Origin of the sequence: Burkholderia sp. B10, from assembly GCF_004368385.1 — a bacterium.
Lineage (GTDB): Bacteria > Pseudomonadota > Gammaproteobacteria > Burkholderiales > Burkholderiaceae > Burkholderia > Burkholderia vietnamiensis.
In genome coordinates, this window is sequence record NZ_PQMX01000003.1 from 1 (window position 1) to 56,909 (window position 56,909).

48 protein-coding genes, 2 pseudogenes and 2 riboswitches (1 of these 52 running past the window's edge) are annotated in these 56,909 nt (G+C 68.7%); of the genes and pseudogenes, 33 read left to right on the forward strand and 17 right to left on the reverse strand.

The window, feature by feature from the left end:
- Positions 1-274 precede the first annotated feature (274 nt).
- Both C3Y15_RS02130 and C3Y15_RS02140 read left to right on the forward strand, forming a co-directional pair.
- On the forward strand, positions 275-1,165 hold the full coding sequence (locus C3Y15_RS02130; protein ID WP_124259718.1) for a hypothetical protein: 891 nt from the start codon (positions 275-277) through the stop codon (positions 1,163-1,165).
- A gap of 315 nt (positions 1,166-1,480) precedes the next feature.
- Positions 1,481-1,672, forward strand: coding sequence for a hypothetical protein (locus C3Y15_RS02140; protein WP_124259719.1), 192 nt, complete (start codon positions 1,481-1,483; stop codon positions 1,670-1,672).
- On the opposite strand, the pseudogene C3Y15_RS32120 reads toward C3Y15_RS02140, so the two are convergent.
- Positions 1,665-1,823, reverse strand: a pseudogene (locus tag C3Y15_RS32120) (IS3 family transposase); the annotation flags it as partial. The gene C3Y15_RS02140 and the pseudogene C3Y15_RS32120 overlap by 8 nt on opposite strands.
- A gap of 19 nt (positions 1,824-1,842) precedes the next feature.
- On the opposite strand from C3Y15_RS32120, the pseudogene C3Y15_RS02145 reads away from it, so the two are divergent.
- From C3Y15_RS02145 to hutC, 7 genes and pseudogenes are all read left to right on the forward strand, one after another.
- A pseudogene (locus C3Y15_RS02145) lies at positions 1,843-2,046 on the forward strand (DUF1016 domain-containing protein); the annotation flags it as partial.
- A gap of 309 nt (positions 2,047-2,355) precedes the next feature.
- Positions 2,356-3,216 carry a transporter substrate-binding domain-containing protein gene (locus C3Y15_RS02150; protein ID WP_059453762.1) on the forward strand — a complete coding sequence of 287 codons (861 nt, stop codon included), beginning with the start codon at positions 2,356-2,358 and terminating at the stop codon, positions 3,214-3,216.
- Between the two features lie 92 nt (positions 3,217-3,308).
- The gene (locus C3Y15_RS02155) at positions 3,309-4,031 is read left to right on the forward strand and encodes an ABC transporter permease subunit (protein WP_011879718.1); all 723 of its coding nucleotides are present in this window, start codon (positions 3,309-3,311) and stop codon (positions 4,029-4,031) included.
- A 12-nt stretch (positions 4,032-4,043) separates the two neighbouring features.
- Positions 4,044-4,790: an ABC transporter permease subunit gene (locus C3Y15_RS02160; protein WP_046423229.1), complete on the forward strand. Its 747-nt coding sequence runs from the start codon at positions 4,044-4,046 to the stop codon at positions 4,788-4,790.
- A gap of 27 nt (positions 4,791-4,817) precedes the next feature.
- A complete protein-coding gene (locus tag C3Y15_RS02165) occupies positions 4,818-5,609 on the forward strand; it encodes an ATP-binding cassette domain-containing protein (RefSeq protein WP_011879720.1) in 792 nt (263 codons plus the stop codon).
- Between the two features lie 7 nt (positions 5,610-5,616).
- A complete protein-coding gene (hutH, locus tag C3Y15_RS02170; RefSeq protein ID WP_124259720.1) occupies positions 5,617-7,110 on the forward strand; it encodes a histidine ammonia-lyase in 1,494 nt (497 codons plus the stop codon).
- A 44-nt stretch (positions 7,111-7,154) separates the two neighbouring features.
- Complete coding sequence (gene hutC / locus C3Y15_RS02175; RefSeq protein WP_046423227.1) at positions 7,155-7,910, forward strand: histidine utilization repressor; 756 nt, start codon at positions 7,155-7,157, stop codon at positions 7,908-7,910.
- A 111-nt stretch (positions 7,911-8,021) separates the two neighbouring features.
- On the opposite strand, the gene C3Y15_RS02180 is transcribed toward hutC, so the two are convergent.
- A complete protein-coding gene (locus C3Y15_RS02180; protein ID WP_059494755.1) occupies positions 8,022-9,044 on the reverse strand; it encodes an ABC transporter substrate-binding protein in 1,023 nt (340 codons plus the stop codon).
- A gap of 139 nt (positions 9,045-9,183) precedes the next feature.
- Positions 9,184-9,305: riboswitch (guanidine-I (ykkC/yxkD leader) on the reverse strand.
- Between the two features lie 99 nt (positions 9,306-9,404).
- Positions 9,405-9,548, reverse strand: a complete 144-nt coding sequence (locus C3Y15_RS31620; RefSeq protein WP_155623439.1) for a hypothetical protein — start codon at positions 9,546-9,548, stop codon at positions 9,405-9,407.
- A gap of 232 nt (positions 9,549-9,780) precedes the next feature.
- Positions 9,781-9,916: riboswitch (guanidine-I (ykkC/yxkD leader) on the forward strand.
- Between the two features lie 57 nt (positions 9,917-9,973).
- Here C3Y15_RS31620 and C3Y15_RS02190 point away from each other — a divergent pair.
- The 16 genes from C3Y15_RS02190 to C3Y15_RS02260 all read left to right on the forward strand — a co-directional run bounded on the left by C3Y15_RS02190 (position 9,974) and on the right by C3Y15_RS02260 (position 29,238).
- Positions 9,974-10,729 carry an urea amidolyase associated protein UAAP1 gene (locus C3Y15_RS02190; RefSeq protein WP_059494757.1) on the forward strand — a complete coding sequence of 252 codons (756 nt, stop codon included), beginning with the start codon at positions 9,974-9,976 and terminating at the stop codon, positions 10,727-10,729.
- 11 nt (positions 10,730-10,740) lie between these two features.
- Entirely contained in the window at positions 10,741-11,397 is a 657-nt protein-coding gene (locus C3Y15_RS02195) for an urea amidolyase associated protein UAAP2 (protein ID WP_045579533.1), read from the forward strand.
- A 127-nt stretch (positions 11,398-11,524) separates the two neighbouring features.
- Entirely contained in the window at positions 11,525-15,238 is a 3,714-nt protein-coding gene (gene uca, locus C3Y15_RS02200; protein ID WP_059548367.1) for an urea carboxylase, read from the forward strand.
- Entirely contained in the window at positions 15,235-17,127 is a 1,893-nt protein-coding gene (gene atzF / locus C3Y15_RS02205; protein ID WP_059494761.1) for an allophanate hydrolase, read from the forward strand. Before uca ends, atzF begins: the two co-directional genes overlap by 4 nt.
- Positions 17,128-17,190: 63 nt before the next feature.
- Positions 17,191-18,165: an ABC transporter permease gene (locus tag C3Y15_RS02210; RefSeq protein WP_059494763.1), complete on the forward strand. Its 975-nt coding sequence runs from the start codon at positions 17,191-17,193 to the stop codon at positions 18,163-18,165.
- A gap of 45 nt (positions 18,166-18,210) precedes the next feature.
- A complete protein-coding gene (locus tag C3Y15_RS02215; RefSeq protein ID WP_124259721.1) occupies positions 18,211-19,122 on the forward strand; it encodes an ABC transporter ATP-binding protein in 912 nt (303 codons plus the stop codon).
- Positions 19,123-19,808: 686 nt separating this feature from the next.
- Positions 19,809-19,943, forward strand: a complete 135-nt coding sequence (locus tag C3Y15_RS32515; protein WP_257785818.1) for a hypothetical protein — start codon at positions 19,809-19,811, stop codon at positions 19,941-19,943.
- Positions 19,944-20,076: 133 nt separating this feature from the next.
- Positions 20,077-21,669, forward strand: coding sequence for an acetolactate synthase large subunit (locus C3Y15_RS02220; RefSeq protein ID WP_124259722.1), 1,593 nt, complete (start codon positions 20,077-20,079; stop codon positions 21,667-21,669).
- A 48-nt stretch (positions 21,670-21,717) separates the two neighbouring features.
- Entirely contained in the window at positions 21,718-22,530 is an 813-nt protein-coding gene (locus C3Y15_RS02225; protein ID WP_011879732.1) for an SDR family oxidoreductase, read from the forward strand.
- A gap of 41 nt (positions 22,531-22,571) precedes the next feature.
- Complete coding sequence (locus C3Y15_RS02230; RefSeq protein WP_059494769.1) at positions 22,572-23,609, forward strand: sialidase family protein; 1,038 nt, start codon at positions 22,572-22,574, stop codon at positions 23,607-23,609.
- A 12-nt stretch (positions 23,610-23,621) separates the two neighbouring features.
- A complete protein-coding gene (locus tag C3Y15_RS02235; protein WP_011879734.1) occupies positions 23,622-24,137 on the forward strand; it encodes a VOC family protein in 516 nt (171 codons plus the stop codon).
- A 63-nt stretch (positions 24,138-24,200) separates the two neighbouring features.
- On the forward strand, positions 24,201-24,806 hold the full coding sequence (locus C3Y15_RS02240; protein ID WP_059548346.1) for an amino acid synthesis family protein: 606 nt from the start codon (positions 24,201-24,203) through the stop codon (positions 24,804-24,806).
- Between the two features lie 27 nt (positions 24,807-24,833).
- Positions 24,834-25,721, forward strand: a complete 888-nt coding sequence (locus C3Y15_RS02245; protein ID WP_045579924.1) for an alpha/beta hydrolase — start codon at positions 24,834-24,836, stop codon at positions 25,719-25,721.
- Positions 25,718-27,358 carry a bifunctional 3-(3-hydroxy-phenyl)propionate/3-hydroxycinnamic acid hydroxylase gene (locus C3Y15_RS02250; protein ID WP_059494811.1) on the forward strand — a complete coding sequence of 547 codons (1,641 nt, stop codon included), beginning with the start codon at positions 25,718-25,720 and terminating at the stop codon, positions 27,356-27,358. The genes C3Y15_RS02245 and C3Y15_RS02250 overlap by 4 nt, the downstream gene beginning before the upstream one ends.
- Complete coding sequence (locus C3Y15_RS02255; protein ID WP_011879738.1) at positions 27,348-27,680, forward strand: NIPSNAP family protein; 333 nt, start codon at positions 27,348-27,350, stop codon at positions 27,678-27,680. Before C3Y15_RS02250 ends, C3Y15_RS02255 begins: the two co-directional genes overlap by 11 nt.
- A 106-nt stretch (positions 27,681-27,786) precedes the next feature.
- Positions 27,787-29,238 carry an NAD-dependent succinate-semialdehyde dehydrogenase gene (locus tag C3Y15_RS02260; RefSeq protein ID WP_011879739.1) on the forward strand — a complete coding sequence of 484 codons (1,452 nt, stop codon included), beginning with the start codon at positions 27,787-27,789 and terminating at the stop codon, positions 29,236-29,238.
- Between the two features lie 43 nt (positions 29,239-29,281).
- Here C3Y15_RS02260 and C3Y15_RS02265 read toward each other — a convergent pair whose 3' ends face one another.
- Positions 29,282-29,992 (reverse strand): IclR family transcriptional regulator, encoded by a 711-nt coding sequence (locus tag C3Y15_RS02265; protein ID WP_224056569.1) that lies wholly within the window; start codon positions 29,990-29,992, stop codon positions 29,282-29,284.
- 229 nt (positions 29,993-30,221) lie between these two features.
- On the opposite strand from C3Y15_RS02265, the gene C3Y15_RS02270 reads away from it, so the two are divergent.
- Positions 30,222-31,277 (forward strand): porin, encoded by a 1,056-nt coding sequence (locus C3Y15_RS02270; RefSeq protein ID WP_011879741.1) that lies wholly within the window; start codon positions 30,222-30,224, stop codon positions 31,275-31,277.
- A 60-nt stretch (positions 31,278-31,337) separates the two neighbouring features.
- On the opposite strand, the gene C3Y15_RS02275 is transcribed toward C3Y15_RS02270, so the two are convergent.
- From C3Y15_RS02275 to C3Y15_RS02300, 6 genes are all read right to left on the reverse strand, one after another.
- Positions 31,338-32,495, reverse strand: coding sequence for a porin (locus tag C3Y15_RS02275; RefSeq protein WP_059494774.1), 1,158 nt, complete (start codon positions 32,493-32,495; stop codon positions 31,338-31,340).
- Positions 32,496-32,681: 186 nt separating this feature from the next.
- Complete coding sequence (locus C3Y15_RS02280; RefSeq protein ID WP_059457142.1) at positions 32,682-33,245, reverse strand: cytochrome b/b6 domain-containing protein; 564 nt, start codon at positions 33,243-33,245, stop codon at positions 32,682-32,684.
- Between the two features lie 163 nt (positions 33,246-33,408).
- Positions 33,409-34,773 (reverse strand): aspartate aminotransferase family protein, encoded by a 1,365-nt coding sequence (locus C3Y15_RS02285; RefSeq protein ID WP_059494776.1) that lies wholly within the window; start codon positions 34,771-34,773, stop codon positions 33,409-33,411.
- 55 nt (positions 34,774-34,828) lie between these two features.
- Entirely contained in the window at positions 34,829-36,274 is a 1,446-nt protein-coding gene (locus C3Y15_RS02290; protein WP_059494778.1) for an aldehyde dehydrogenase family protein, read from the reverse strand.
- 302 nt (positions 36,275-36,576) lie between these two features.
- Entirely contained in the window at positions 36,577-38,016 is a 1,440-nt protein-coding gene (locus C3Y15_RS02295) for an APC family permease (protein ID WP_059494780.1), read from the reverse strand.
- Between the two features lie 290 nt (positions 38,017-38,306).
- Positions 38,307-39,272, reverse strand: a complete 966-nt coding sequence (locus tag C3Y15_RS02300; RefSeq protein WP_243860176.1) for a helix-turn-helix domain-containing protein — start codon at positions 39,270-39,272, stop codon at positions 38,307-38,309.
- An 829-nt stretch (positions 39,273-40,101) separates the two neighbouring features.
- Between C3Y15_RS02300 and C3Y15_RS02305 the strand changes: the two genes are divergently transcribed.
- Positions 40,102-41,415 (forward strand): MFS transporter, encoded by a 1,314-nt coding sequence (locus C3Y15_RS02305; protein ID WP_059453778.1) that lies wholly within the window; start codon positions 40,102-40,104, stop codon positions 41,413-41,415.
- Between the two features lie 29 nt (positions 41,416-41,444).
- Here the strand turns inward: C3Y15_RS02305 and C3Y15_RS02310 are convergent, their stop codons facing one another.
- The 3 genes from C3Y15_RS02310 to C3Y15_RS02320 form a co-directional block, all read right to left on the reverse strand.
- Entirely contained in the window at positions 41,445-42,635 is a 1,191-nt protein-coding gene (locus C3Y15_RS02310; protein ID WP_059494782.1) for a fumarylacetoacetate hydrolase family protein, read from the reverse strand.
- Positions 42,636-42,667: 32 nt separating this feature from the next.
- The gene (locus tag C3Y15_RS02315; RefSeq protein ID WP_059494784.1) at positions 42,668-44,449 is read right to left on the reverse strand and encodes an IlvD/Edd family dehydratase; all 1,782 of its coding nucleotides are present in this window, start codon (positions 44,447-44,449) and stop codon (positions 42,668-42,670) included.
- 255 nt (positions 44,450-44,704) lie between these two features.
- Positions 44,705-45,742, reverse strand: coding sequence for a LacI family DNA-binding transcriptional regulator (locus tag C3Y15_RS02320; RefSeq protein ID WP_043292734.1), 1,038 nt, complete (start codon positions 45,740-45,742; stop codon positions 44,705-44,707).
- A gap of 298 nt (positions 45,743-46,040) precedes the next feature.
- On the opposite strand from C3Y15_RS02320, the gene C3Y15_RS02325 reads away from it, so the two are divergent.
- Positions 46,041-47,387, forward strand: a complete 1,347-nt coding sequence (locus tag C3Y15_RS02325; RefSeq protein ID WP_059494786.1) for an MFS transporter — start codon at positions 46,041-46,043, stop codon at positions 47,385-47,387.
- Positions 47,388-47,456: 69 nt separating this feature from the next.
- Here C3Y15_RS02325 and C3Y15_RS02330 read toward each other — a convergent pair whose 3' ends face one another.
- The 4 genes from C3Y15_RS02330 to C3Y15_RS02345 form a co-directional block, all read right to left on the reverse strand.
- The gene (locus C3Y15_RS02330) at positions 47,457-48,773 is read right to left on the reverse strand and encodes an MFS transporter (protein WP_011879753.1); all 1,317 of its coding nucleotides are present in this window, start codon (positions 48,771-48,773) and stop codon (positions 47,457-47,459) included.
- A gap of 65 nt (positions 48,774-48,838) precedes the next feature.
- On the reverse strand, positions 48,839-50,056 hold the full coding sequence (gene tcuB, locus C3Y15_RS02335) for a tricarballylate utilization 4Fe-4S protein TcuB (protein ID WP_124259723.1): 1,218 nt from the start codon (positions 50,054-50,056) through the stop codon (positions 48,839-48,841).
- Positions 50,043-51,449 (reverse strand): FAD-dependent tricarballylate dehydrogenase TcuA, encoded by a 1,407-nt coding sequence (gene tcuA / locus C3Y15_RS02340; RefSeq protein WP_011879755.1) that lies wholly within the window; start codon positions 51,447-51,449, stop codon positions 50,043-50,045. Before tcuA ends, tcuB begins: the two co-directional genes overlap by 14 nt.
- A 97-nt stretch (positions 51,450-51,546) precedes the next feature.
- Positions 51,547-52,470 (reverse strand): LysR substrate-binding domain-containing protein, encoded by a 924-nt coding sequence (locus C3Y15_RS02345; protein WP_011879756.1) that lies wholly within the window; start codon positions 52,468-52,470, stop codon positions 51,547-51,549.
- 2 nt (positions 52,471-52,472) lie between these two features.
- On the opposite strand from C3Y15_RS02345, the gene C3Y15_RS02350 reads away from it, so the two are divergent.
- From C3Y15_RS02350 to C3Y15_RS02370, 5 genes are all read left to right on the forward strand, one after another.
- The gene (locus C3Y15_RS02350) at positions 52,473-52,754 is read left to right on the forward strand and encodes a hypothetical protein (RefSeq protein ID WP_124259724.1); all 282 of its coding nucleotides are present in this window, start codon (positions 52,473-52,475) and stop codon (positions 52,752-52,754) included.
- A 652-nt stretch (positions 52,755-53,406) separates the two neighbouring features.
- Positions 53,407-54,933 (forward strand): mannose-1-phosphate guanylyltransferase/mannose-6-phosphate isomerase, encoded by a 1,527-nt coding sequence (locus C3Y15_RS02355; RefSeq protein ID WP_011879757.1) that lies wholly within the window; start codon positions 53,407-53,409, stop codon positions 54,931-54,933.
- Positions 54,934-54,974: 41 nt separating this feature from the next.
- Positions 54,975-56,345 (forward strand): undecaprenyl-phosphate glucose phosphotransferase, encoded by a 1,371-nt coding sequence (locus tag C3Y15_RS02360; protein WP_059494815.1) that lies wholly within the window; start codon positions 54,975-54,977, stop codon positions 56,343-56,345.
- An 8-nt stretch (positions 56,346-56,353) separates the two neighbouring features.
- The gene (locus tag C3Y15_RS02365) at positions 56,354-56,806 is read left to right on the forward strand and encodes a protein-tyrosine-phosphatase (protein WP_011879759.1); all 453 of its coding nucleotides are present in this window, start codon (positions 56,354-56,356) and stop codon (positions 56,804-56,806) included.
- Positions 56,806-56,909 carry the beginning of a hypothetical protein gene (locus C3Y15_RS02370; protein WP_059494788.1) on the forward strand. It continues 289 nt past the right edge of the window, so the window shows 104 of its 393 coding nt (coding positions 1-104); its start codon is at positions 56,806-56,808; the stop codon falls past the right edge of the window. Before C3Y15_RS02365 ends, C3Y15_RS02370 begins: the two co-directional genes overlap by 1 nt.

Consider the following 56,909-nt stretch of genomic DNA (forward strand, 5'->3'; position numbering starts at 1 on the left):
ACTACCTTGCGCCGTCAGAGTTTGCGGCGAAACATCGGGCAACCGCGGATACTCCTGCCGCTTTCCAGGAGTTGGTTTAAAGGGACTTTGCTAGAAGCCCATTGGCCCTATTGATGGGGGCAGGTCACTGCGATGATGAGATCAAATGTCGCCGACGAGCAAGTAGAACGCATTTATGCAATTGCGGATGCTTTTCACGAAGTGCCCGACGCGATCGCACGAGGAACGGACTTGGATCCTTCTTTGTTTGTTCGGTGTGCGACGGACGCGGGCATTGTCGTTCCGCCTGATTACCCCGCGTAACGAGATAGGAAAACGCTGGCGTCCGCAGGGGCTCGGCAACAATGAAATGACATCGATTAATGTAGCAAGGTCCGTAAGACGGCCGGCGATCGTTACAGGCGTGGCATACCTGTTCCTGACCTCCGTGATGACTATGTTTCGCGCGTACGACGCGGAGGCTTACATCGGCAAGTTCCCGCTCTATCCGGGCAGCGCGTCTACCGTCGCAACTCAATGGGCGTGGAACTGCATTCAGATCCCGCTGACCGCGGTTATTGCCGTTGGACTGTTTCGTGGATGGCGCTGGGTGAGATGGTTTGCGCTCACGGTGTTTGCAGTTACGTGCGCAATCTCAGCTCCGCTGCGGGACGTGTTGGCAGTACCAGCGTATGTGTTCGTGGTGGCTTTGAATCTTGCAGTCTACGTGCTGCTCTTCTTCGCACCAAGCGCGACGGTCTATTTTTCACGCTCGACCCAGCCCGAGCGGGCCTTCACGTTGCGGGGGGCGGTTAGCTCGACCTTGCTAATTTTCGCAACCTTTACGGCCCACAGCATCGGCTATGCAACCTTGTGGAAAAAAGTGGACGCCTGGGCCACGTGGGGCAGCTCTGCCGTCTTTCTGTTACCGGCACTAGTGTTGAGTGCGCTTGCCCGTTGGGACCTGCGGCGTTCCGCCCGTGAAATCTCTGCGGCATTGCTGGCCGTGACTGTCACCCTGGCAAGTCTGCAGGTCACCGCCTTTTTCACGGTACATGCCTGGAGTCCCGCTGTGATGCGCCCGCTTGGCTGGCCTAACGGTCTTCTGCTGACCGTCCTTCTAGGTATTACCGGACTTACGCTCGCGGCATGGGCCGTACGCCCGCGAAAGATCGCCGGCCCGTGATCGGGGCCGGTCTGTCTACGAAATGGGAAACGGAGGACGCGATGGTGTTCGACATGATGAAGTGCGAACGAACTGCGCGAGCTGGTCGATCTTGTTCGGCGAACGACCGAATGGGAGACGTCGGTCGCGTGCGGGAAGGTGAATCTCGCGGAAGTTTCAATTGACGCCCGTTCGACACACCATGCGCGGTTGGAGCGGATTGTAGAACTGCGCGGCAAGTACGACCTGTAACGGAAAACGGTAACGACGCGGTTTCGAAACACAATAGGCGCCAAAGCGCCCCGACCGGCTGGACGCCGAAAGAGAGATAAGAAAATGGCTGTTGATACCCTCAAGCAACAAGGTGAATTCTTGGTCGAAGCATCCAAGCAGGCCATGGCTGCATTGGTTTCGGGATATGCGGCCAATGGCCGAACGATTAAAAAAGACGAAGTTGCGGACGAAGCATACGCACTCGCCGCAGCTTTGTACGAGAAATTGAAGCGTCAAGGTTGGGTCGGTCGGTAATCTGTTCGTTCTCCGCATTGCGCTGCCGCTCATAGCGGTAGCACGTTTGGCTTATGCCAAATGCCTCGCATGCAAGCCGGATCGACACCCCCCGGCTCGCTACTGCTTCTCTGGCCATCTCGCGGCGGGTAGATGGCCTCAGTCTTTTTTTGCTAGCGCCTCCGCGACGATCGTCGCGGCAGTTGCAGGAGCGGATGCAGTCGATGCTGTTCGAGCGCAGTGCGCTGTCGCGGCAACCCGACGAAGTGATTCGGCGCGAAGTGGCGCACCTCCGCGACGCGCAGCAGATGACGCCTGACCTCGTGCTGAAAGATCCGTACATCCTCGATTTTCTTGGCCTCGACGATCGCTATCTCGAGCGCGATCTCGAGGAGTTAAATGAACCGTGATCTTTCGATGTCGCCCCGACATCGGACGCCACCCCATCGGCTCCCCGCGATCAAATTCAAAATTTGTCTAGTCATCCTGCCGATTCGACCGTGAAAACCGCACCAATTCCGTGCCCCGATTCACCACGATGAAGTGCGCTATGCGCCTGAATTTAGGGGATTTCCCGCGTTTCACGGGTTTTTTTTGATCGCCGCTTGTCTCTCCATTTTTCTTCTTGCATGCTTGTATAGACAAATTCCTGAGGCGCTTGCTGCACCGAGGGGATTGCGAACCTCAACGCAAGGAGAAACCCCGTGAACGGCAAGCGCATCAACTGGGCAGTCAGGACGATCGGCATCATCGCGGCTGCGGCGGCCACACTCGCCGCGCCGCTGCAGGCGAAGGAATGGAAGACGGTGACGGTCGCGCTCGAAGGCGGCTATGCGCCGTGGAACCTCACGCTGCCGGGCGGCAAGCTCGGCGGTTTCGAGCCGGAACTGCTCGCGAACGTGTGCGAGCGCATCAAGGTGCAATGCAACATGGTCGCGCAGGACTGGGACGGCATGATTCCGGGCCTGCAGGCCGGCAAGTTCGATGTGCTGATGGATGCGATCTCGATCACGCCGGAGCGCGAGAAGATCCTGCTGTTTTCGCGCCCGTATGCGGCCACGCCGGCGACCTTCGCCGTCACCGATACGAAGATCCTGCCGAAGGCGTCGCCCGCCGCGCCGGTCGTGAAGCTGACCGGTGACGCGAACGCGGACAAGCCGACCGTCGATGCGCTGCGCAAGCAGCTGAAGGGCAAGACGATCGGCATCCAGTCGGGCACCGTCTACACCAAGTTCATCAACGACAGCTTCAAGGACATCGCGTCGATCCGCGTGTACAAGACCTCGCCGGAGCGCGACCTCGATCTCGTCGCCGGCCGTATCGACGCGTCGTTCGACGACGTCACGTACTACGCGGCGAACATCGCGAAGAAGGACAACGCATCGATCGTGCTGGCAGGCCCGAAGCTCGGCGGCCCGATCTGGGGGCCCGGCGAAGGGCTCGCGTTCCGCAAGCAGGATGCCGACCTGAAGACGAAGTTCGATACGGCGATCGGCGCCGCACTCGCGGACGGCACCGTCAAGAAGCTCGCCGACAAATGGTTCAAGACCGACGTCACGCCGTAAGCGCGTGTCCGTCTGCCGTCGCGTGACCGGCCCGGCCGGCGCGCGGCGGCACGCATCATCGGAAGTCCTTCAACGCATGCCGGGAGGCACGCATGGCGATTCTTGAAATGCTCGGCTTCGGAACCGACGGCTGGGGCGGTGTGCTGTTGCTCGCCGCGCTGATGACGGTCGCGCTGACGCTCGCCGCGCTGGCGGTGGGCGCCGCGATCGGCGCGGTGATCGCGGCAGCCAAGCTGTCGCGTCACCGCAGCGCCCGCCTGCTCGGCGACCTGTACACCACCGTGTTTCGCGGCGTGCCCGAACTGCTCGTGATCTACCTGTTCTATTTCGGCGGCTCGACGCTCGTCACGGCCGTCGGCCAGTGGTTCGGCGCGGACGGCTTCATCGGCGTGCCGCCGTTCGTGATCGGCGCGCTCGCGGTCGGGATGATTTCCGGCGCGTATCAGGCCGAGGTGTATCGCGCGGCCGTGCTGGCGGTAGCGAAGGGCGAGCTCGAAGCGGCGCGCTCGATCGGCATGCCGCGCGGCATGGTGTTGCGCCGGATCCTCGTTCCGCAGGTGCTGCGCTTCGCGTTGCCCGGCATCGGCAACGTCTGGCAACTGAGCCTGAAGGACTCGGCGCTGATCTCGGTCACCGGGCTCGCGGAGCTGCTGCGCACGAGCCAGGTCGCGGCGAATTCGACGCACCAGTATTTCCTCTTCTTCGTCGCGGGCGGCGCGCTGTATCTGCTGATGACGGCCTTGTCGAACCGCGTGTTCAACCGCGCCGAAGCGCTCGTCGGCCGCTCGTTCCGCCGCAACTTCGCACGCAACTGACGGAGCGCCCGCATGACCTTCGATTTCGACTTCCTCGCCGACACGCTGCGCCAGTTGCTCGCGGCCGTGCCGACCACGCTGGGCCTGTTCTTCGCGTCGCTCGTGCTCGGCGGCCTGCTGTCGCTCGTGATCGTCGCGATGCGCGTGTCGCCGCACTGGCTGCCGAACCGCTTCGCGCGCGCCTACATCCTCGTGTTTCGCGGCTCGCCGCTGCTGATCCAGATGTTTCTCGTCTACTACGGGCTCGGTCAGTTCGGCGTGATCCGCGAAAGCTTCGTGTGGCCGCTGCTGCGCGAGCCCTACGCATGCGCGGTGCTGTCGCTCGCGTTGTGCACGGCCGGCTATACGGCCGAGATCGTGCGCGGCGGGCTGATGGCCGTGCCGGTCGGGCAGATCGAGGCCGGTTATTCGATCGGGCTGTCGGGCTTCGCGCTGCTGCGCCGCGTGATAGGGCCGATCGCATTGCGCCAGTGTTTGCCCGCTTATTCGACCGAGGCCGTGCTGCTGGTCAAATCGACCGCGCTCGCGAGCCTCGTGACGGTGTGGGAGGTCACGGGCGTCGCGCAGCAGATCATCCAGCAAACCTACCGCACGACCGAGGTGTTCGTTTGTGCGGCCCTCATCTATCTGGGCCTGAACTTCATCATCGTGCGCGTGCTCGGCGCACTCGAATGGCGGCTCTCCGCGCACTTGCGCGCGCCGAAGCCGTCCGGCCCGTCCGCAGCGACGACGCACAATCCGCGGCGCGCGGCGTCCTGAGCGCCCCGCCATTTCCAGGAGAATCCGATGAACACCGCTGCTCCCGTTGCGCTGTCGGTCAAGAACATCCACAAGTCGTTCGGCGATCACCACGTGCTGAAGGGTATTTCGCTCGACGCGCACGAAGGCGACGTCATCTCGATCCTCGGCGCGAGCGGCTCGGGCAAGAGCACCTTCCTGCGCTGCCTGAACCTGCTGGAGACGCCCGACGACGGCTCCGTCGCGCTCGCCGGCGAGGAACTGAAGATGAAGCGCACCCGCGACGGCAAGTTGCAGCCGGGCGACCGTCGCCAGGTCGATCGCATCCGCTCGCAGCTCGGGATGGTGTTTCAGAACTTCAACCTGTGGTCGCACATGACCGTGCTCGACAATCTGGTCGAAGGTCCGCTGCGCGTGCTGAAGCGCAGCCGCGCGGAAGCGGTCGAGGAAGCCGAGGCGCTGCTGGCGCGTGTCGGCCTCGCCGACAAGCGCGGCTACTATCCCGCGCATCTGTCCGGCGGTCAGCAGCAGCGCGTCGCGATCGCGCGCGCGCTCGCGATGCATCCGAAGGTGATGCTGTTCGACGAGCCGACGTCGGCGCTCGATCCGGAGCTGGTCGGCGAGGTGCTGCGCGTGATGCGCTCGCTCGCCGAGGAAGGGCGCACCATGCTGGTCGTCACGCATGAAATGGGCTTCGCGCGGCACGTGTCGAATCGCGTGATGTTCCTGCATCAGGGCGAAGTCGATTGCGACGGGCCGCCCGCCGCGCTGTTCGGCGGCGAGTGTTCCGCGCGCTTCGGGCAGTTCGTGTCGAGCCACCACGACCGCGCCGCGAACTGAGCCCATCATGACCGTCTTCCGTTCTGCACGGCCGCTCGACTGGCGGCAGATTGCGGCCGTCGCGGCCGGCGCGCCGCTGGCGTTGAGCGACGAGGCGCGCGGGCGCGTCGCGGCGGCGCGCGGGCTCGTCGACGAGATCGTCGCGCGCGGCATTCGCGCGTACGGCGTCAATACCGGCGTGGGCGCGCTGTGCGACGTGATCGTGTCGCCGGCGCAGCAGAGCACGCTGTCGCACAACATCTTGATGAGCCACGCCGTGGGTGTCGGCATGCCGCTCGGCCCGGCCGAAACGCGCGCGATCATCGCGGCGGCGATCAACAACTTCGCGCATGGGCATTCGGGCGTGCGTCCGGAGGTGGTCGATCAGCTCGTCGCGTTGCTGGAGCACGATTGCCTGCCGGAAGTGCCGGCGCACGGCTCTGTCGGCTATCTGACCCACATGGCGCACGTGGCGCTCGTATGCGTCGGCCACGGACACGCGCGCCATCGAGGCGAGCGCATCGGCGGCGGCGACGCGCTGCGACGCGTCGGGCGCGAGCCGCTCGCGCTCGGCGCGAAGGAAGGGCTGAGCCTCGTCAACGGCACGCCGTGCGTGACCGGCCTCGCCGCGCTCGCGCTGGCGCGCGCGGAGCGCCTGCTCGACTGGGCCGACTGGATCGCGGCGGCGAGCTTCGAGAATCTCGGCGGCCAACTGGCCGCATTCGACCCGGCGTCGCTCGCGCTGCGGATCTCGCCCGGCATCGCGCAGGTCGGCACGCGCCTGCGGGCGATGCTCGCCGACAGCCCGATGCTCGCCGCGGCGAGCGGGCGGCGTACGCAGGATCCGTTGAGCCTGCGCACGATCCCGCACGTGCACGGCGCGGCGCGCGACGTGTTCGCCGTGACGGCGGAAGTCGTCGATCGCGAGCTCGCGTCCGTGACCGACAACCCGATCGTCGCCGGCACGCGCGACGCACCGGTCGTTCATTCGCAGGCCCATGCGGTCGGCGCGGGCATCGCGCTGGCGATGGACAGCCTCGCGGCCGCGATGGCGCAGGTCGCGGCCATCGCCGAGCGGCGGCTCGACCGTCTCGTGAATCCGCTCGTGAGCGGGCTGCCGGCGTTCCTCGCCGCGCCCGGCGGCACGTGCTCGGGCTTCATGATCGCGCAGTACACGGCGGTCGCGCTGGTCGCGCAGAACCAGCGGCTGGCGGCGCCGGCGAGCCTCGACGGCGGCATCACGTCCGGGCTGCAGGAAGATCATTTGTGCCACGCGACGCCTGCCGCGCTGAAGGCGCTCGACATCATCGAGAACGCGACGCGCGTGCTCGCGATCGAGTTGCTGGCCGCCGCGCAGGCATACGATCTGCAGGCGGGCAACACCGGCCGTGCGGCGTCGACCGATGCGCTGTGGCGCCATGTGCGCGAGCGGGTGCGGGCGTATCGCGACGATCGGCCGCTGGCCGACGACATCGCGATCGCGGCCGCGATCGTCGCGGGGCCGCCGTTGCCCGTGCGCTAGCGGCGACGCGCAGCGGCATTCAACTTTCATTCGGTCGAGGGCGCATGAACGAAACGGAACGACACGCATCGGCACGCCGAGCGGCTGCGACGCGCGACGACGTGCCGGCACGCGCACTGCCGGCGTACCAGCAGATCAAGCGCTACGTCGTCGAGCGGATCGCGAACGGCGACTGGAAGCCCGGCGGCGCGATTCCGACGGAGGCCGAGCTCGTCAAGGAATTCGGCGTGGCGCGGATGACGGTGTCGCGCGCGCTGCGCGAGCTGACCGCGGAGCGCGTGCTGACGCGCATCCAGGGCGCGGGCACGTTCGTCGAGCGGCGGCACTACGAATCGACGGTGCTGGAAATTCGCAACATCGCGGACGAGATCGCGGAGCGCGGCCATCGGCACAGCGCGCGCGTGCTGCTGATCGAGCGCAGCGTCGAGCCGGAAGCGATCGACGCGCTGGGGCTGCGCTCGGGGCCGGTGTTCCATTCGCGCATCGTGCATTACGAGGAAGACGAGCCGATCCAGTTCGAAGATCGCTACGTGAACCCGGCCTTGTTTCCCGACTACCTCGAGCAAGACTTCACGGTCGACACGCCGAATCACTACATGGTGCGGCTTGCGCCGATCCAGCGCGCCGAGTTCCGCATCTACGCGGAGAAGCCGAACGCGCAGGTGCGTCGCCATCTCGTCATGGAAATCGGCGAACCGTGCCTGCTGTTGAAGCGCCGCACGTGGGTCGGCGAGCACGTCGCCACGTCGGTCACGCTGTGGCATCCGGCGTCGCGGTTTCACCTCGCCGGGACGATGTAGCGATCGGCTTGCCGCGCGCGCGGCGTGGCGGCCTCGTCACTTCGCCACGCGCACATCGAACCGGAGCGGCGGCGTGCCGGTCCGGTTCGCGTCGCGCACAGCGCGCGACGGTCAGTGCGCGTCGACCAAGCGCGGATCGATATACGTGTCGACGTCCTGCGCCTGCTTGTACACCGCGTTGCGCACGTTGAACGCGTTGGCGTTACGCGTCGAGCCGTAGATCGAATCGAGCCCGTCGCCCTTGCGGAACGCGCGCTTCGCGGCCGCCTCGTCGAGCAGGTGGGTGCCCTTCAGCAGTGGCAGATATTGCTCCGGCTTGAGGCCGACGCGCGCCGACATGATCTTGACCGCATCGGCCTGCGTCTTCGGATCGTTGATGTAGGCGACGCAGCGATACCAGACCTTGACGATCTTCGCCCAGTCGGCGCGACGCGCGGCGAGGCTCGCCGGCGCGACCGTGATCGCGTCGTAGATCAGCCCCGGCGCATCGGCCGACGTGAAGATCGCCCGCGCGCCCGGTGCGCGCTTCAACGCCTCGCCGGCGTTCGGCTGCCATGCGGCCACCGCGGCGATGTCGGACGACGAACCGAGCACCTGCGGCAGTTCGTTGGTCTTCGCGTTCACGAGCGTGACGTCGCCGTCCTTGAGCCCGTGCTTCTGCAGCGCGGTTTCGAGCAGCAGATGATCGACGAGGCCCAGCTCGACGCCGACCTTCTTGCCTTTCAGCGCCTCGACGGTGCGCACCGGCGGCTTCGCGACGATCATGTCGTTGCCGGCCGAATAGTCGGTCAGCAGCACCATCACGTTCTTCGCGCCGGACGCGCCGGTCACGAGCGCGTCGCCGTTGGTCGCGGCGACCGCGTCGAGCTTGCCCGCGGAGAACGCATCGAGCGACGCCGAATAATCGAACCATTCGAAATCGACGTCGACGCCGGCTTCCTTGAACCAGCCCTTGTCGAGCGCGACCTGGAAGGCGACCCAGCCCGGCCAGTCGCTGTAGCCGATCTTCAGCGGCGCGGCCGCGTGCGCGGCGGGTGCGGCCCACAGCGCGGCGGCCGCGGCGGCGGCCCCCAATGCATGACGGATGAGACGGAAGGACGGCAGGCGGCACAACGCCGAGGCGGGACGGGTCATCGTTGTTCTCCAGGAGACCGGGATCGGGATCGTCGATACGGATCGTGTGCGAGCACACGGTCCGGCTGCGTGACCGGTTCCTGCGGATGCGGAACGGACGGGCGGCCACGGAGAGGCGCGACGGCCGTTGCCATCGCCAATCTCCCGGGCTTTTGTCCCGCCGTGTAGCGCGCGGGCGTCCGTTTTCGTGATCGGACGCCCGCGCGCCGGGCTGCTCTCGGACCAGACGTTCGATGAACCGGAACCCTAGCGACCCTAAGATGCGACACCGCCGCACCTCTCGGCGTCATGTCGAGCGAGAAGCGTGCCAATCGATGCCGATCGGTGTCGGTCGCGCGCGGTCGCACTCGGCCGTGCGACTCAACGGCGTCGTGCGCTGCGCTGAAGTTCGATGAAGCGTGCGGCGAACAGCGCGCTCAGGGCGCGCCGGAGCAGGTCGAGCTTGTTCATGAAGGAGAGGATGGCGAGTGGCGTCGCTGCGATTTTCAGCAATGCCCATGCCATCGGGTATCGCGCGGCACGCGCACGTGAAGCCCAGGTGGGGCGCACTGAGCCGGTGCGCCGGCGCGTGCGCATGGTGCGCCGCACGCCCGCCGCGAGGGCAAGCGTCTGCCGGGCTGCTCGAGCATGCCGCGCCGTCGCGGGTTGTCGTGCGGGCGCCGGGCAGTCTTCATGCGTCGGCTGGCACGCAACTCGCTTCATCGACTCCCGAGAGGTGCGAAGCAATTTGCATCATCTTCAGGATCGCTAGGGTTCCGGTCGTGTGGCGCAGGCGCGCCGCGCGATGTCTGGTCCGAGAGCAATCCGGTCTTGCCTTCGCCTCGACGAGAGGAAACGGCGAGGCTCCACGGAGGGATAAAAGCCCGGGAGGTCGCGATGTCGTTCGGTCGCCCTCTCACGCCCTTTGTCCAACCGACCCCGGAGCCGTCATGTCGCCGAGCCCCCAAGCCGTTCTCGCCCCGCCGCCACACATCGCGTGGGAAGCCTTGATTCCCGCCGGAACCCACTGGTCCGGCATCCTGCGCCGCGGCCTCGCGCTGCGCATCGTCGATATCGAAGGCGGCGCGAACCTGTCCGCCGTCTTTCATCGCCAGGAAGATCTGCTCGAACGCTACAACATGGCCGATACGCTGAAGGCGCAGCACACCGCGCATCTGACGCGCGGTCATGCGCTGTACACGGACATGGGTCGCGTGATCGCGTCGATCACGGCCGACACGCTGGGCTGGCACGACCCGCTCGGCGGCGTCGGCGATGCGCGGCTCTTTGCGAGCAAGTACGGCACGACGTCGTATCAGGCCGTGCGCAACGCGATGGTCCGCAACGGCCGCGACAGCCTCGTGCTCGAGCTCGCGAAATACGGCTTGTCGGCGCGCGACCTCGCGGCGAACGTCAACTTCTTCAGCAGGCTCGACACCGGCGACGACGGCGCGCTCGATTTCGTCGTCGGACATTCGCCGGCCGGCAGCACGCTCGACCTGCGCTTCGAGATGAACACGCTCGCGGCGTTCTCGACCGCGCCGCATCCGCTCGACCCGCGCGCCGACTATGCGCCGAAGCCCGTGAAGCTGATCGCCTACCGCGCGTATCCGGCCGACGGCGCGGCACCCGACGACGACCCGTGCCGGTGCGCCTGCGCGGAAAACACGCGCGGCTTCGCCAACACCGACCGTCTGTTCGCCTAAGGAGCGCCGCCATGCCGATCATCGAAAGCCGTCTCGACCCGCGCGACGCGATCCACGACACCACGCTGCCCGCGGGCGAACCGTGGCTGCACGACCTGAAGCGCGGCCAGATCTTCCGGATCCTCGACCTCGAAGGCAACCAGGCCGTCGACACGCTGTTCTACCGCACCGACGACACCGACGAACGCTATAGCGCGCAGGACACGATCCGCGCGCAGCGCAACCTGTACCTGAGCGCCGGCAGCGTGCTGCTGTCGAGCCGCGGCAACCCGATGGCGACGATCGTCGCCGACACCTGCGGGCGTCATGACACGCTCGGCGGCGCGTGCGCGGCTGAGAGCAACAGCGTGCGCTACGCGCTCGACAAGCGCTACATGCACAACTGCCGCGACAGCTTCCTCAACGCGATCACGCACTGCGCGTGCGGTGCCGGCGCAGGGCTCACGAAGCGCGACCTCGTCGGCAACGTCAACTTCTTCATGAACGTGCCCGTCACGCCGAGCGGCGGGCTCACGTTCGAGGACGGCATCTCGGCGCCCGGCAAGTACGTCGAGATGCGCGCGGAGATGGACGTCACGGTGCTGATCTCGAACTGCCCGCAGCTGAACAATCCGTGCAACGGCTACAACCCGACGCCGGTGCGCCTGCTCGTCTGGGAGGCCCGATGAACGGCCTGCACGCTCACGATCGTTCGCCGCGCGGCCGCCTCCGCCACGCCGCCCGGATAGTTGCGCGCGCAGCGATGCGCGGCGCATGCCGCGCTACGCCCATCGGCGCCGCCGCGCGGGAGGCAGCATGAGATTCGCCAAAGTCCTCGTCGCGAACCGCGGCGAAATCGCGTGCCGCGTGATCCGGACGCTGAAGCGCCTCGGCATCGCGTCCGTCGCGATCTATTCCGATGCCGATCGCGACGCGCGCCACGTGGCGCTCGCCGACGAAGCGATACGCGTCGGCCCCGCGCCGGCCGCCGACAGCTATCTGAACGTCGCGGCGATCCTCGCCGCCGCGCACGCAACCGGCGCGCAGGCCGTGCATCCCGGCTACGGCTTCCTGTCCGAGCATGCGGGCTTCGCCGACGCATGCGAGGCGGCCGGCCTGCGTTTCATCGGCCCGCGCGGCGAGCACATGCGCGCGTTCGGCCTCAAGCACACCGCGCGCGAGCTTGCCGCCGCGCACGGCGTCGCGCTGCTGCCCGGCACCGGGCTGCTCGGCGACGTCGCGGCGGCGCTTGCCGCAGCCGATGCGATCGGCTATCCGGTGATGCTCAAGAGCACGGCCGGCGGCGGCGGCATCGGCATGTCGCTGTGCCGCGATGCGGCGCAGCTCGACGCGGCGTTTGACTCCGTCGTGAGGCTCGGCAACGTGAACTTCGCGCATGCGGGCGTCTATCTGGAGAAGTTCGTCGAGCATGCGCGGCACATCGAAGTGCAGATTTTCGGCGACGGCCGCGGCGGCGCGATCGCGCTCGGCGAGCGCGATTGCTCGGTGCAGCGGCGCAACCAGAAGGTGATCGAGGAAACGCCCGCGCCCGACTTGACCGCCGCCGAACGCGACGCGCTGCACGCGAGCGCGGTGCGGCTCGCGCGCGCGGTCGGCTACGCGTCGGCCGGCACGGTCGAGTTCGTGTTCGACGCGAGCGCGCGGCACTTCTATTTTCTCGAGGTCAACACGCGCTTGCAGGTCGAGCATTGCGTGACCGAAGCGGTGACGGGCATCGATCTCGTCGAATGGATGATCCTGCAGGCCGAAGGCGATCTGCCGCCGCTCGACGCGCTCGCCGTCGCGCCGCGCGGCGCGAGCATCCAGGTGCGGCTCTACGCGGAGGACCCGAACAAGCAGTTCCAGCCGAGCGCGGGGCTGCTCACGCACGTCGCGTTTCCCGACGACGTGCGCGTCGACGGCTGGATCGAGGCGGGCACGGAGATCAGCGCGCATTACGATCCGCTGCTCGCGAAATTGATCGTGCGCGGCGACACGCGCCGCGATGCGCTGGCCACGCTGCAGGCCGCGCTGGCGCGCACCGAGCTGTACGGGATCGAGACCAACCTCGATTACCTGCGCGCCATCGCCGGCTCGGACACGTTCGCGCGCGGCGCGCCGACCACCGCGTTCCTGTCGCGCTTCGCGTTCGCGCCGCATACGATCGACGTGCTCGACGGCGGCGTGCAGACCACCGTGCAGCAGGCGCCGGGGCGCGTCGGCTACTGGAGCGTCGGCGTGCCGCCGTCGGGGCCGATGGACGACCGCGCGTTCGACCTCGCGAACGCGCTGCTCGGCAACCCGCGCGACGCGGCCGGGCTCGAATTCACGATGGTCGGCGCGACGCTGCGCTTCAACACGGCGACGCTGTTCGTGCTCGGCGGCGCGCCGCTCGCGGCGACCCTCGACGGCGAGCCTGCGCCGTTCTGGCAGGTGTTGCGCGCGCGGCCGGGCGCGGTGCTGAAGCTCGGCGGCGTGACCGGCGCGGGCGTGCGCGCATGCCTCGCGGTGAAAGGCGGGTTGCAGGTGCCCGACTATCTCGGCAGCAAGGCGACCTTCACGCTCGGCCAATTCGGCGGCCACGCGGGGCGCGCGCTGCGCCGCGGCGACGTGCTGCACTTGCACGCCGTCGCCGCGCGCGGCGACGCCGGTGCGACGCTGCCCGCGGCCGAGATTCCCGCGCTCACGCATGCGTGGACGCTCGGCGTGCTCGACGGTCCGCACGGTGCGCCGGACTTCTTCACGCCGGACGACATCGCGATGCTCTACGGCACGCAATGGACGGTTCACTACAACTCTAGCCGCACGGGCGTGCGGCTGATCGGCCCGAAGCCGCAATGGGCGCGGGCCGACGGCGGCGAGGCCGGCCTGCATCCGTCGAACATCCACGACAACGCATACGCGATCGGCGCCGTCGATTTCACCGGCGACATGCCGGTGATCCTCGGCCCGGACGGGCCGAGCCTCGGCGGCTTCGTGTGTCCGGTCACGGTCGTGCGCGACGAGCTGTGGAAGCTCGGCCAGCTGCGGCCGGGCGATACCGTGCAGTTCGTGCGCGTGGCGGCGGACGTGGTGTCGGCGTTGCCGGGTGGGGCGGCCGACGGCGCTATAGCCTCGAATACCGCCGAAACAGATGCGGCCGCGAGTAGTGCGACGCAAACCTTCGTCACGGCCCCGGCCGCCGCGCTCGCGCCCGCCGCGCCGGCCGTCATAACCGGCTCGACCGCCGAGCCCAGCGAGCCCGGCGACTGCATACTGGCGCGCGACGCATCGGCCGGCGGCGGCATCGGCGTCGTCTACCGGCGCTCCGGCGATCGCAACGTGCTCGTCGAATACGGGCCGCTCGTGCTCGACCTGAACCTGCGTTTTCGCGTGCATGCGCTGATGTGCTGGCTCGACGCGCATCGTCTGCCCGGCATGCTCGACCTGACGCCGGGCATCCGTTCGCTGCAGGTGCAGTTCGACCCGCGCACGCTGCCGCTCGATGCGCTGCTCGTGCATCTGCAGGCCGCCGAGCGCGAACTGCCCGACGTAACCGACATGCGCGTGCCGAACCGCATCGTGCATCTGCCGCTGTCGTGGGACGATCCGTCGACCCGCGTCGCGATCGAGCGCTACATGCAATCGGTGCGGCCCGATGCGCCGTGGTGCCCGAGCAACATCGAGTTCATCCGCCGCATCAACGGCCTCGCCCACATCGACGACGTGAAGCGCATCGTGTTCGACGCGCGCTATCTGGTGATGGGGCTCGGCGACGTCTATCTCGGCGCGCCCGTCGCGACGCCGATCGATCCGCGGCACCGGCTCGTGACCACCAAATACAACCCCGCCCGCACGTGGACGCCCGAGAATGCGGTCGGCATCGGCGGCGCGTACCTGTGCGTGTACGGGATGGAAGGGCCGGGCGGCTACCAGTTCGTCGGCCGCACGGTGCAGATGTGGAACCGTCATCGGACCACGCGCGAATTCGAGGCCGGCAAGCCGTGGCTGCTGCGTTTCTTCGACGAGATTCGCTTCTACGAAGTGAGCGAAGCGGAGCTGAGTGCGCTGCGCGCGGATTTCATCGCGGGCCGCGCGGCGCTGAAGATCGAGGAATCGGTATTCGACCTGCGCGCATACAACGGCTTCCTGCGCGACGAGGCCGATTCGATCGCCGCGTTCAAGGCCTCGCAGCAGGCCGCATTCGACGCGGAGCGTGAGCGCTGGCGCGCGGCCGGGCATGCGGAATACGTCGGCGACGCCGAGCCGGGCGACGCGCAAGCGGCGCGCGTCGCGGGCGCGCTCGACGCTACGCAGCGCGCGATTGCGGCGGACGTGTCGGGCAGCGTCTGGAAGGTGCTGGTCGAAGCCGGCGAGCGCGTGACCGAAGGTCAGGTCGTCGCGATCGTCGAGTCGATGAAGATGGAGGTGGCGGTGACGGCAACGGAAAGCGGCACGATCGAGACGATCGATTGCGCGCCGGGCGCGGCGGTGGTGGCCGGGCAGCGGCTGATGGTGATGAAGGCGGGCGCCGCCGAGGAGGTCGCATGAGCACGACGCAACGTTCGATTCTGCCGGGGCTGCATTCGATCGCCGAGCTGCGCGCGCGCTACGCGTCGGGCGAGCTGACGCCGCATGCGCTCGTCGAGGCGATCGCCGCGCATTTCGACGCGGGCGATCCGCACCATGCGTGGATCAGGCCGCTCACGCTCGCGGAGATGAGCGAGTATGCGCATGCGCTCGCCGCGCGCGAGCCCGCATCGTTGCCGCTTTACGGCGTGCCGTTCGCGATCAAGGACAACATCGACCTCGCCGGCATCCCGACCACGGCCGGCTGCCCGGCCTATGCGTATACGCCCGAACGCAGCGCGCCGGTCGTCGCGCGACTGATCGCGGCCGGCGCGATTCCGATCGGCAAGACCAATCTCGACCAGTTCGCGACGGGGTTGTCGGGGCAGCGCTCGCCTTACGGCGCGTGCCGCAATGCGCTCGACCCGCGCTACGCGTCGGGCGGCTCGAGCTCCGGCTCGGCGGTGGCCGTCGCGCTCGGCGTCGCAACGTTCTCGCTCGGCACCGACACGGCCGGCTCGGGCCGCGTGCCGGCCGCGTTCCACGGGCTCGTCGGGCTCAAGCCGACGCGCGGCGTGTTGAGCACGCTCGGCGTCGTGCCGGCGTGCCGCTCGCTCGATTGCGTATCGGTGTTCGCCCGTTCGCCGGCCGATGCGCGCGCGGTGTTCGACGTCGCGCAGGGCGTCGCCGAACGCGATCCGTATGGGCGCGCATGGCAGCCGCTGCTCGACGCCCATGGCGTGCGCGCGCGGCCGGCGCCGCCGCTCGGGCAACTGCGCTTCGGCGTGCCGCGCGCCGATCAGCTCGAGTTCTACGGCGACGCGTCGTATCGCGCTGCATGGGACGCGGCGCTCGTCCGATTGCGCGCGACCGGCGCGCGAGTCGTCGAGATCGACTTCGGCCCGTTTCTGTCCGCCGCGCGGCTGCTGTACGGCGGCCCGTGGGTGGCCGAACGCGTCGCCGCGATCGGCGCGTTTGCCGCGCGGCAGCCCGATGCGCTGCATCCGGTGATCCGCGAAATCCTCGGCGGCGCCTCGCGCTTCAGCGCGGCCGATGCGTTCGCGGCGTTCGACCAGCTCGCGACGCTGCGCGTCGACGCGGCTGCCGGGTGGGAAGGGCTCGACGCGATCGCGATGCCGACCTCGCCGACGATCGCGACCGTCGACGCGCTCGAAGCCGATCCGATCGCGATCAACTCGCGCTTCGGCTACTACACGAACTTCGTGAATCTGCTCGATCTGTCGGCGATCGCGGTGCCTGCCGGCACCTGCGAGACCGGGCCGCATGCGGGCCTGCCGTTCGGGATCACGTTCGTCGGCCGCGCGCACGACGACGCGCGCCTGCTCGATCTCGCGCAGGCGTGGGGCGACGGCGTGGGTCACGCCGTCGGTGCGGTCGCTGCGGCGTCGGCGGCCGCGTCGATAGCCGCGTCGATGGCCGCAAATCGCGCCTGCGCCGGCTTCGTGCGCGTGGCCGTCGTCGGTGCGCATCTGCGCGGCGAGCCGTTGAACGGCGAGCTCACGCAGCGCGGCGCGCGCTTCGTCGCCGAGACCACGACCGCGCCCGCCTATCGCCTGTACGCGCTGTCCGCCGCGACCAGCGGCGGCGTCGCGAAACCGGGCCTCGTGCGCGTGCCGGCCGGCGGCGCGCCGATCGCGGTGGAGGTCTGGGAAATGCCGGTCGACGCGTACGGCAGCTTCGTCGCCGGCATCGCGGCGCCGCTCGGCATCGGCACGCTGACGCTCGCGGACGGCGCGACGGTGCAGGGCTTCGTCTGCGAAAGCGCGGCGCTCGACGATGCGCAGGACATCACGCGCTTCGGCGGCTGGCGCGCGTATCGCGCGCAGGCCGCGAGCCGCGCGCTGCAATGAACGTCCGGTCGCGCGGGGCTGCGGCCTGCGCGCGACCGGCACCCAAACGATACGGAGATTTCCATGTCAACGACCCGCAATACGACCGGATGGCTCGCCGTGCGCCGCGAACTGACGACGCGCGGCAAGTGGACGCTCGGCATCGCGTCCTTCCTGCTGCCGTTCGCCGTCTGGTGCCTGGTCAGCTACGTGCCGTTCATTTGGCATCCGCAAATGCGCATCACGAATCCCGGCAGCGTCGACTATTTCCAGACCGGCATGCAGATCGACCGCGACGTGTTCGACGACGAGCTCGCGCATGCGCGCGCCACGCACGCGGCCGTGCCGGAGGGCGTGCGCGCGAATCCGGTGTACCTGCCGGCGCCGCATCAGGTGCTGCGCGCGTTCTATACCGCGTTCTCGACGCCGCCCGCGTCGCGCGACGGCGTGTGGCTGCACGAGAGCCTGTGGCACAGCATCCGGATCATCTTCTGGGGCTTCGTGATCTCGTCGGCGATCGGCGTGCCGCTCGGCATCGTGTGCGGCACGTTCAGCGCGCTCGCGCGGCTGCAGGAGCCGTTCCTCGAATTCTTCCGCTACCTGCCGGCCCCGGCGTTCGGCGCGCTGATGGTCGCGATCCTCGGCATCTACGACGCGCCGAAGATCGCCATCATCGTGATCGGTACGCTGTTCCAGCAGGTGCTGATCGTCGCGAACACCACGCGCAAGCTCGAATACGGGCTGTTCGAGGCCGCGATGACGCTCGGCACCAACAAGCTGAAGCTGCTCACGCACGTCGTGATTCCGGGCGTGCTGCCCGACCTGTATCGCGACCAGCGCATCCTGCTCGGCTGGGCATGGACCTATCTGATCGTCGCGGAGCTCGTCGGCACCAGCTCGGGCATCACGTGGTACATCAGCCAGCAGGCGCGCTACCAGCATTTCGACAACGTCTATGCGGCGATCCTGATGATCGGGATCATCGGCGTCGGCACCGACCTCGCGCTCGGCGCGCTCGGCCGCCGGCTGTTTCCGTGGGACCGCACGCTCAAAGCGTGACGCCCGCTCGCGCATACCCATCGACCGATCGTTGCAGAGGCCATCATGCAGAACCCGCAAGCCGTTCCCGACTACCTGATTCAATCCGACGCGGTGCGCGAGCGCTTCGCGCGGCTCAAGGCCCGCGACGTGATCCTCGACGTGCGGCACGTCGGCAAGCGTTTCGCGACGCCGCAGGGCGAGTGCGTCGCGCTCGACGACATCAGCTTCCGCACGCACCGGCGCGAGTTCGTCTGCGTGATCGGCCCGTCGGGCTGCGGCAAGTCGACGTTGATCCGCATCCTGGCCGGGCTCGACACGCAGACGAGCGGCGAGGTGCTGCTCGACGGCAAGCCGGTGCAGGGGCCGGGCGCCGATCGCGGGATGGTGTTTCAGGGCTACACGCTGTTTCCGTGGCTCAGCGTGAAGAAGAACGTGATGTTCGGCCTGCGGATGAACGGCAGCAGCAGCGGCGAGGCCGAGCGCGAGGCGCTGCAGTGGCTCGATCTGGTCGGGCTCACGCGCTTCGCCGACGTGTATCCGCACCAGCTGTCGGGCGGGATGAAGCAGCGCGTCGCGATCGCGCGCTCGCTCGCGAACCGCCCGCGCATCCTGCTGATGGACGAGCCGTTCGGCGCGCTCGACGCACAGACGCGCGCGAAGATGCAGGCGCACCTGCTCGACATCTGGCGCTACATCGACGTGACGATTCTGTTCATCACGCACGATCTCGACGAGGCGATCCTGCTGGCCGACCGGATTCTGGTGCTGAAGGCGAATCCGGGCTCGGTGCACGAGTTGATCGAGGTGCCGCTGCCGCGACCGCGCGACGGCTCGCAGGTCAATACGCCGGAGTTCATCGCGACGAAGGCGCGGCTCGACGCACTGATCCATCCGAAGGAAGCTGCGCCGGCGGACGACGACGGCGTCAGGCCGCACATGATCCGGATGACCGACGTGGCGGATAACGTCGAGTAGCGGTTCGATCCGTGGCCGGTGCGTGGCGTCGGCTTGCCGGCGTGGTTTGTACATGCGGCGGGGACGATCACGCTTTCGCGATGAACGCGGGCGGTTCGGATAGCAACGCGTCGTCGCGTCGAAATGGCCGGGTCGTCCGCCAGGCGATGGCCGTGTGTCTCGTGCTGCTCGACGGTGCACCGTCGCGCGCTCGGCGCGACGCGTGCTATCGCGGCGGTCGCGATGCCGATGGCGGCACGCTGACAGGCGCAACGCGAGCCGCCCACTGGGCGGCGTGTTCGAGTTGCGCCCGCGCCGAACGCGGCCGCGAGACGGTCGCCGATCGACAAGCCGCGCCCGCCCCAATACAACGAGCGGCACGGACACCGCAGGCGCGCCGCGCGCGTTGAGCCAACACCGCGAACGGCGAACACCGATGCGACGGGTCGATGACTTCGCCTCAGAGATTGCGAGTCGTCCACCGTCGCGCGTGCGGCCGGCGCAAGCTACGGCGTCGGCCGCACGCCGTAGCTGTTGCCGTCAACAAGCCGAACGTTCGCCCCAGCGCGGGCGAGTGCCAAGTGCTCGGCGCCGCTCACATTGCCCTTCCAGCGCACGCTGATGCGAGTGCGGGCTTCCCTCTCTCCATCGTTCGATCGGTCGCGATTCGTCTTCACCCCTGGCGCGGCCCACGTGTCCGTCCATCAATGAGCCTCCTCAGCGCGCGCGAACACGCCGGCAAGCGGCGCCGGGTCGAACGCGACGCCATTTCCATGAATACCGAAATACGGGAATTCGCGATGTATCGCAGCCTGACGGGCGGCGGCGGGACAGCAATCTGAACCACAGGAATTCGCAATTTCACCGGGTAAACGTGAATCCGTTCAGCCGCCGTTGTCAATAGCGATAGTTTGACAAATCCCGTATTTCGGGATTAAAGTGAATTCCACTTCGTCACCTACCCAGAGCCGCCGAATGGAAATCCCACACCTGGACACCGATGCCCGAACCCGCGATGGCGCGAGCATCGTGCTCGAAACGGCGCGCGAGCGCGGCGTCGACATCTGTTTCGCGAATCCCGGCACGACGGAAATGCCGTTCGTCGTCGCGCTCGATCGGGTGGCGGGCGTGCGTCCGATCCTGGGGCTGTTCGAGGGCGTCTGCACGGGCGCCGCGGACGGTTACGGCCGGATGGCCGGCAAGCCCGCGATGACGCTGCTGCACCTCGGGCCGGGCCACGCGAACGGCATCGCCAACCTTCACAACGCCCGTCGTGCCCGCACGCCGATCCTGAACATCGTCGGCGATCACGCGCGCGCGCATCTGAAATACGACGCGCCGCTCACCTCCGACATCGAATCGCTCGCGCGGCCGGTGTCGGTCTGGTATCGCAGCGTCGCGCATGCCGACGATCTGGCGAGCGACACCGCTGCCGCGATCGCGGCAGCGACCGCGGCGGCCTCGGGCGTCGCGACGCTGGTGCTGCCGGTCGATCTGCAGTCGGCGGCCGTGAACGAAACCGCGTCGCAGCCGCGTGCGCAGGCCGCACCGGCCCCTGCCGCACCCGCATTCGACGCGGCCCGGCTCGCACGGGTCGCGGACCTGTTGCGCACCGGCGTGCCCGCGGTGCTGCTGCTGGGCGCCCGAGCGCTGTCCGCGCGCGGCCAGAAGGCGGCAGCGCGGATTGCGGCGGCCACCGGCGCGGCTTGTTTCGGCGAAACCTTTCCCGCGCGCGCGGAGCGCGGCGGCGGCCTGCCGGACATCGACCGGCTGCCGTACTTTCCCGAGCCGGCGCGCGCGGCCCTCGCCGGGCGCAAGGTCGTGCTCGCCGGCGCGCTCGCGCCCGTCACGTACTTCGCATACGAAGGCATCCCGGGCGAGCTCGCGCCGCCCGAGGACCTCGTCACGCTGGCCGATCCGGGCGAGGCGGCCGACGCGGCGCTGGAAGCGCTCGCCGAAGCCGTCGGCGCGACGGCCGACGTCGACGGTGTGCGCGTCGCACGCTGGAACGTCGAAGCCGGGCCGCTGACGCCGCAGACGGCCGGGCGCGTGCTGGCCGACGCGCTGCCGGACGACGCGATCGTGTCGATCGAAGGCGGCACCTGCGGGTATCCGTTCGTGACGGCGTCGGCGCGCGCGCGCCGGCACACGATCCTCACGAACACCGGCGGGGCGATCGGCCAGGGGCTGCCGGTCGCGCTCGGCGCCGCCGTCGCATGCCCGGCGCGCCGCGTGTTCGCGCTGCAATCCGACGGCAGCGCGCAGTACACGATCCAGGCGCTGTGGACGATGGCGCGCGAGCGTCTGCCGATCGTGATGCTGATCGCATCGAACCGGCGCTACGCGATCCTGCAGACGGAACTCGCGCGCAACGGCCAGCCGGCCGACACGCCGCACGCGAGCCGGCTGACGCTGCTGGACGATCCGCCGATCGACTGGCTCGCGCTGTCGGCCGGCTACGGCGTGCCGGCCGAGCGCGTGAGCACGACGCAGGCGCTGTCGCGCGCGCTGGACGACGCGCTCGCGCACACCGACGGGCCGCGCCTCATCGAGATGTGCCTCGCCTAAGCGGGCGCTTGCCCGCTCCATCAATCCCGACTCTCATCATTTCTCGCCATGGATCTGCAACTCAACGGAAAGGCCGCGTTCATCACCGGCGGCAGCATGGGCATCGGCAAGGCCGTTGCGCTGGAGCTGGCCCGCGAAGGCGTCAACGTCACGATCGCGGCGCGGCGCATGGAACACCTGGAGGCCGCCGCCGCCGAGCTTCGCACGGCGCTCGAACCGCTCGGCAGCGCCGCGGGCGCGATCCTGCCGGTCACGCTCGACACGACCGACATGCGCTCCATCGAAGCGGCGATGGCGGCCAGCGTCGAACGCTTCGGACGCCTCGACGTCCTGCTCAACGGCGCCGCGCATCCGGGCGGGCTGGTGCGCGCGGAGCTGGAGCATGCGGACCCGCAAGGCCTGCTGCAGGACATCGACATCAAGGTGATCGGCTACCTGCGCTGCGCGAAGGCGGCCGCGCCGTACATGCGCCGCAACGGCTTCGGCCGGATCGTGAACGTCGGCGGCCTGACGGGCCGCGGCAGCAAGCAGCTGTCCGGCATGCGCAACGTGGCGATCGTGCATCTGACCAAGACGCTGTCCGATCAGCTCGGGCCGTTCGGCATCACGGTGAACACGATTCATCCGGGCGTGGTCGAGACGCCGCACATCCACGAACTCTACGAGAAGGAAGCGCACAAGCAGGGGCTGACGGCCGCCGAGGTCGAGGCCAACTACGTCAAGGCGACGCCGATCCGGCGCGTGCTGCAGCCCGAGGAGATGGGCTGGATCGTCGCGTTTCTCGCGTCGCCGAAAGCCGGCTCGATCACCGGCGAGTCGATCGGCTGCGACGGCGGGCTCACCCGCGGCATCTTCCTCTGATTTCCCCGACTTCCCCGACTTCCCGACACAAGGAGCTTCCCATGACCGCAACCGTACTGGTCGCCACGGCCGGACAAGGCATCCTGCGCTCGAACGACGACGGCAAGACCTGGCATCGCCTCGGCCTGACCGAGCCGATCGAGTTCGACGGCATCGTGCGCGCGCTCGCCGTGGACCCGGCCACGCCGTCGCGCGTGTATGCCGGCGCCGATGCGGGACTGTGCATCAGCGACGACGGCGGCGCGCACTGGTATCGCCCCGCGAACGCGCTGAACGGGCAGACCGTCTGGTCCATCGCGATCGATCCGGCGAACCCGGCGGTGCTCTACGCGGGCACCGGCGCGCCGTCGCGGGCCGCGCTTTACAAGTCGACCGACGCCGGCATGAGCTGGACGCCGACGGCGCCCGTATTCCCCGAGTTCTGCTCCGGCGTCAACCGGCCGCGCCTGCTGACGATCTGCGTCGACCCGAGCGAGAGCCGCAATGTGTGGTACGGCGTCGAGGAAGGCGGTGCATGGCGCAGCCGCGACGGCGGCGCGACCTGGGCGCGGGTGGACGGCGCAGGCACCGCGATCCGCAACAGCGACATTCACGCGATCGCCGTGTTGCCCGCGACGGCCGATACTCCCAAGACCACGCTGCTGCTGACGGTGAATGCCGTGTACGTGAGCGATGACGACGGACGGACGTGGGACGGCGAGCTGTCGCGCGAGCGTTTCGACGGGCTGTACTACACCCGCACGGTCGTGCCGCTGGCGACGCCCGACGGCGCACTGCTGATGGCGATCGGCGACGGCACGCCGGGCACGCAAAGCCGCATCTACCGCTCGACCGACCGCGGCCGCGCCTGGCGCGAGACGGACCTGCAGACGCCGCCGAACTCGACGTTCTGGGCGTTCGGCGTCCACGGCGCGCGCCCGGAGCTCGTCTATGCGGGCACCAAGTACGGCCACCTGTTCCGCTCGCGCGACGGCGGCCGGAACTGGACCAAGGAATGGCGCGATTTCAGCGAGATCACGGCGGTCGCATGGACGCCGTTCGAAGCGCCGCTCGTGGCCCATGCGCAATCCACGCACTGACCGGAGCCCGCGATGACGTCATCCGACTTCCGGCAGCAGGCCGAACGCGCGAACGCGAGCGGCCGGCCGATGCCGACGCCGCACGTCCAGCGCACCCACCTGTCGCTGTTCGTGCGCGATCCGGTGCGCTCGAGCACCTGGTACGCCGACGTGCTCGGCATGAAGGAAACCGCGCGCGGCGATCAGTGGGTGTTCATGTCGTTCGGACAGAAGCATCACGACATCGCGCTGATCCGCGCGGCGTCCGATGCGGAGCTCGGCACGATCGGGCTGCAGCACTACGGCCTCGAAATCGCGGGCGGGCTGACCGAGCTGCGCCGCCTGTACGGCATGCTGATCCGCCGCCACGTGCCGATCGTCAAGATCACCGATCACAAGGTGGGCATCGGCGTGTACTTCAACGATCCGGACGGCAACCGCCTCGAGTTCTTCTGCGAGACCGTCACCGACGACGAGGAAGGCAAGCGCGTGCTCAACCGCTACCACGCGCCGAGCGATCCGACGCAGCTCGAACCGCTGTTCGACTAGCGTCGCCGCCGCCGTTGCCGCTCCGAACCACCGCATATCCACACCATTGACCAGGGAATCCCGATGAGCAAGACCGCCAATTTCGAAGGCTTTCATATCCGCAAGTGGTACACGCAGATCGAGGATTCGCTCGCGAACGAGACCGGCCAGCTGGCCGACGGCGAACCGCTGCGCAAGATCGTGATCGCGGCGGCCGTCCACAATCCGTACGCCGGGCGTTTCAGCGAGAACCTCGACGACCTCGTGCGTCCGTCGCCCGCGCTCGGCCGCGAGTTCGCGCGGCGCATCGAAGCGCTCGCGGCGAGGCGCGCGATCGAGAGCTACGGCAAGGCGTGTCTCGTCGGCTCGGCGGGCGAGTACGAGCACGGCAACGCGTTCCTCACGTCGATCTTCGCCGAACCGATCCGCGCGGCGCTCGGCGGCGGCAAGGCGTGGGTGCCGTCGAGCGGCAAGCGCGGCCCGATCAACACGGTGATCGACGTGCCTCTCGCGCACAAGGACGCGCTGTACGTGCGCTCGCACTACGACACCGTCACCTGCCTGTTCCCCGATGCGCCGAACGATGACGAAGTGCTGGTGATCTTCGCGTTCGCGACGCGCGGCCGCCTGCATGCGCGGCTCGGCGGGCTGAAGGCGAGCGAGATCGTCGGCCGCGACGGTCTGGTCTGAATGCTGGCGCGGCGCGGAGGGCGAACGATGAACCGGGCATCCGGAACCGATGGATGGATCGTCAGCGACGGCTTGCGGCTGCACTACGTCAGCTGGGGACGCGACGATGCGCCGGCCGTGGTGATGCTGCATGGCCTGCGCAGCTACGCGCAGACGTGGGCCGACGCGGCGCGTGCGCTGACCGACCGCTACCGCGTCGTCGCGCTCGATCAGCGCGGGCGCGGCGCGAGCGACTGGGATCCGCGGCGCGAATACTACGCGGCGGCCTATGTGCGCGATCTCGACGCGCTGGTACGGGCGCTCGGCCTGCGGCGCTTCGTGCTCGTGGGCCATTCGATGGGCGGCGCCAACGCGTTCGTCTATGCGGGCCGCGATCCGGAGCGGCTCGCCGGCCTCGTGATCGAAGACATGGGCCCCGGTGCGTCCGTCGGCTCGCACGGATCGGCGCGCATCAAGCGCGAGCTGCTGGAAACGCCCGACGGGTTCGCGACGTGGGCCGACGCGCGCGCGTTCTGGTGCCGCCAGCGGCCGAACCTGCCGGAGGCGGCGCTCGATTCCCGCGTCGCGCATTCGCTGCGGGAGGACGCGCCCGGACGCATCGTCTGGCGGCACGACGCCGCGGGAATCGCGGCCGCGCGGCTCGCCGCGACGCCCGAGCAACTGGTCGACCTGTGGCCGCTGATACGGAGCCTGCGGGTGCCGACGCTGCTGCTGCGCGGCGGCGATTCGGACTTTCTATCCGCGCAGGTCGCGGCCGACATGAGCGCGGCCAACGCCGTGATCGAGCGGGTCGATATCGCGGGCGCGACGCACTACGTGCATGACGATCGGCCCGCGGCGTTCAACGGCGCATTGCGCGAATGGCTCGACCGTCTCGACGATCCGGCATGGCGCGCGGGGGAGCGGGGCGCATGAAAGCGGACAACCGGAACCGGACCTCGGTCGCGATCGTCGGCGCGGGGCCGAACGGCGCGGCGCTGGCGAACCTGCTCGGCCTGTATGGCGTCGATACGGTCGTGGTCGAGCGGGCGCCGCAGATCGTCGACTTCCCGCGCGCGGTCGGCATCGACGACGAAGCGCTGCGGCTGTTCCAGACCGCCGGCGTGGCCGACGAGCTGAGTCGCGACATCATCCAGAACGTGCCGTTGCGGATGTTCAATGCGCGCGGCGAATGCTTCGCCGACGTGCGTCCGTCGGTCCGCGAGTTCGGCTGGTGGCGACGCAACATCTTCATGCAGCACCTGGCCGAGCGCACGTTGCGCGACGCGCTGGCGCGCTATCCGCACGTGTCGCTGCGCACCGGCGAGGAAGTCGTCGGGCTGGAGCAGGACGACGCGCACGTGACGCTGCGGGTGCAGGGCGCCGACGGGCAGCACTACGCGCTCGACGCCGATTACGTGGTGGCGGCCGACGGCGGGCGCAGTCCGCTGCGCGAGATGCTCGGCATCCCGCTCGCCGGCACGACGCATCCGATGAAGTGGGTCGTGGTCGACGTGAAGAACGCCGGCCTCGACCAGCCCTGCACCGCGCTGAACTGCGACCCGCGCCGCCCGAACGTGTGCATCTATCTGCCGTTCAACTACCGGCGCTGGGAATTTCTCGTGTTTCCGCACGAGGACGAACAGGCGATCGCGCAACCGGAGTCGATACGCGCACTGATCGCACCGTACGTCGAAGACGTCGAGCGGCTGGAGATCGTCCGGGCGCGCACCTACACGCATCACTCGCGCGTGGCGGAGCGCTTCGTCGCGGGCCGCATAGCGCTCGTCGGCGATGCCGCGCACCTGAGCCCGCCGTGGATCGGGCAAGGGCTGAATGCGGGCCTGCGCGACGTGGGCAACCTCGCGTGGAAGCTGGCCGGGATCGTCCACGGTAGGTTGAACCCCGGCGTGCTCGCGACCTACGAATCGGAGCGCCGCGCCCATGCGAAGGCGATGATCGACCTCGCGGACACGTTCGGCGCGATGCTGATGCCGACCAGCCTTCCGGTCGCATTCCTGCGCGATCGGCTGCTCGCGGCCGCGCGGTTTGCGCCGGGCCTGAAGGACTACGTGCTGCAAATGCGTTTCAAGCCGATGCCGAGCTATACGCGCGGGGTCGTGGTGACGGGCGCATCGGATGCGTCGGGCGCGATCGGCCGGATGATCGTCCAGCCCGACGTCGAAACGGCCGACGGTGTGCGCCGCAAGCTCGACGACGTGCTCGGCCCGTGGTTTTCGATCATCGGCTGGCAATGCGATCCGCAAGCGAGCCTGAGCGACGACGATCGCGCGTTCTGGACCGCGCTGGGCGCGAAGTTCGTGCAGATCGTCCGGTCGCGCAGCGGCACGTGCCGCGAGCAGCGCATCGCGAGCGCGCACGGCAGCGAGTGCGTCGAAGACGTCGACAACGCGATGGCCGACTGGTTCGACCGGCATGCGGGGCCGCTGGTCGTCGTCCGTCCGGACCGGTACGTCGCCGCGCAGACCGACGCGGTCGGCATCGCCGGCGTGACGGCCGCGTTCCGCGCATTCGCGCCGCAGCAGCAAGCGGAGGCCGCGCATGTTTGTTGAGCAACGCATCTATACGCTGGTGCCCGGCGGCGTCGCCGAGTATCTGCGGCTCTATGCGGAGTGCGGTCGCGCGCCGCAGGAGCAGGCGCTCGGCACGATGGTCGGCTGCTTCACGACCGAAGTCGGGCCGCTGAACCAGCTCGTGTATCTGTGGGCCTTCGATTCGCTCGACGAGCGCGCACGGCGTCGCGCGGCGCTGATGGCCGATCCGGCGTTCGGCGTGTTCCGCGGCAAGGTGCGGCATCTGCTGGTCCGGCAGGAGAACCGGATTCTCCGGCAGGAAATCGGCGGTTTGCTGGCCCGGCCGCAACCGGCGGCGTGACCTGCCGGTCGTCGTGCCGGCGGCGGTCACGCGCCGCGCCGGCGCCCTTCATGCAATTCCACGTGAGGCACCCGCGTTGATTCCGTTTACTCCGCTGACTTCCCGGATGAGCTCCGGCGTCCGACACGACTACGCGCCGCTTCGGCTGTACATCGACGGCAGGTTCCACGATGCCGACGGCCGGCGCACGCAACCGGTCGTCGATCCCGGGACCACACGCGTGCTCGGCGAGCTGCCGCATGCGACGGCGCACGACATCGACGCCGCGGTGCAGGCCGCGCATCGCGCATTCGTCACGTGGCGGCACGAGTCGCCGCTCGTGCGTTCCGACCTCCTGCGTCGCGCCGCCGCGCTCGCGCGCGAGCGCGCCGAGACCATCGGCCGGCACATCACGATGGACCAGGGCAAGCCGCTTCGCGAGGCGATCGCCGAGGTCGTGTCGGCGGCCGAGCAGCTCGAATGGCATGCGGAGGAGGGACGCCGCACCTACGGGCGGGTCGTGCCGGCCCGTTCCCCGGACGTCATGCAGACGGTGCTGCGCGAGCCGATCGGCGTATGCGCGGCGTTCTCGCCGTGGAATTTCCCGTTCAGCCAGGCGATGCACAAGATCGCAGCCGCGCTGGCGTCGGGATGCACGCTGGTGCTGAAAGGGCCGGAGGAATCGCCGAGCGCGATCGTCGCGCTCGCGCAGCTGTTTCACGATGCCGGCTTGCCGCCTGGCTGCCTGAACATCGTCTGGGGCGTGCCGGGCGACGTATCGAAGCAGCTGATCGAAGCGCCGCAGGTGCGCAAGATTTCGTTCACCGGATCGGTGCCCGTCGGCAAGCAACTGGCGGCGCTCGCCGCGTCGCTGATGAAGCGCATGACGATGGAGCTGGGCGGTCATGCGCCGGTGCTCGTCTGCGCGGACGCCGACGTCGAGCGCGCCGCGGCGATGCTGGCCGCGTACAAGTTTCGCAACGCCGGGCAGGTGTGCGTATCGCCGACGCGGTTCTTCGTGCAGCGCGCGGCGTTCGACCGGTTCGTCTGCGCCTATCTCGACGCGGTGGGCACGATCCGCGTCGGCTACGGGCTGGACGCGGGCGTGACGATGGGGCCGCTCGCGCATGCGCGGCGCGTGGACGAGATCGACGCCTTCGTGGCCGACGCAACGGCCAAAGGCGCGCAGATCGCCACGGGCGGCATGCGCCTGCCGGGGCCCGGCCACTATTTCGCGCCGACGGTCGTGCTCGGCCCGACGCGCGATACGCGGCTGATGAACGACGAGCCGTTTGGCCCGATCGTGGGCATCGTGCCGTTCGACGATCTCGACGATGCGCTCGCCGAAGCCAACCGCCTGCCGTTCGGGCTCGCGTCGTACGCGTTCACGACGTCGGCGCGCAACGCGCACCGGATCAGCCGCGCGCTCGAGGCCGGCATGGTCAACATCAATCACTTCGGCATGGGGCCGGCGGAAATCCCGTTCGGCGGCGTGAAGGACAGCGGCTTCGGCAGCGAAGGCGGCATGGAAGCGTTCGACGGCTATCTCGTCACGAAATTCGTCACGCAGATGAATTGACCGACGGACGCCTGCCGCCGATCGTGCGCGGCGCGGCGCGTGTTCAGGTGGCTGCGCCGATCTGCGCGGTGGCGTCGATCAGCAGTTTGCCGAGCACCTGCTCGTCGAACAGCGCGAAGTGCTCGGCGCGGAACACGAGCGACAGGCTGCTGTTGATTTCGCCGCTGCTGGCCGTGCGGATCGGTGCGGCGATACCGACGAAACCCGCGTCGAGTTCGCCGCGCGAAATCCAGTAGCCGGACTCGACGATCTGCTGGCAGTGGCGCCAGAACGCGGTCCAGTCGGTCGCGAATTCGCCGAGCTCCGCGTTGTGTCGTTCGTGCAGGCGCTTCAGGCGCGCGCGCGACATCGCGGCGACGATCACCTTCGACGAGGCGCCGACGAACAGCGGCATGATGCGGCCGCGCCCGAAGCCCAGCTGCAGGTTTTCGGCGCCGGACTCGTGCATCACGTTGATGATCTGCTCGTCGAATAGCGTCGACACCAGCGCGTCGCCGCCGGTGACCTGGACCAGATGCTGAATCACCGGTTTCGCGGCATTCAGCGTCGGGTCGGACTGCCGCATGTTGTAGTCGAGATGGATGATGCGCGGCCCGAGCGTATAGCGGCCATTGCTGCCGACGAGCAGGCCGACGGACGCCAGTTCCTTCACGTAGCGGTAGCACGTGGTGCGCGAGAAGCCCATGTGTTCGGCGATCTCCTCGGCGGTCATCGACGTCGCGGACGACGAGAAGACGTCAAGGATGGACAGCATTTTGGTCAGGCTCGACATGACGTGATCCGGGTTCAGACGGGTTGCGGCAACCGAACGAGCGGCGCGACGGCGTTGCAGCGCAAGCGGGCCGGCGCACGCTGCCGCTGCGCCGGCGACAGGGCCGTAGTCTAACTGAAGTCGGTCGCGCGGCGCCCGACCGCAGGGCGCGCAGCACCGACCAGCAACGACGGATTTCGATAGGCATCCCTACATGAAGAGGAGAGTGAAGATGAAGACGTGGATCCGCGTGCTGGCAATCTACGGATGCGGCAGCGCCGTGCCGGCGTTCGCGCAATCGAGCGTGACGCTCTATGGTTCGCTGGACACCGGCGTCACCTATACGAGCAATGTGGCGTCGGCGCCGCGCGGCGGCCGCCAGCTCGCGTTGCAGGCCGGCGTGGCGCGCAACGACGTGTGGGGGCTGACGGGCCGGGAGGATCTCGGCGGCGCGAGCTTTGCGGTCTTCCGGCTCGAAAGCCAGTTCCAGACCTCCGACGGCACGCTCACCGTGCCGGGCGCCGCGTTCAGTTCGCAAGCGTACGTCGGGCTCGGCGGGGACTGGGGAACCGTGACGCTCGGCCGCCAGTTCGATTTCGTCGGCGATCTGATGCCGGCCTTCGCGATCGGCGCGAATACGCCGGCCGGCCTGCTTGCATGGGGCTTGCCGGCGAATGCGTCGGCCGGCGGCGCGCTCGACAACCGCGTCTGGGGCGTGCAGGTGAACAACGCGGTGAAGTACGTGAGTCCGACCTTCGGCGGCGTGTCGTTCGGCGGCATGTGGGGGTTCGGCAACGTACCGGGCACGGTCGCGCGCAGCAGCGTGCAGAGCGCGATGGTGTCGTACACGCATGGTGCGTTCAGCGCCGCGCTGGTGTATTTCGGCCAGCACGACGTGACCTCCGGCGGCAATCTCCGCAACTTCTCGGGCGGCGCCGGCTACGACGTCGGCCGGCTGCGTGTGTTCGGCATGGTGTCGGACGTGCGGATCAGCGCGGCCGCACCGCTGCGGGCCACGACCTACGATGCCGGGCTGACCTATGCAGTGACGCCGTCGCTGCAACTTGGCGGCGGCTTCCAGTTCCAGCAACGCGGCGGCGATACGGGCTCGGCCAACCAGCTCACGCTGACGGCCGACTATTCGCTGTCGAAACGGACCGGCCTGTATGCGGTATTCGCGCGCGGGCACGACAGCGCGTACGGCGCACAGGTCGAGGCCGCGCTCGGCGGCGCGGCGTCGGGGTCGACCCAGAGCGCGGTCCGCGTGGGCCTGCGCCACCAGTTCTGACGGTGCGGCGCGCGACGGCCGGCACGCGCAACGCGCGGCCGCCGTCGCGCCGCGCGCATGTCAGAAGCGATGCATCATCCCGATGCGCAACGCGAGCTGGTTGCGGCCCGACGACTGTCCGGCGGTGCCGAGCACGTGCGCATGGTCGAAGTCGGTGCCGGTGTTGCCGGTCGCATGCTGGTACGCACCCTGGATGTACGTGGAGGTCCGCTTGCTGAGGTCGTAGTCGAGCATCATCGACAGCTGGTGCCAGCTCGGCGAGGCGTCGCCCGCCGCCGTCGCGACGCGCGCGTGCGTATAGGTGTAGGCGGCGCCGAACCACACGTCGGGCAGCAGGAAATACTGGCCGCTGACCTCGAAATTGTCGAACTTCCACGCGTTCTGCGAGCCCGTCGCAGGCTGGTTCGTGAAGTAGACGTTCGCCTCGGGGCTGTAGACGTCGACGTGCGAATAGGCGGCGGACAGCGTCAGCTTGTCATTGAACTTGTACGACGTGCCGACGTCGATGTTCTGCTGCGAACGGCCGCTGAAAACCGTATCGTCGCTCGACAACGCGCCGGCCGCCGTCGCGCCGCCGTTGTTGGCCTTCAGATACGCGACGGCGGCGGAGAACGCACCGGCCTGGTACTGCATCGCGGCGCTGTAGACGCGGTTGCGGGCGAAGCCGCCCGCCTGATTCGAGAGCCCGTAGAGCACTTCGCCCTTGAAGCCGCCGTACGCCGGCGACACGTACTTGACGCTGTTCTGGATGCGGTAGTCCCAGTCGGCGTTGTCGTTGTCGTACGGGTGGGCGCCGAAGTCGCCGAGCCAGTTGCCGGCGGCCGCGAACGGGCTCCACATGTCGAGCGTGGGGTCGTACTGACGGCCCAGCGTGAGTGTGCCGAAGCGATCGGAATCGAGCCCGACGTAGGCCTGCCGGCCGAACATCCGTGACGCGACGCCGAGCGCGCCGGTGCTCGCGTTGAAACCGTTCTCGAGCTGGAAGATCGCTCGCAGGCCGCCGCCGAGATCTTCCGTCCCCTTCAGCCCCCAGTTGCTGCCGACGGTGTCGCCGCTGACCATCTGGTAGGCGCGGCTTCCGGCCGCGTTGCTCGTGAAATTGATGCCTTGGTCAATCGATCCGTAAAGCGTCACGCTGCTCTGCGCGTGAGCGCCCAGGTTGAACCCCATCGCGCAGGCCGCCGTGACGGCCGCTACGGCCGCAATCCTCTTTTTCATTGTCGATCTCCGGGTGACGCAGGAATGGCAGCCCGCGTCGCGACGGGCACGCACGCGCGCCTCCCGCCGGAACAGGATCTGCCATCGGTTGGTAAGACGAAAGACGTGACGTGGAACGAGCCGGGCCGCGACGAGCGGCCCGGTGGTGAAGCGTCGGGTGGTGCGCGCAGGCGCGCGGCGACGGCGTTACAGCATGCGTCGCAACACGTCGTTCTCGCGGTTCGGATCGAAGAAGCGGTGCTTCAGCGCGGCGAGCACGTGCAGCACGACGAGCGCGAGCAGCGTGTAGGCGAGCGTCCTGTGCAGCCACTGGAACGCGACGAACCAGTGGTCGTTCTTCGCCAGCAGCTCGGGCACGCGCAGACCGAAGAACGGCACGCCGTCGCTCTGCGTATAGGTGCTCGACATCGAATAGCCCATCAACGGCACGACGACGGCCAGCGCGTACAGCAGGTAATGGGCGAGCCTGGCGAGCCTGCGGTCGAGTTTCGGCAGGCTCGCCGGCAGCGGCGGCAACGTCTGCATCGAGCGGATCGCCAGTTGGGTCAGGACCACCAGCAGCGTGAGCACGCCGAATTCCTTGTGGGTCGGGTAGTACCAGTCGAATTTGGCGGGCAGGTTGTCGTCGAGCCGGACCATCGTCCAGCCGGTCCACAGCTGCGCACCGATCAGGATCGCCCTGAGCCAGTGAAGCAGCCGAAGCGTGAGCGGATACTTGTGCGCCGGGATTGCAATAGCCTGGTCGTTCATCTGGATGGTCTCTCGTGTAGGCACAACTGCGAAGGGCGGGATGTCGAACGCCTGCTTCGACATCCCGCGCCGGGTGGGACAACCCGCGCCGGGCCGATGCCCCGATCGCCGCGCGGCGCACGCGCCGTCGAAACGACGCGCGTGTGGCCGATGCGCCGCGTCGTCAGGCGATCGCTCGCGCGTCCGTGCAGCACTCCTGCAGCGCGTCGCGCAGCGCATGCGCGATGAGGTCGGTCTCTTCCGGCTGCAGCGTCAGCGGCGGCGACATCACGATCTTATTGGCGATCGCCCGGACCAGCACGCCGCGCTTGCGTGCGGCATCCGCCACGCGCGCCGCGAACCCCTTGCCGGGATCGAGCGGCGTGCGGCTCGCCTTGTCGGTCACGAGATCGAGCGCCAGCATCAGCCCCTTGCCGCGCACGTCGCCGACCGTTTCGAAGTCGCGCGTCAACGGCAGCAGCTGCCCGAGCAGGCGTTGGCCCATGCGCGCCGCGTTGCCCGGCAGATCCTCGGCTTCGACGATGTCGAGTACGGCGAGCGACGCGGCGCAGGCGAGCGGATGGCCGCTGTACGTATAGCCGTGCATGACGACGTGCGAGAAGCCCGCGCCGTGCTCGATCGCTTGCGCGATCCGGCCGTTGTACAGCGTCGCGCCGAGCGGCACGTAGCCGGCCGAAATGCCCTTGGCGACGCACAGGATGTCGGCGGCGACGCCCCAGCCGCGGCTGCCGAGCATGCTGCCGGTGCGACCGAAGCCGGTCACCACTTCGTCGGCGATCAGCAGGATGCCGTGCCGGTCGCATACGCGCCGCACGCGCGCCCAGTAGCCGGCCGGCGGGACGATCAGGCCGCCGGCGCCCTGCACCGGCTCCGCGACGAACGCCGCGATGGTCTGCTGGCCGTGAAATGCGATCGTGTCTTCCAGTTGCCGGATGCAGTGTTCGACCAGCTCGTCCGGATCATCGCAGTTCCACGGGTTGCGATACAGCCACGGCGTGTCGAGCAGCACGCAGCCGGGCAGCAGCGGACCGTGATTGTAGTGGTAGACGCCGTTGCCGCCGATCGACGTGCCGCCCATGTGCACGCCGTGATAGCCGTTGCGCAGCGACAGGAACTTCGTGCGCGACGGCTCGCCCGCGGCGACCCAGTACTGGCGCGCCATCTTCAGCGCGGTCTCGATCGCGTCGGAGCCGCCGCTGCCGAACATGACGCGCTGCATGTCCTCCTGCTCGAACATCGCGCACAGGCGGTCGGCCAGATCGTAGACGCGCGGGTGGGCCACGCCGTCGAAGGTCTGATAGTAGGACAGCTCGTCCATCTGGCGCGCGATCGCGGCCTTCACTTCCGGCCGGTTGTGGCCGACGTTGACGTTCCACAGGCCGCCGACGCCGTCGAGCATGCGGTGGCCTTCGACGTCGTACACGTAGTTGCCGTCGCCGCGGGCGATGATGACCGTCGGCGTGGTATGCCCGGCCGCGGCCGAGCTCATCGGGTGCCAGAACCGCTTTTGTCGCTTTTGGTAGTCCATGAGATATCTCTCTTCAAGTGCGTGAACACGGTGCGGCGCGGCGTGCGCCGCGACATCACAGCGCGGCCGTGACGATCTTTTCCTCGAGGTACGAATCGAGCGCGGCCTTCGACAGGTCGCGCCCGATCCCGCTTTGCCGGGTGCCGCCCCACGGCAGGCGCGCATCGATCGGGCTCCATGCGTTGATGGCGACCGCGCCGACGTCGAGCCGCTCGGCGACGCGGTGCGCGGTGCCGACGTCCTGCGTCCAGACCGAGGCGGACAGGCCGAACGGCGTGTCGTTGGCGATCCGGATCGCCTCGTCCTCGGTCTCGAACGGCATCACCATGCCGACCGGCCCGAACACTTCTTCGCGCGCGATGCGCATGTCCGGATGCACGCCGCCGAGTATCGTCGGGCGCATGAAGCAGCCGCGCGGCGGCACCTGTTCGTCGCCGGCGAGCATGACCGCGCCTTCGGCCAGCGCCGCCGCGACGTGCGCCCGCACGCGTGCGAGATGCCGCGGGTTGATGAGCGCGCCCATCTGCACGCCGGCCTCGGTCGGCGGCCCGACGCGGATGGCGCGTGCGGCGTCGGCGAGGCGCGCTTCGAGCGCGTCCGCGATCGACCGGTGCGCGAGCACGCGCGAGCCGGCCGCACACGTCTGCCCCTGGTTCGCGAACATGCCGGCCACCAGCGACGGGATCGCGCGGTCGAGATCGGCATCCGCGAAGACGATCTGCGCGGCCTTGCCGCCGAGCTCGAGCGTGACGCGCTTGAAGGTGCGCGCCGCATCGCAGGCGATCGTGCGGCCGACTTCGGTACTGCCGGTGAAACTGATCTTGCTGACGAGCGGATGCGCGACGAGCGCGGCGCCGACCTCGGCGCCCATGCCGTGCACGATGTTGACGACGCCGGCCGGCAGGCCGGCTTCGCACGCGAGCTTGCCGAGCCGCGCCACGGCGAGCGGCGCATCCTCGGACGGCTTGATCACCACCGGGCAGCCGGCCGCGAGCGCCGGTGCGAGCTTCCATACGGCGATCATCAGCGGCGCGTTCCACGGCACGATCTGGCCGGCGACGCCGACCGGCGCGCGCCGCGTGTAACTGAGCGTCGGGCGGCCCATGAAGCCGTCGGTCGGGATCGTCCGGCCCTCGAGCTTGTCGGCCCATCCGGCGAAATAGCGCAGCGTGTCGATGCTCATCGGCAGGTCCATCATGCGCATCTCGGCCGGCGGCCGCCCTTGTTCGACGGCGAGCAGGCTCTCCAGCGCTTCGCTTTCGCGCTCGACGAGGTCCGCCAGCCGATACAGCCAGCGGGCGCGGGCCGCGCCGCCCGCGCGCGCCCATGCGTCGTCGTGCAATGCGTCGTGGGCGGCGCGCACGGCGCGATCGACGTCGTCGGCGCTCGAGGCGGGAACGGTGCAGATGCAGTCTCCGGTCGCGGGCGCCAGCTTGTCGAAGGTGCGGCCGGTGGAGGCATCGCAATGCCGGCCGCCGATCAGGTTCTGGATTTTCATCATGGTGTCCGTGTGTCACAGGTACGAAGCGTCGGGCCGATCGGGTGGGGCGATGACGGCTGCCACGGCCGCGGTCCAACGTCGGATTCACTGTATGTCGATGAAACGGCGCGCGTTGTCCGCTATCGGCAATCGCTGCCGCGCGTACCGGTCAGGGAATACCCGTGCCGACGGCGGCGCGACGCGTCTATGCATCGACGCATAGACGCGCCCGCGGCGGGATGGCGGTGGGAATGCGGCGTGAGTGCGGCGTGAGTGCGGCGTGAGTGCGGCGCGGCGGCAGCGCTGCGCGCGCCGGGCCGCGCTCACTGGGCGGCGCGCCCGAGTTCGCGGTACAGGTCGGGATCGCTGCGCTTCAATCGCAATGCGGCGCGAATGCCGAGCGCGCCGATGGCGAGCAGGAAATACGGAAACATCGCGACGAACGCGGAGTCCGATCCGCTCAGCACCGACAGGTTGCGCATGACCAGCACGAGACATGCGCCGAGCGCGACCACGCTGACGAGCGGCGCGATCAGGCGGTGCACGATCGAGGCGTCCCGATGGTCGCGCGCGAAGAAGGCGATCACCGACGTCGCCACGAGGATCTGCACGGCGATGATGCCGATCGTCGCGAGCGCGCTCATCCACGAGAACACGATGGCGAACGGGTCGAGCCGGAACGCGGCCGAGCCGACGATCGCCGCGAGCGCGATCACCGTCTGCACCTTGCCCGCGACGTCGGGGCAGCGATGCACGGGGCACGTATGGCCGAGCTTGCGCCACAGCACGCGTTCCCGCCCCATCGCGTAGAAATAGCGCGTGATGGTGTTGTGGAACGACAGGATGGCCGCGAACAGGCTCGTGACGAGCAGCACGTTCATCGCATCGGTGGCGATGTTGCCGAGCAGCCGGCTGCTGACGGCGAACCACAGATTGGCCGGATCGCGGGCCGCTTGCGCGGCGATGCGGCCTTCGCCCCACGCCTCGACGATCGCCCATGACGACAGCGCGTAGAACACCATGATGAGGATCACGGCCAGGTACGTCGCGCGCGGGATCGTGCGCTTCGGGTCGCGCGCTTCCTCGGAGAAGATGGCCGTGGCCTCGAAGCCCATGTACGAGCCGAGGACGAACACGAGCGCGGTGCCGAGGCCCGGCACGAACACCGCCGCGGGCAGGAACGGCCTCGCGCTGAAGCCGCCGGTAGTCGCGCCGTGCGCGACGATCGCGACGTCGAGCAGCATCACGATCGCGATCTCGCCGAGCATCAGCAGGCCGAGCAGCCGTCCGCTGAACTCGATGTGTCGCGCGCCGCAGAGATGCACGGCGGCGACGCAGGCCAGCGCGAACGCCCACCACGGCACGTCGACGCCGTAATGCTGCTGGACGGCGTTGTTGAGAAAGAAGCCGAACATGCTGTAGATCGCGATCTGCACCGCGTTGTACGCGACGATCGCGACGAATGCGCCGCCCACGCCGACGGGCCGCCCGAGCCCGTTCGCGATGTACGCATAGAAGGCGCCCGCGTTGGAGATATGCCGGCTCATCGCCGCGTACCCGATGCTGAAGATCAGGTACATCACGCCGGCCAGCACGAAGACGCCGGGCACGCCGGGGCCGTTGCCGAGCGAGAACGCCGCCGGTGTCGCGCCGACCATCGCGGTGAGCGGCGCGGCCGCGGCGACGACGAAGAAGACGATGTGTGAGAGTCCGACCGCGTTCCTGCTGAGCCCCGCGTCGGACCGGGATGACGATTCGTTCATGAGTAGTCCCGCTGGCCGGATCGTCCGTCAGGAAGCGACCACGGCATGCCTGATCAATGTCCGTGCGCCGCGGGACCATCCTGACGATCCGGCAACGGGTGCTGCCGTGCGGCCACGACACAGGTGTGTGCTTCGACGGCCGCCCGGTCACGCATCGGGTGCATGCGTGCGAGCGGGCCGACGCCAGAATTTAGGGTGCCGAAATCCGGGACGTTGTCCGCTATCGGCAATCCGCGCGCGCCGTGCGGCACGGAATTACCCGGATACCGCGCGGCCGCGGCGGCGACGGTTCAGCTCAGGCGCGGCGTGTGCGACGGCAGCTCGTGGAAATGTTGCTGGTAGTACGCGGAGAAGCGCCCGAAATGACAAAAGCCGAATTGCGCCGCCGCGTCGCCGATCCGCATCGTCTCGGGTGTCGTCATCAGGAAGCGGCGCACCGCGTTGAGCCGGATCGAGCGCAGGTAGGCGGTCGGCGTGGTGCCGACGACGTTCTGAAAGCTGTATTGCAGCGTGCGGCGGCTGATTCGGAGGTGATGGCAGAGATCGATCACCGTCGGCACGTCGTCGCTGTCCAGCGCGATTTCCTGGCTGCGCCGCACGATGTAGCTTTGCGTCGACGCCGACGGCAGCGCGCCCGCATCCGCTTCGTCCGACTGTACGAGGTCGAGCAGGATGCCGACCACGTTATGGGCGAGCACGCGTTCGTCGAACGCGTCGCGGGCCGTGAGCGAACCGTGGTCGAGCGCCTGGCAGAGCACGCGCTCGAGGCCGTCCAGCGCCGTGCGGTAGCGCACCGGCGAGATCGGCAGCACCGGTTGCCGGAGGACGCGCGCGGGCAGGTTCGCCAGTTCGTCGAGCGCGTGATCGGCCGTGAGCGTGCGATCGATCGTGAAGGCGAGCACCTCGGTGTCGCACGGAAGATGCGCGACGAATTCTTCGCCGCCGCGCAGCGTCAGCAGGCTCGGACGCGCGACGGTGCGCCCCTGCACGATCGGTGCGGCCGTGTTCGCGATCGGCAGCGCGAAGCAGAGGCGGCCGCGCGGCGCGAGGCCGTGCTGCATGACGCGCTGGTTGATCCGTTCGCGGAACACGTGAAAGCGCTGGCCGGCCACCTGGCGCAACGTCGTCGTGGCGATGCCCGGACTGATCTGGTCGTAGTGCTGCGACCAGTTCACGATGGCCTGCGAATGGAGGAAGACGTCCGAGAAGCAGCGGGATTCGGCATGCAGGTTCATGGTGTCGCTGAGGCGCCCCATCTCAAATTCAATGCCGGCCGAAGCCGGCTCATGCTGCCCGGCGCGGGTCACGGGAATCGCGCAATGCGCGGCCCGCCGCGGCGTTTTGCTGAAGGCGGCCGGTCACGGGACCGGTCGTGCAGACGATCATATCCAGAAAAAAACCGCGCGGTGACGCGGTCTGCGGGGACCGTAATGAAGTGAAGCGACCGCTGGAAACGGGATCGACCGCGGGTGATGGCTGCCGTAGTCGTCCACGTCGTGTCGGTGAATCCCATTATATGGGATTCAATTTAATGTCGAGAGCGGGTTTACGCATGGTGTCGCCGGGTGGTGCTGGCGCCGCCGCGACGGGCGAGAGCGCGGCTTGAAGACAGGGCGGAAGGCGTCGCCTTCGAATGGGGCAGTCGCGCCCGGACGGCAAATCGCGCCATGCTCCGCGCCGACCGCCTCGCGGCGTCGCCCGTTCTCGGGCGCCGGGCAGAGCGTCGCCGGCCCGGATCTCGCGTCTCCCGTGCTCCGCCGCCGCGCGCGGGCCGCAGGCGGCGCGAAGCACGCTGCTCGTCTCGCCGGCTTGGTTGATGATTGAAGTCGGATTCCCGATTTTGGGACATTGATGAATAAGGTGCGGATGCAATCTCATGTAAACCACCTATTAGTACCAAAATACGGGATTCATATAATTCGTTCATGCGGCCTGGCATCGGTGCCCGTTCGCTCGACGCGTTTCGGCATGCCGGGGCGCGGCTTCATCGGGGCAGCCGTCCGGACGCCAGGACGACGGCCTCGCCCCCTGCCATGCGGCGGCGAGCGGCTGCCGCGAGCCACGTTCATCTTCCGGGAGCCGTCGATGTCCGAGTCATCCTCTGCGTTCCTGTATCGCCGGGTCGCGCTGCGCGTGCTTCCGTTTCTGTTCGTCTGCTACGTGGTCAACTTCATCGACCGCGTGAACATCGGCTTCGCCAAGCTGCAGTTCCTGCAGGACCTCGGCCTGAGCGAGGCCGCGTTCGGTGCCGCGACGGCCATCTTTTTCATCAGCTACGCGGCGTTCGAGGTGCCGAGCAATCTGGTGCTGGCGCGGATCGGCGCGAGCCGGACGCTGATGCGCATCATGGTGCTGTGGGGGCTGTGCACGATCGCGCAGATGTTCGTGACGGGCAGCGTGTCGCTGTACGTCGTGCGCTTTCTGCTCGGCGCGGCCGAGGCCGGCTTCTTTCCGGGCCTCATCCTGTATCTGTCGTACTGGTTTCCGGATGCCGTGCGCGCGCGCGTGAACAGCGTGCTGCTGCTCGCCGTGCCAGTGGCCGGGATGATCGGCGGGCCGCTGTCCGGCTGGATCATGGCGCACCTGCAGGACGCGCTCGGGTTGCGCGGCTGGCAGTGGCTGTTTCTGATCGAAGGTCTGCCGGCCATCGCGCTCGGCCTGATCGCGCCGCTGATGCTGAGCGACCGGCCGGAACAGGCGGCGTGGCTGTCGGCCGCGGACCGGCACGCGCTGTCGCGCGACCTGCAGGCCGAGCGGGCCGCTGCCGTCGTCGGGCACGACGGGGCCGGCGTGCTCGACGTGCTTCGCAACGGGCGCGTGCTCGGGCTCGCGGCGATCTATTTCTGCGTCTACGTCGGGATGGGCGCGGTGACGTTCTGGTCGCCGTCGGTGTTGAAGGCGTCCGGGGTGGCGACCGTGTCCGGCGTCGGCTGGCTGTCCGGGCTGATTTCGGTCTTCACGATGATCGGCAACGTCGCGATCGCGTGGAGTTCGGACCGGCACGGCGAGCGGCGCTGGCATACGGTCGCGTGCATGCTCGTCACCGCGTGCAGCCTGCTGCTCCTGCGGTTCGCGGCCGGGCACGTCTGGATGACCGTGACGCTGCTGGCCGTCGCGCAGCTGTGCGCGTTCACCGTGCCGATCGTGTTCTGGACGATTCCGGCGGCGCAGCTCACCGGCCGCGCCGCGGCGGCGGGCATCGCGGCGATCAGCATGCTCGGCTCGCTCGGCGGCGCGTTCAGTTCGTGGCTCGTCGGCGTGCTGTTCACGCGCACCGGCGCGCCGTATGCGGGGCTGGCGGTGGTTGCGATGCTGCTGATGCTCGGCGCGCTGCTGGTGACGAACCTGGTGCCGCGCACGCTGCGCTCGCCGCGCGTGAGCGGCGAGCGCGCGGCATAGCCGCGGCATGACGCGCGCGGCAGGCCGCCTCACTCGGCGAGCAGGCCGCGCGCCGCGAGGTTCGCATAGAGCGCGCGCACGCCGAAGCGCCACGGCGCGATCTCCGTGCACAGCCGCACGGTGTTCACGAGCGCGCCGAGCGCGGGCGTGGCGATCGTCACGCGGTCGCCGAGGTGGTGCGTGAAGCCGGCGCCCGGCGCGTCGCGATCCTGGATCGGCGAGAACATCGTGCCGAGGAACAGCATGAAGCCGTCCGGGTACTGGTGATGCGCGCCGCAGGTCTGGGCGACGAGCTCGGTCGGGTCGCGGCTGATCTCGCGCATGTGGCTGATGCCGTCGAGCACGAAACCGTCATCGGCGCCTTCGACGCGCAGCGACACGCTGGCCTGCCGCACGTCGTCGAGCGTGAAGCCGTCGGCGAACAGCCGCACGAACGGGCCGATCGCGCACGAGCCGTTGTTGTCCTTGCATTTGCCGAGCAGCAGCGCCGAGCGGCCTTCGATGTCGCGCAGGTTGACATCGTTGCCGAGCGTCGCGCCGACCGGCCGGCCGTCGCTGGCGACGGCCAGCACGATCTCCGGTTCCGGGTTGTTCCATACCGATGCCGGCAGCAAGCCGACGTCCGCGCCGAAACCCACCGCCGACATCGGCTGCGCCTTGGAGAACACCTCGGCGTCGGGGCCGATGCCGACCTCCATGTATTGCGACCACGCGCCGCGCCGCTCGAGTTCCGCCTTCAGGCGCAGCGCGGCGTCCGAGCCGGGCACGATTTTCGACAGGTCGGTGCCGAGCGTCGCGGTGATCGCTGCGCGCACCTCGCGCGCGCGCGCCGGATCGCCGCCGGCCTGTTCCTCGATCACGCGCTCGATCAGGCTGACGGCGAACGTGACGCCGCAGGCCTTGATGGCCTGCACGTCGCACGGCGCGAGCAGCTGCGCCGCGCCGGACGCGCCGGGCGTGCCGTCGAGCGCGGCCTGCAGCAGCGGCTCGACGCGGCCGAGCGATTCGCCCGGTGCGCTGCGCGCGAGGTCGACGGCGTCGGCGCGGTCGAACAGGTCCGCGGTGGTCGGCACGGTGCGCGTGATGTCGATCAGTTCGCCGCCGCGCACGGCGACGACGCTCGGGCCCGCGTGGGCGCCGTCGTGCCGCCATACGCGGCCGATCAGCAGCGCCTGCGCGAGATCGTGCGGCAGGCAGTCGGAGACGGAAAGAGTACGCATGATGAGCTCGGCTGGAGTCGTGGGACGTTGGATCAATGCGAATGGCGCGGATTGCCGTGCTGTTCGATCACCTTCAGATACAGCGTGGCCGGCTCGAGGCAGCCGCCGGTGGACAGCTGGCCCACGAAGCGGCGATACAGCTCCTGCCACGGCGTTTGCGCCGGCGGCGCGGCGAACGTCGCGGTTTCGCGGCGCCGCGCGAGTTCGGCTTCGTCGACGAGCACGTCGACGGTCCGGCGGTTCAGGTCGACGCGGATGCGGTCGTCGGTGCGCAGCAGCGCGAGGCCGCCGCCCACCGCCGCCTCCGGCGACATGTTCAGGATCGACGGGCTGGCCGACGTGCCGCTCTGGCGTCCGTCGCCCATGCACGGCAGCGACGTCACGCCGCGCTTCACCAGCGCCGCGGGCGGCGCCATGTTGACGACCTCCGCGCTGCCCGGGTAGCCGACCGTGCCGCAGCCGCGGATCACCAGGATGCAGCGCTCGTCGATGTTCAGCTGCGGATCGTCGATGCGCGCGCGGTAGTCCTCGGGACCGTCGAACACGATCGCGCGTGCGTCGAAGGTGTTCTCGGCGCCCGGCTCGGCGAGGTAGGTCTGACGGAACGCGTCGCCCACCACCGACATCTTCATGATCGCGCTGTCGAAGAAGTTGCCCGACAGCACGATGAAGCCCGCGCCGTGCTTGAGCGGCGCATCGGGCGTGCGGATCACGTCGCGATCGGCGGGCGGCGCGGCATCGGCGATCGCGCCGATCGGCCGGCCGGACACCGTCATGCAATCGCGCCGCAGCAGGCCGGCCGCATCGAGCTGGCGCAGCACCGCGGGCACGCCGCCGGCGCGATGGAAGCTCTCGCCGAGATATTCGCCGGCCGGCATGCAGTTGACGAGCAGCGGCACGGCTTCGCCGAAGCGCTGCCAGTCGGCGAGGCTCAGCTCGACGCCCATGTGGCGCGCGATCGCGATCAGGTGCGGCGGGCAGTTGGTCGACGCACCGAGCGCGGACGCGACGACGATCGCGTTCTCGAACGCGGCGCGCGTCATGATCTGCGACGGACGCACGTCGTCGCGCACCAGCTCGACCGCGCGCTTGCCGGTCGCGTAGGCCATCTGGCCGCGCTCGCGGTAGGCGGCCGGAATGCTCGCGCAGCCCGGCAGCGACATGCCGAGCGCCTCGGCGAGGCTGTTCATCGACAGCGCGGTGCCCATCGTGTTGCAGTGCCCGATCGACGGCGACGCCGCGGTGGTCAGCGCCATGAATCCTTCGTAGTCGATCTCGCCTGCCGCGAGCAGGTTGCGCGCGTGCCAGATCACCGTGCCCGAGCCGACGCGCTTGCCGTCGTGCCAGCCGTCGAGCATCGGCCCGCCCGACAGCACGATGGCCGGCATGTCGACGGTGGCCGCGGCCATCAGGCAGGCGGGGGTGGTCTTGTCGCAGCCGGTGGTCAGCACCACGCCGTCCAGCGGAAAGCCGTGCAGCACTTCCACCAGCCCCAGGTAAGCGAGGTTGCGGTCGAGCGCGGCGGTGGGCCGGCGGCTCTGCTCGGCGAGCGGGTGCACCGGGAACTCCATCGGAATGCCGCCCGCGTCGCGAATGCCGGCGCGCACGCGCTCGGCCAGTTCGAGATGGTGGCGGTTGCACGGCGCGAGGTCGCTGCCGGTCTGCGCGATGCCGATGATCGGGCGACCCGACTGCAGCTCGTCGCGCGTCAACCCGTAGTTCATGAAGCGCTCGACATAGAGCGCCGTCATGTCCGCATGCGCGGGATCGTCGAACCACTCCTGGCTGCGCAGGCGGCGTGGGGTGTTTGCCATGGCGAGGCTGTCTCCGAATAGGACTGTCGTGCGGGACAGTCGTGCATTGTGCGTGCCGGATAGTTACCGGTAACATCGAGCGGATGTTAGCACGGTGGTTTTGCGTTGCGGAAGGGAATTTGCGCGGAAGGCGGCGGGGCGCTCGTGGCAGGGCGTCGCGCGTTCGCGCGTGGCGGAGCGGGCCGGCGGCGGTGCGCTCGTGTCGACCGACGGCGGCCGGGCGGCGGGCTGCCGGCGCGCCGCGGCGTCAGCGCGTCACGCGCTTTCGCGCGCGACGATCGTGTAGTCGATCCGGATGCTGCGCGATTCGAGCGGCTCGCCGCCGTCGCGCGCGTGCAGCGCGGCCAGCAGCGCCTCGCCCGTGTGCAGGCCGATGCCGTACGCATCGACCGACACCGTCGTGATGGTCGGATGGCAGCAGGTCGCCACTTCGAAGTTGCCGAAGCCGGCCACGGCGATGTCGGCCGGCACGGCCAGCCCGCGGCGGTGACACTCCATGATCGCGCCGAACGCCGACATGTCGCTCACGCACATCACCGCATCGGTGTCCGGCCATTTGTCCAGCAGCGCGGCCATCGCGGGGCCGCCGTGGCTCATCGTGATCGGCGAATCGCCGAGCCGCACGACGCGCGGTTCGCCCAGTGCGAGCGCCTTGATTTCGGCCTGATAGCCCTTGAGCCGGTCCAGGCCGCGGCGGTCCAGTTCGCTCGCGCCGCCGAGAAAGCCGATGCGCCGATAGCCACGCTCGGCCAGATGCCGCACCATCGCGCGCGCCGCGCGCACGTTCGAGAAGCCGACGGCGGTGTCGATCGGGCGCGTGGGCAGATCCCACATCTCGACCACCGGAATGGCCGAGCGCGCCAGCAGCTTGCGCGTCGCGTCGGTGTGCTGCGCGCCGGTCAGCGCGACGCAGCGCGGCTGGTGGCGCAGCATCGAGCGCACCAGCCGTTCTTCGCGTTCGAGGTCGTAGTCGGTATCGCCGAGCAGCAGTTGCAGCCCGTGCGGTTCGAGCGCATCGGTGAGGCCGCGCACGGTGTCCGAGAAGTTGGAGCTCGACAGCGACGGCACCAGCACCGCGACGAATTCCGAACGGCCCGACGATAGCGCGCCGGCCGCGGCATCGGCGACGTAGCCGAGCTGGTCGATGGCGCGGCACACCCGTTCACGCGTATCGGCGGCCACGCTGTGGCCGGCGAGCACGCGCGACACGGTCATCTTCGATACGCCGGCCAGGCGCGCTACGTCGGACATGCGGGGCGGCCCGGCGGGCCGGACGGCGGTGGGACTGGGCATCGGAATTGCGAGCGGAAGAAGCATGTGAAGGCTACATCATACCGGTGCCGGATCGCGTGCCGAGCGGCGCCCGCGCGCCCGTTGCCGCCGCGCGCGTACTAGGGAAACCACTCGGCGGCCGGCGCTTGAACTGGCCGGTCCCGGCGTGCTACGTTGCTGGGCGTTACCGGTATCAGAGCGCCGGTGGCATCCGTCGCCCCGTCGGCGGATTTTTTTGCCGCAGGATGTTATCGGTAACATCGCCGGCCCGGCGAGCGTGCCGATGCGAAGAAGACCTACACAATCAGGAGACGAACGGATGCCAACCATCACACAGACCGCGGCTGCGCCGGCCGCGCCCGACTTGTCCGAAGACGCCGTCTATCGCAGGGTGATGCGGCGCATCCTGCCCTTGCTGCTGCTGTGCTACGTCGTCGCGTATCTGGACCGCGTCAACGTGGGCTTCGCGAAGCTGCAGATGCTCGACGACCTGAGCCTGAGCGACGGCGTCTATGCGCTCGGCGCCAGCATCTTCTTCTGGGGCTATTTCCTGTTCGAGATGCCCAGCAACCTGCTGCTGCATCGCTACGGTGCGCGCTTCTGGATCGCGCGGATCATGATCACGTGGGGCATCGTGTCGTCGTCGATGGCGTTCATCGTGCCGCTCGCGCAGTTCTTCCACGTGCAGACGTCGACGATGTTCTACGCGCTGCGCTTCCTGCTCGGCCTGTGCGAAGCCGGCTTTTTCCCGGGCGTCATCCTGTACATGAACTACTGGTTCCCGGCGCGTCGCCAGAGCGTCGCGATGTCGGGCTTCCTGGTCGCGATTCCGCTGAGCCTGACGCTCGGCAGCGTGGTGTCCGGCTGGCTGATGGAGCAGACGCACGGGCTGTCGGGTATGAGCGGCTGGCAGTGGATGCTGCTGCTCGAGGGCCTGCCGTCGATCGTGGTCGCGTTCGTCGTGCTGGCATTCCTCGGCGACGGTCCGCAGTCGGCGAAATGGCTGTCCGCCGACGAGAAGGCGCTGCTCGCGCGCAACCTCGAACGCGAGGCCGCGCACAAGTCGCACCGTGTCGGCGTCGCGCTGCGCAGCCCGCGCGTGTGGCTGCTGACCTTCATCCTGCTCACGTTCAACACCGGCTTCTACGGGCTGGCGTTCTGGCTGCCGTCGATCATCCGCGCGTCCGGCGTGCGCAGCCCGCTGCATATCGGGCTGCTCACCGCGATTCCGTATCTGACGGCCATTTTCGCGATGCTGTGGAACGCATCGCACTCGCGCAAGACCGGCGAGCGCCGGCTGCATGCGGCGATTCCCGCGTTGATCGGCGGCGTCTGCCTGATCGCGAGCGCCGCGTGCGCGCAGAACGTGGCGCTGTCGATCGTGTTCCTGACCATCGCGACCTGCGCGATCCTCGCGCTGATGCCGATCTACTGGACGTTCCCCGGCCAGATCCTGTCGGGCACGGCGGCGGCCGCCGGCATCGCGCTGATCAATTCGGTGGGCAACCTGTCCGGCTTCACGGGCTCGATGATCACCGGCATCGCAAAGGAAATGACCGGCAACATCAACAACGGCACCTATGCGCTCGGTGCGTGCCTGCTGATCAGCTGCGTGCTGATCCTGTCGATTCCGCGCAGCATCCTGGTGCCGCCGGCCGAGCGGTAGCACGGCGTGGTCGCATGCGGCGCGGCGGGCGACCTGCCGTATTCCCGGCGCGCCGCCGCCCGACCACCCTCACGCAGGCGAAGCGGCGCGTTCGGCGGCGCCTCCGCTGCGATACAGCGCAAGCGTCGCGCACAGCCCGCAGCACGCGGCGAAACTGAGCCAGTAGCCGGGCGCCGCCTTGTCGCCGGTCAGCTCGATCAGATAGGTCGACACCGCGGGCGTGAAGCCGCCGAACACCGCGGTGGCGAGGCTGAACGCCAGCGAGAAGCCGGCCACCCGAACGTTGGCGGGCATGATTTCGGTGAGTGCGGCGACCATCGCGCCGTTGTACATGCCGAAGAAGAACGACAGCCATAACAGCACGGCCAGCATGCGGCCGAAGCTCGGTGCGCCGGCGAGCCACGCGAGCGCCGGGTACGACGTCGCGATCGCCAGGACCGTCACGGCGACGAGAATCGGCTTGCGGCCGATGCGGTCCGACAGCGCGCCGCCGACCGGCAGCCACACGAAATTCGACAGGCCGACGCACAACGTGACGATCAGGCTGTCGGCGGTGGAGAGCTTGAGAACCGCCTTGCCGAACGTCGGCGTGTAGACCGTGATCAGGTAGAACGTGGTCGTGGTCATTGCGACGAGCAGCATGCCGGCGAACACGGTCCGCCAGTTCTTCAGCATCGTCGCGAAGACTTCGCGCGCCCGCGGCCGGTGGGTGCGCGCGGTGAACTCTGCGGTTTCCTGCAGCGAGCGGCGCAGCAGGAAGATCGCCGGCACGATCGCGCAACCGATGAAGAACGGAATGCGCCAGCCCCATGCGCCGATCTCCTGGCTCGTCAGCAGATGATTGAGCAGATAGCCGATGGCCGCCGCGACGACGATCGCGACCTGCTGGCTCGCGGACTGCCAGCTCGTGTAGAAGCCCTTGTGGCCCGGCGTCGCCATTTCCGCCAGATAGACGGACACGCCGCCCAGTTCCGCGCCCGCGGAGAAGCCCTGCAGCAGCCGCCCGAGCAGCACCAGCACGGGCGCGGCGACGCCGATCGTCGCATAGCCCGGCACGCATGCGATGAGCACCGTCCCGCTCGCCATGATCGACAGCGTGACGATCAGGCCTTTGCGCCGTCCCACTTCGTCGATGTAGGCGCCGAGCACGATCGCGCCGAGCGGACGCATCAGGAAGCCGGCGCCGAATACGGCGAACGTCAGCAGCAGCGACGCGAATTCGCTCGCCGTCGGAAAGAAGACCCGCGAGATCGTGGTCGCGTAGAAGCCGAACAGGAAGAAGTCGAATTGCTCGAGAAAATTGCCGCTGGTCACGCGCAGGACCGCGCCGAGCTTCGACGGGCGGGCGGCGGCGCGAACCGGCGCGTCTGACGGTAAGCGATGCATGAGTTGTCTCCTATGGTGTGGTGGGCGGATCTGGCGCGATGCCGATCCGCCTCGCATGGCCCGGATCAGTCCGGGCTCGGTTGCCGGCGAGCGGCCTGCCGCTTCTCGATCGACGCCTTGAGCAGTGCGGCGCAGCGAAAGACGCCGTGCGCGAATTTTCCGTACGGCAACGTGACGAACAGCGCCATCACGATGCCGAGGTGGACGGCAAGCAGGCACGCCATCGCGCCGCTGTCACGCCACGCGAGCAGCGCCAGCCCCGAAGTGCTCACGAGCATCAGCAGCGCGATGAAGCCGCGATCCATCGGGCGCTGCTTCGGATCGGTCCGCGCCGGGTCGCGCCGCAGGTTGAGCCAGAGCAGGCCGGCCGGGCCGATCAGCAGGCCGATTCCGCCCGCCGTCCCGAGCAGCACGGGGACGCTCGCGAACGCATACGGCGCATGCAGGTTCAGCGCGTAGTGATAGAAGGTGGCCGTCACGGTGGCCGCGAAGCACAGCATGAAGCCGTAGAACGTGAAGTGATGGAAGCGGCGTCGCGCAAGCGTGAACGCATCGTCCGCCTCGTTGCAGCCGTCGCCGTGGCCGCCGCCGAGATAGGTCAGCGCGAGCGCGTGCTGCGCCGCTTCCGCCACGGCCGGGACGCTCGCCGTGCCGGCCGACACGTCGCGCCAGAACCGTTTCACGCCGTTGCCGAGCGCGAGCATCGCGAGGCCGAACACGCCGCCGAACATCGCCGCCAGCAGGTTGTGCGGAAACACCGCATAGAAGTTGCCGTGCGCCGCGCCGCTCAGCAGCGACCCGTTCAGCGCGGCGCCGAGTATCAGGAACAGCGCGAGCCCGACGGCGAGCGCGAGCGCGATGGTGAGTCCGTTGCGCTGATAGAGCTTGCCCATCGGCGCCGGCCACGCGTACTCGACGTAGGTATCGAAGCGGACCTGCGCCATCGCCTTCGGCACGTTGACGGCGAACGCGTGCGGCGGCGCGTACTGGCATGCGTGATAGCACGCGCCGCAGTTGTGGCACAGGTTCGCGAGGTAGTTGACGTCCGCCTTGGCGAACGCCATCCGGCGCGTCATGGCGGGGAAGACCGCGCAGAATCCCTCGCAATAGCGGCACGCATTGCAGATGCTCATCTGCCGCGCGACTTCGGCCTCGTTGTCGGTGACGGGCTGCAGGCGAATGACCGGCCGGCCGGCGGCGTGCGCGGCGGGTTCGGCGCGCTCGGTGCGAGCGACGCGCGCGGCCGGCGGCGCGTCGTGGATGCGTTCTTCAAGATTCTGCACGTTGAACTCCAGTCGATTGCGCGGCCTTCGCCGCCTGAGTGCCGGCGATACGTCCGAACGCGGTGCCGATCGACATGCCGACGCCGGCCGTATAGCCCTTGCCGAGCACGTTGCCGGCCATCATTTCGCCCGCGACGAACAGGTTGTCGCTCGGTTGCCCGCCGAAATGGACTTGTGCGCGCTCGTTGACCTTGAGCCCCAGGTACGTGAACGTGATGCCCGGTCGCAGCGCGTAGCCGAAGAACGGCGGGGTGTCGAGCGGGCGCGCCCAGTGGGTTTTCGCCGGCGTGAGCCCTTCGGTGCGGCAGTCGTCGAGCGTTGTGTGGTCGAAGGTGCCGCCGCGGCAGGCCGCGTTGTAGGCGTTCAGCGTGGCGACGAACGCGTGCTCGGGCAGCTTCAGGCCGCGCGCGAGTTCCGGCAGCGAATCGGCCCGGACGCCGGGAAACACCGGCGGCATGAAGCGTCCGAGCGCCTTTGCGTCGATGATCGAGTAGGCGATCTGGCCCGGCTGCCGCGCGACGAGCCGGCCCCAGATCGCATAGCGCTTCGGCCAGAAGTCTTCCCCTTCGTCATAGAAGCGCTCTGCGTCGCGGTTGACGACGACGCCCAGCGACACGCAGTCGATGCGCGTGCAGATGCCGCCGTCGTACAGCGGCGCGCGGGCGTCGATCGCGACGCAATGCGATTGTGACGGATCGCCGATCGCGTCCGCGCCGGCGTCGATCATGTAGCGCAGCAGCACGCCCTGATTGAAGCGCGTGCCGCGGATCAGGAAGTTGTCGGCGGGCCACTCGCCGCGCTCGTCTTGTCCCCACGCTTCGCGCAACCATGCGCGATTGGATTCGAAGCCGCCTGCCGCGAGCACGCAGCTGCGTGCCTCGAAGCGTTGCGCGCCGCTGCGCGCGGCCACGAAGCGCGTGCCGTCGAGCTCGATCGCGTCGACCGGCGTGTCGTAGCGGATCTGCACGCCGAGCGCTTCGGCGCTGCGGTAATAGGCGTTCACGAGCGCCTTGCCGCCGCCCATGAAGAAGGCGTTGGTGCGCGCGACGTGCAGCGCGCCGGACAGCGGCGGCTGAAAGCGCACGCCATGCGCCTGCATCCACGGACGACAGGTCGACGACGCGCGGATCACGAGCCGCGCCAGCGCCTCGTCGGTGATGCCGCCGGTCACCTTCAGCAGGTCCTGCCAGTATTCCTCTTCGGGATAGGCGCCGATCAGCACGTCCTGCGGCGCGTCGTGCATGCAACGCAGATTGCGGGTGTGCTGCGAGTTGCCGCCGCGCCATTCGCGCGGGGCCGATTCGAGCAGCAGCACCGAAGCGCCTGCTTCGCGCGCCATCAGCGCGGCGCAGAGCGCGGCATTGCCGCCGCCGATCACGAGTACGTCGACCATCTGAGTTGTCTCCTTTGAGACGCGACTCTACGGATCGACGCGACACGCCGCCATCACGCGGACGGCAACACGTCTTCAGTTTTCGTGAAGGGAAGGGCTACGTGCGCAGCGTGGCGCCCGGCCAGCGGCCGGCCGCGACGATTTCGCGCGCCACGTCGGCGAGTACGACGCGCGCGGCCAGCCCGGCCGGCGACAGCTCGTCGTCGGACACGCTCGCGATCAGGTTGGGCCGCGTCGCATGTGCGTCGGCAATCGGAACGCTCGCGAGCGCCGCATTCTCGAGCCGCGCGAGCGCCGCGCCCGGCTGGATGGTCGCGCCGAGGCCGCCGCGCACCGCGTCCATCAGCATCGCGAGGCCGTCGACTTCGGCGGTGATGTGCGGCGTAAAGCCGGTGCGCGCGAACGCGGCATCGAGCAGCGCGCGCAAGCCATGCGGGCCGCTGGGCAGGATCAGCGGCAGCGCGCCGAGCTGCGCGAGACCCACGGGCGACCCTTCGGGCATGCCGGGCTGGCCGGCGCAGCCGATCACGAACAGATGCTCGTCGAGCAGCGGCATGACGCTCCAGCGCTGCGCGGGCTCCTCGCGGAACAGCACGGCCAGGTCGATCTGCCGCGCGCTCAGCATCGCGCCGAGGTAGCCGGACAGGCTCTCGACCATGCGCAGCCGCACCTCGGGATAGCGCTGCCGCATCGCCTTCATGAACGCGAGGCCGAGCACGCCCGTGGTGCTCGGCGCGAGCCCCACGCTGACGTGCCCGGACAGGCGCGCCTGACGGGCGGCGAGCGCCGCATCGTCGATGTGGCGCAACGCGAGCTGCGCCTGTCGCCAGAAGGCGAGCCCCGCGTCGGTCGGCACGACGCCCGTGGAGGTTCGCTGCAGCAGGCGCGTGGACAACTCGCTCTCGAGCCGGCTGATCTGCTGGCTCAGCGCCGACGTCACGACGCCGAGCTCCAGCGCCGCCTTGCCCATGCTGCCGTGCTCGACCACGCAGACGAAATAGCGCAGTTGCCTGAGTTCCATCGATGCCTCGAATTGATGCGACGGCGACATTGTCGCAGCCGACGCGCGATGCGTCGCGGGAATCGCTTTCCGATCGCCACCGGATCGCTACCGGATCGCCGGTGCGCATGAACGTCGCGACTCGAATCCCGCAGCGGAGCGGTTCTCTTTTTGTCGTTATTCGCATGCGCTCAAGCGCGCATCGATTCATGGATGAACCGCGCCGCGCTATTGCGATATTCGATTATTCATGGATGAAACGGGCGAATGATTTGCTCGCGCAGAAAATCGCCCGCCGCGTGTGATCTCGCAATCCGTAACGTATCTGCGTTACGGCGTGTCGTTACGTAACGGCCGAGAACGAGGCATTCGCGCAAACGTTACACTGGCCTGTTTCGATTTATTCAGATTATTGGCCCGCACACCTAGGTCATTGGTTTATCGATGGTTTTCCGCGCTGCAGCATCAGAATGCGCAGCGGTGGCACGGAACCTGCGTTAAATGCCCCGTGCCGCAGTAGTTAATACCATAACGTTAGACCAACCATGAATTACACAAGCATTCCGATCACCGGCCGCGCCGTGGGGGCAAGGCGGCCGGGGCTGGGCCTTCAATCGACGGAGCAGGTCCGCTCGCGCGTCCGTTGCGGATTGCTGCGGCACGGCATGTCCGTCGCCCCATTTCGTGTTACCGAGCCGTTTTCCGCGCCTGCACATAACGGTGCGATACGCGCTTTCGAGCAGGCTGCAGTGCGTTCAACGTCCGCATGGCCCTCGCGAATCGTGGCGTGGGTCCGCTAGTCGCGAATTCGATTTCATAAGGGCATTCGAATTAATTGATTGGTTCGCGCGAATGAATCGCATTCGCGGCGAATGTGCGATGCATCGGGATACCGAGGGCTTAACGCGTCCGGCATTTCCGTGCATGCGAAAACAGCTTGCATTGAGGAGCGCAAAAATGGGCGAACTCGCTTCCATCGGTAATGCGCGCATTGCCGATTCGGATCTGCACGAACCCGGCCGCGGCGGCGCCGCCGCCGCGGTCGTGCCGGTGATCCTGGCCGGCGGCGCGGGCACGCGGCTGTGGCCGATGTCGCGCGAGCAGCATCCGAAGCAGCTGACGCAGCTCGTCGGCGACGAATCGTTGCTGGAATCGACGCTGCGTCGCGTGCGCGGTCTGTCCGCGACCTTCGAGCTGGCCGCTGCGCAGGTGGTGTGCGGCGACGCGCATCGGCACATCACGGTGCGCCAGCTCGCGGCGAGCGAGCTGCGCGCGCAGGTGATCGTCGAGCCGGCGCGGCGCGACACGGCGCCCGCCATGACGCTCGCGGCCGAACTTGCGCGCGTGCGGCACGGCGATGCGGTGCTGGCGGTGATGCCGGCCGATCACGCGATCGCCGATACGGCCGCGTTCGAGCGCGCGATGGAGACGGCGTTGCGCTACGCGCAGCTCGGTTGCCTCGCGACGCTCGGCGTGCGGCCGACGCATGCCGATTCGGGCTTCGGCTATCTGCGCACCGGCATGCCGGTGGCGCTGGACGGCGCCGCGGGCGCGTTCGCGCTCGATGCGTTCGTCGAGAAGCCCGCGCCGGAAATCGCCGCGCATTACGTCGCGTCCGGGTCGCACTGGTGGAACAGCGGGATCTACGTCGTGCGCGCCAGCGTGTGGCTGCGTGCGATCGCCGCGCTTGCGCCGGAGATTCATCACGCGTGCGTCGCCGCGATCCGCGACGGCGCCGCCGCGGCGGACTGCTTCCATCCGGCCGCGCAGCCGTTCGCCGCGTGTCCGTCGAACTCGATCGACTACGCGGTGATGGAGCGGCTCTCGTCGCTCGCCGAACCGCCGGCGGCCGTCGCGGTGCCGCTCGACGCCGGCTGGTCCGATCTCGGTTCGTGGGACGCCGTGTGGGCCGCGCTCGACAAGGACGCGAACGGCAACGCCGGACGCGGGCGCGTGATGTTCGAGGACGCAGCCGCGTGCTACGCGCATTCCGAGGGCCGGCTCGTCGCGTGCGTCGGCGTCAGCAACGTGGCGGTGGTCGAGACGCCCGATGCGGTGCTGGTGGTGAACCGCGAGCAGGTTCAGGGCGTCAAGTCGCTGGTGGCACGGATCAAGGCCGAACGCGGCGCGGAAGCCGACACGCATCGGCTGGTGCGGCGTCCGTGGGGCTGTTACGACTCGGTCGATCGCGGCGAGCGCTTTCAGGTGAAGCGGATCGTCGTCGATCCGGGCGCGCGTCTGTCGTTGCAGATGCATCACCATCGCGCCGAACACTGGACCGTCGTGAAAGGCACCGCGGCCGTCACGCGCGGCGACGAGCAGTTCCTGCTCGGCGAGAACGAATCGATGTACATCCCGATGGGCGTGCGCCACCGGCTCGAAAACCCGGGGCGGCTGCCGCTGGAAATCATCGAAGTGCAGACCGGCAGCTATCTCGGCGAAGACGACATCGTCCGCTTCGACGACGCCTACGGACGCGTGTGACCGCGATTGCGGCGCGCTCGTGCGCCGCGTGGAGAAAGCCCATGTTTGGAGTTCAGTCGATGGTGGCGCGCGTGCTCGACGCGGTGGTCGTGGTGGCCGCGGCGGCCGTCGCGTCGCATGTGCGCTTCGCCGATGACCCGCTCGGCCGATCCGACGCGATGGTCGTGCCGTTCGTCGTGATGCTGACGCTCGCCGTGTTTCCAGCCTTGCAGGTGTATCAGTCGTGGCGCGGGCGCTCGTGGATCGCGATGATCAGCCGCATCAGCGCCGCGTGGATCGCGGTGCAGGCCTGCAACCTGGTGCTGCTGTTCGCGCTGCATCGGGCCGATCAGGTGTCGCGCCTGTGGTTCGCGTACTGGACCGGCATCGCCGGATGTGGATTCATCGCGATGCGCATGCTCGCGTATGCGATGCTCGCGCGCGTCAGGCATGCGGGCCTGAACCTGCGCAAGGTGGCGATCGTCGGCAGCGGCGCCTATGCGGTGCGCGTGATCGAGACGCTCGCGCTGTCGCCCGCGAGCGGCTTTCGCCCGGTGCTGTTCCACGATCCGGCCGGCGCGTCCAACGGCGTGCTTCCGGCGATCACCGACTTCGCCGCGTTCGCCGCGGCCGTGCGCGCCGAAGCGGCCACCGAAATCTGGCTCGCCGTGCCGATCTGCGAGGAGCGCACGATCCGGCGCGTGTTGAAGGCGTTCGGCGACGACCTCGTCAACATCCGCTTCATGCCGGACATGCGCAGCATTGCGTGGCTCGGCGGCACGATGATGGATCTGGTCGGGATGCCCGCGATCAATCTGGTCGCGTCGCCGATGTCGCATCGCGCGCTGCTGCAGAAGGCGCTGTTCGACCGCGTGTTCGCGGCGGCGGCGCTCGTCGCGATCGCGCCGCTGCTCGGCGCGATCGCCGTCGCGGTGAAGCTGTCGTCGCCGGGCCCGGTGCTGTTTACGCAGTATCGGAAAGGCGCGGACGGCCGCGTCTTCCGCATCTACAAGTTCCGCACCATGCGCGTACACGCCGACCCGGCCGGCGTCGTGCGTCAGGCCACGCGCGGCGATGCGCGCATCACGCGGGTCGGCGCATTCCTGCGCCGCACGAGCCTCGACGAACTGCCGCAGTTCTTCAACGTGCTGCGCGGCGACATGTCGGTCGTCGGGCCGCGGCCGCATGCGATCGAGCACGACGATCTGTACCGGCCGCTCGTCGACGGCTACATCCATCGCTACCGGATCAAGCCCGGTATCACCGGCTGGGCGCAGGTCAACGGCTATCGCGGCGAAACCGACCAACTCGACAAGATGGTCGGGCGCGTCCAGCACGACCTCTATTACCTGCGCAACTGGTCCTTCGGGCTCGACATGCGAATCGTCGCGGCCACGGTGCTGAAGGGCTTCGTGCATCCGAACGCGTACTGAGGCTGCCCATGATCGAACGCATTCTGATCGTTTGCGACGGCAACGCGTGCCGCAGCCCGATGGCGAGCGCGATGCTCGCGCGGGCGCTGCCGTTCATCCAGGTGCGCAGCGCGGGACTGATCGCGCTGGCCGGGCGGCCCGCCGCGCAGGCCGCGATCGACGCGATGCGCGCGCGTGGCTTCGACCTCACGCCGCATATCGCGCAGCCCGTGCATCTGGGCCACGTGCGCGCCTCGCAGCTGATTCTCGCGATGACGCTCGTCCAGTGCCGCGAAATCGAACGCCGCTATCCGTTTGCGCGCGGCCGCGTGTTCCAGCTCGACCACGCGACCAAGCGCGATATCGAGGATCCGGTCGGCAAGTCGGCGGACGTGTTCGACGCCGTGGCCGCCCATATCGAGCGCGCGGTCGCGCAGTGGATCGCACGCATTCCGGCCGCCGCCGCACATGGAGGCGCGTGATGCGACGGCGCGCGCTGCGGTTCGCGATGCTCGCGTGCGCGATCGGCGCAGCGGCGCCGCACGGCGGTGCGTGTGCGGCCGCTGCGCTGACGGTGTCCGCGCG

What these genes read in the sequence shown, in the direction of transcription:
- C3Y15_RS02140 (WP_124259719.1), top strand. Translation starts at nt 1,481, where the DNA reads ATGGCTGTTGATACCCTCAAGCAACAAGGTGAATTCTTGGTCGAAGCA.
- C3Y15_RS02155 (WP_011879718.1), top strand. Translation starts at nt 3,309, where the DNA reads ATGGCGATTCTTGAAATGCTCGGCTTCGGAACCGACGGCTGGGGCGGT.
- C3Y15_RS02160 (WP_046423229.1), top strand. Translation starts at nt 4,044, where the DNA reads ATGACCTTCGATTTCGACTTCCTCGCCGACACGCTGCGCCAGTTGCTC.
- C3Y15_RS02165 (WP_011879720.1), top strand. Translation starts at nt 4,818, where the DNA reads ATGAACACCGCTGCTCCCGTTGCGCTGTCGGTCAAGAACATCCACAAG.
- hutH (WP_124259720.1), top strand. Translation starts at nt 5,617, where the DNA reads ATGACCGTCTTCCGTTCTGCACGGCCGCTCGACTGGCGGCAGATTGCG.
- hutC (WP_046423227.1), top strand. Translation starts at nt 7,155, where the DNA reads ATGAACGAAACGGAACGACACGCATCGGCACGCCGAGCGGCTGCGACG.
- C3Y15_RS02180 (WP_059494755.1), bottom strand. Translation starts at nt 9,044, where the DNA reads ATGACCCGTCCCGCCTCGGCGTTGTGCCGCCTGCCGTCCTTCCGTCTC.
- C3Y15_RS31620 (WP_155623439.1), bottom strand. Translation starts at nt 9,548, where the DNA reads ATGGCATGGGCATTGCTGAAAATCGCAGCGACGCCACTCGCCATCCTC.
- C3Y15_RS02190 (WP_059494757.1), top strand. Translation starts at nt 9,974, where the DNA reads ATGTCGCCGAGCCCCCAAGCCGTTCTCGCCCCGCCGCCACACATCGCG.
- C3Y15_RS02195 (WP_045579533.1), top strand. Translation starts at nt 10,741, where the DNA reads ATGCCGATCATCGAAAGCCGTCTCGACCCGCGCGACGCGATCCACGAC.
- uca (WP_059548367.1), top strand. Translation starts at nt 11,525, where the DNA reads ATGAGATTCGCCAAAGTCCTCGTCGCGAACCGCGGCGAAATCGCGTGC.
- atzF (WP_059494761.1), top strand. Translation starts at nt 15,235, where the DNA reads ATGAGCACGACGCAACGTTCGATTCTGCCGGGGCTGCATTCGATCGCC.
- C3Y15_RS02210 (WP_059494763.1), top strand. Translation starts at nt 17,191, where the DNA reads ATGTCAACGACCCGCAATACGACCGGATGGCTCGCCGTGCGCCGCGAA.
- C3Y15_RS02215 (WP_124259721.1), top strand. Translation starts at nt 18,211, where the DNA reads ATGCAGAACCCGCAAGCCGTTCCCGACTACCTGATTCAATCCGACGCG.
- C3Y15_RS32515 (WP_257785818.1), top strand. Translation starts at nt 19,809, where the DNA reads ATGAGCCTCCTCAGCGCGCGCGAACACGCCGGCAAGCGGCGCCGGGTC.
- C3Y15_RS02220 (WP_124259722.1), top strand. Translation starts at nt 20,077, where the DNA reads ATGGAAATCCCACACCTGGACACCGATGCCCGAACCCGCGATGGCGCG.
- C3Y15_RS02225 (WP_011879732.1), top strand. Translation starts at nt 21,718, where the DNA reads ATGGATCTGCAACTCAACGGAAAGGCCGCGTTCATCACCGGCGGCAGC.
- C3Y15_RS02230 (WP_059494769.1), top strand. Translation starts at nt 22,572, where the DNA reads ATGACCGCAACCGTACTGGTCGCCACGGCCGGACAAGGCATCCTGCGC.
- C3Y15_RS02235 (WP_011879734.1), top strand. Translation starts at nt 23,622, where the DNA reads ATGACGTCATCCGACTTCCGGCAGCAGGCCGAACGCGCGAACGCGAGC.
- C3Y15_RS02240 (WP_059548346.1), top strand. Translation starts at nt 24,201, where the DNA reads ATGAGCAAGACCGCCAATTTCGAAGGCTTTCATATCCGCAAGTGGTAC.
- C3Y15_RS02245 (WP_045579924.1), top strand. Translation starts at nt 24,834, where the DNA reads ATGAACCGGGCATCCGGAACCGATGGATGGATCGTCAGCGACGGCTTG.
- C3Y15_RS02250 (WP_059494811.1), top strand. Translation starts at nt 25,718, where the DNA reads ATGAAAGCGGACAACCGGAACCGGACCTCGGTCGCGATCGTCGGCGCG.
- C3Y15_RS02255 (WP_011879738.1), top strand. Translation starts at nt 27,348, where the DNA reads ATGTTTGTTGAGCAACGCATCTATACGCTGGTGCCCGGCGGCGTCGCC.
- C3Y15_RS02260 (WP_011879739.1), top strand. Translation starts at nt 27,787, where the DNA reads ATGAGCTCCGGCGTCCGACACGACTACGCGCCGCTTCGGCTGTACATC.
- C3Y15_RS02265 (WP_224056569.1), bottom strand. Translation starts at nt 29,992, where the DNA reads ATGCTGTCCATCCTTGACGTCTTCTCGTCGTCCGCGACGTCGATGACC.
- C3Y15_RS02270 (WP_011879741.1), top strand. Translation starts at nt 30,222, where the DNA reads ATGAAGACGTGGATCCGCGTGCTGGCAATCTACGGATGCGGCAGCGCC.
- C3Y15_RS02275 (WP_059494774.1), bottom strand. Translation starts at nt 32,495, where the DNA reads ATGAAAAAGAGGATTGCGGCCGTAGCGGCCGTCACGGCGGCCTGCGCG.
- C3Y15_RS02280 (WP_059457142.1), bottom strand. Translation starts at nt 33,245, where the DNA reads ATGAACGACCAGGCTATTGCAATCCCGGCGCACAAGTATCCGCTCACG.
- C3Y15_RS02285 (WP_059494776.1), bottom strand. Translation starts at nt 34,773, where the DNA reads ATGGACTACCAAAAGCGACAAAAGCGGTTCTGGCACCCGATGAGCTCG.
- C3Y15_RS02290 (WP_059494778.1), bottom strand. Translation starts at nt 36,274, where the DNA reads ATGATGAAAATCCAGAACCTGATCGGCGGCCGGCATTGCGATGCCTCC.
- C3Y15_RS02295 (WP_059494780.1), bottom strand. Translation starts at nt 38,016, where the DNA reads ATGAACGAATCGTCATCCCGGTCCGACGCGGGGCTCAGCAGGAACGCG.
- C3Y15_RS02300 (WP_243860176.1), bottom strand. Translation starts at nt 39,272, where the DNA reads ATGGGGCGCCTCAGCGACACCATGAACCTGCATGCCGAATCCCGCTGC.
- C3Y15_RS02305 (WP_059453778.1), top strand. Translation starts at nt 40,102, where the DNA reads ATGTCCGAGTCATCCTCTGCGTTCCTGTATCGCCGGGTCGCGCTGCGC.
- C3Y15_RS02310 (WP_059494782.1), bottom strand. Translation starts at nt 42,635, where the DNA reads ATGCGTACTCTTTCCGTCTCCGACTGCCTGCCGCACGATCTCGCGCAG.
- C3Y15_RS02315 (WP_059494784.1), bottom strand. Translation starts at nt 44,449, where the DNA reads ATGGCAAACACCCCACGCCGCCTGCGCAGCCAGGAGTGGTTCGACGAT.
- C3Y15_RS02320 (WP_043292734.1), bottom strand. Translation starts at nt 45,742, where the DNA reads ATGCCCAGTCCCACCGCCGTCCGGCCCGCCGGGCCGCCCCGCATGTCC.
- C3Y15_RS02325 (WP_059494786.1), top strand. Translation starts at nt 46,041, where the DNA reads ATGCCAACCATCACACAGACCGCGGCTGCGCCGGCCGCGCCCGACTTG.
- C3Y15_RS02330 (WP_011879753.1), bottom strand. Translation starts at nt 48,773, where the DNA reads ATGCATCGCTTACCGTCAGACGCGCCGGTTCGCGCCGCCGCCCGCCCG.
- tcuA (WP_011879755.1), bottom strand. Translation starts at nt 51,449, where the DNA reads ATGGTCGACGTACTCGTGATCGGCGGCGGCAATGCCGCGCTCTGCGCC.
- C3Y15_RS02345 (WP_011879756.1), bottom strand. Translation starts at nt 52,470, where the DNA reads ATGGAACTCAGGCAACTGCGCTATTTCGTCTGCGTGGTCGAGCACGGC.
- C3Y15_RS02350 (WP_124259724.1), top strand. Translation starts at nt 52,473, where the DNA reads ATGCCTCGAATTGATGCGACGGCGACATTGTCGCAGCCGACGCGCGAT.
- C3Y15_RS02355 (WP_011879757.1), top strand. Translation starts at nt 53,407, where the DNA reads ATGGGCGAACTCGCTTCCATCGGTAATGCGCGCATTGCCGATTCGGAT.
- C3Y15_RS02360 (WP_059494815.1), top strand. Translation starts at nt 54,975, where the DNA reads ATGTTTGGAGTTCAGTCGATGGTGGCGCGCGTGCTCGACGCGGTGGTC.
- C3Y15_RS02365 (WP_011879759.1), top strand. Translation starts at nt 56,354, where the DNA reads ATGATCGAACGCATTCTGATCGTTTGCGACGGCAACGCGTGCCGCAGC.